At 35.5% G+C, this 57,671-nt stretch carries 54 protein-coding genes, 1 tRNA gene, 1 pseudogene and 1 riboswitch (1 of these 57 running past the window's edge); of the genes and pseudogenes, 33 read left to right on the plus strand and 23 right to left on the minus strand.

Annotated elements, in window-relative coordinates:
• The first annotated feature begins 8 nt into the window (after positions 1 to 8).
• A complete protein-coding gene (locus tag QXW15_RS01965) occupies positions 9 to 665 on the plus strand; it encodes a uracil-DNA glycosylase (protein WP_048101425.1) in 657 nt (218 codons plus the stop codon).
• Here QXW15_RS01965 and QXW15_RS01970 read toward each other — a convergent pair whose 3' ends face one another.
• Entirely contained in the window at positions 666 to 998 is a 333-nt protein-coding gene (locus tag QXW15_RS01970; RefSeq protein WP_048101424.1) for a hypothetical protein, read from the minus strand.
• A gap of 384 nt (positions 999 to 1,382) precedes the next feature.
• Here QXW15_RS01970 and QXW15_RS01975 point away from each other — a divergent pair, with 384 nt between their 5' ends.
• From QXW15_RS01975 to QXW15_RS01990, 4 genes are all read left to right on the plus strand, one after another.
• Entirely contained in the window at positions 1,383 to 1,619 is a 237-nt protein-coding gene (locus tag QXW15_RS01975; RefSeq protein ID WP_054964140.1) for a hypothetical protein, read from the plus strand.
• Between the two features lie 63 nt (positions 1,620 to 1,682).
• The gene (locus tag QXW15_RS01980; RefSeq protein ID WP_201779076.1) at positions 1,683 to 1,955 is read left to right on the plus strand and encodes a hypothetical protein; all 273 of its coding nucleotides are present in this window, start codon (positions 1,683 to 1,685) and stop codon (positions 1,953 to 1,955) included.
• Positions 1,956 to 2,750: 795 nt separating this feature from the next.
• On the plus strand, positions 2,751 to 3,629 hold the full coding sequence (locus QXW15_RS01985; protein ID WP_054964141.1) for a pirin family protein: 879 nt from the start codon (positions 2,751 to 2,753) through the stop codon (positions 3,627 to 3,629).
• Positions 3,630 to 3,752: 123 nt separating this feature from the next.
• On the plus strand, positions 3,753 to 5,189 hold the full coding sequence (locus QXW15_RS01990) for an MFS transporter (RefSeq protein ID WP_054964142.1): 1,437 nt from the start codon (positions 3,753 to 3,755) through the stop codon (positions 5,187 to 5,189).
• Positions 5,190 to 5,279: 90 nt separating this feature from the next.
• Here QXW15_RS01990 and QXW15_RS01995 read toward each other — a convergent pair whose 3' ends face one another.
• Positions 5,280 to 7,286, minus strand: coding sequence for an ATPase/DNA packaging protein (locus QXW15_RS01995; protein ID WP_342789890.1), 2,007 nt, complete (start codon positions 7,284 to 7,286; stop codon positions 5,280 to 5,282).
• Between the two features lie 213 nt (positions 7,287 to 7,499).
• Here QXW15_RS01995 and QXW15_RS02000 point away from each other — a divergent pair, with 213 nt between their 5' ends.
• Complete coding sequence (locus QXW15_RS02000; RefSeq protein WP_055040777.1) at positions 7,500 to 7,976, plus strand: pyrimidine dimer DNA glycosylase/endonuclease V; 477 nt, start codon at positions 7,500 to 7,502, stop codon at positions 7,974 to 7,976.
• A gap of 55 nt (positions 7,977 to 8,031) precedes the next feature.
• On the opposite strand, the gene QXW15_RS02005 is transcribed toward QXW15_RS02000, so the two are convergent.
• Positions 8,032 to 8,119: transfer RNA gene (locus QXW15_RS02005), tRNA-Met, on the minus strand.
• Between the two features lie 9 nt (positions 8,120 to 8,128).
• A complete protein-coding gene (locus QXW15_RS02010) occupies positions 8,129 to 8,761 on the minus strand; it encodes a 30S ribosomal protein S3ae (RefSeq protein WP_048101419.1) in 633 nt (210 codons plus the stop codon).
• Between the two features lie 238 nt (positions 8,762 to 8,999).
• Here QXW15_RS02010 and QXW15_RS02015 point away from each other — a divergent pair, with 238 nt between their 5' ends.
• Positions 9,000 to 9,395 (plus strand): metal-dependent transcriptional regulator, encoded by a 396-nt coding sequence (locus QXW15_RS02015; protein WP_048101418.1) that lies wholly within the window; start codon positions 9,000 to 9,002, stop codon positions 9,393 to 9,395.
• Here QXW15_RS02015 and QXW15_RS02020 read toward each other — a convergent pair.
• A complete protein-coding gene (locus tag QXW15_RS02020) occupies positions 9,392 to 9,964 on the minus strand; it encodes a 2,3-diphosphoglycerate-dependent phosphoglycerate mutase (protein WP_048101417.1) in 573 nt (190 codons plus the stop codon). The genes QXW15_RS02015 and QXW15_RS02020 overlap by 4 nt on opposite strands.
• A gap of 191 nt (positions 9,965 to 10,155) precedes the next feature.
• Here QXW15_RS02020 and QXW15_RS02025 point away from each other — a divergent pair, with 191 nt between their 5' ends.
• From QXW15_RS02025 to QXW15_RS02035, 3 genes are all read left to right on the plus strand, one after another.
• Entirely contained in the window at positions 10,156 to 12,075 is a 1,920-nt protein-coding gene (locus QXW15_RS02025) for a thioredoxin domain-containing protein (RefSeq protein WP_082180444.1), read from the plus strand.
• Between the two features lie 24 nt (positions 12,076 to 12,099).
• Positions 12,100 to 13,089 (plus strand): 60S ribosomal export protein NMD3, encoded by a 990-nt coding sequence (locus tag QXW15_RS02030; protein ID WP_048101416.1) that lies wholly within the window; start codon positions 12,100 to 12,102, stop codon positions 13,087 to 13,089.
• A gap of 132 nt (positions 13,090 to 13,221) precedes the next feature.
• A complete protein-coding gene (locus QXW15_RS02035; RefSeq protein ID WP_048101415.1) occupies positions 13,222 to 13,596 on the plus strand; it encodes a MazG-like family protein in 375 nt (124 codons plus the stop codon).
• A 28-nt stretch (positions 13,597 to 13,624) separates the two neighbouring features.
• Here the strand turns inward: QXW15_RS02035 and QXW15_RS02040 are convergent, their stop codons facing one another.
• Together QXW15_RS02040 and QXW15_RS02045 are read right to left on the minus strand one after the other, a co-directional pair.
• The gene (locus tag QXW15_RS02040; protein ID WP_054964067.1) at positions 13,625 to 15,337 is read right to left on the minus strand and encodes an ABC transporter ATP-binding protein; all 1,713 of its coding nucleotides are present in this window, start codon (positions 15,335 to 15,337) and stop codon (positions 13,625 to 13,627) included.
• A 3-nt stretch (positions 15,338 to 15,340) separates the two neighbouring features.
• Positions 15,341 to 17,050 (minus strand): ABC transporter ATP-binding protein, encoded by a 1,710-nt coding sequence (locus QXW15_RS02045; protein ID WP_342789891.1) that lies wholly within the window; start codon positions 17,048 to 17,050, stop codon positions 15,341 to 15,343.
• A 123-nt stretch (positions 17,051 to 17,173) separates the two neighbouring features.
• On the opposite strand from QXW15_RS02045, the gene QXW15_RS02050 reads away from it, so the two are divergent.
• From QXW15_RS02050 to QXW15_RS02070, 5 genes are all read left to right on the plus strand, one after another.
• Positions 17,174 to 17,776 (plus strand): hypothetical protein, encoded by a 603-nt coding sequence (locus tag QXW15_RS02050; RefSeq protein ID WP_048101411.1) that lies wholly within the window; start codon positions 17,174 to 17,176, stop codon positions 17,774 to 17,776.
• A gap of 111 nt (positions 17,777 to 17,887) precedes the next feature.
• A complete protein-coding gene (locus tag QXW15_RS02055) occupies positions 17,888 to 18,469 on the plus strand; it encodes an alpha/beta fold hydrolase (RefSeq protein WP_048101410.1) in 582 nt (193 codons plus the stop codon).
• A 63-nt stretch (positions 18,470 to 18,532) separates the two neighbouring features.
• The gene (locus QXW15_RS02060) at positions 18,533 to 19,234 is read left to right on the plus strand and encodes a hypothetical protein (protein ID WP_054964065.1); all 702 of its coding nucleotides are present in this window, start codon (positions 18,533 to 18,535) and stop codon (positions 19,232 to 19,234) included.
• A gap of 81 nt (positions 19,235 to 19,315) precedes the next feature.
• Entirely contained in the window at positions 19,316 to 20,002 is a 687-nt protein-coding gene (locus QXW15_RS02065) for a hypothetical protein (RefSeq protein ID WP_054964064.1), read from the plus strand.
• A 24-nt stretch (positions 20,003 to 20,026) separates the two neighbouring features.
• Positions 20,027 to 21,583, plus strand: a complete 1,557-nt coding sequence (locus QXW15_RS02070) for a tRNA uridine(34) 5-carboxymethylaminomethyl modification radical SAM/GNAT enzyme Elp3 (RefSeq protein ID WP_054964063.1) — start codon at positions 20,027 to 20,029, stop codon at positions 21,581 to 21,583.
• An 89-nt stretch (positions 21,584 to 21,672) separates the two neighbouring features.
• Here QXW15_RS02070 and QXW15_RS02075 read toward each other — a convergent pair whose 3' ends face one another.
• Positions 21,673 to 22,323 (minus strand): class II aldolase/adducin family protein, encoded by a 651-nt coding sequence (locus tag QXW15_RS02075; RefSeq protein ID WP_048101406.1) that lies wholly within the window; start codon positions 22,321 to 22,323, stop codon positions 21,673 to 21,675.
• A 156-nt stretch (positions 22,324 to 22,479) separates the two neighbouring features.
• On the opposite strand from QXW15_RS02075, the gene QXW15_RS02080 reads away from it, so the two are divergent.
• The 3 genes from QXW15_RS02080 to QXW15_RS02090 are packed head-to-tail and all read left to right on the plus strand — an operon-like array spanning position 22,480 to position 26,821.
• Positions 22,480 to 24,219 carry a potassium-transporting ATPase subunit KdpA gene (locus QXW15_RS02080; RefSeq protein ID WP_048101405.1) on the plus strand — a complete coding sequence of 580 codons (1,740 nt, stop codon included), beginning with the start codon at positions 22,480 to 22,482 and terminating at the stop codon, positions 24,217 to 24,219.
• Positions 24,216 to 26,204, plus strand: a complete 1,989-nt coding sequence (kdpB, locus tag QXW15_RS02085; RefSeq protein WP_048101404.1) for a potassium-transporting ATPase subunit KdpB — start codon at positions 24,216 to 24,218, stop codon at positions 26,202 to 26,204. The genes QXW15_RS02080 and kdpB overlap by 4 nt, the downstream gene beginning before the upstream one ends.
• Positions 26,198 to 26,821, plus strand: coding sequence for a potassium-transporting ATPase subunit C (locus QXW15_RS02090; RefSeq protein WP_054964062.1), 624 nt, complete (start codon positions 26,198 to 26,200; stop codon positions 26,819 to 26,821). Before kdpB ends, QXW15_RS02090 begins: the two co-directional genes overlap by 7 nt.
• Here the strand turns inward: QXW15_RS02090 and QXW15_RS02095 are convergent, their stop codons facing one another.
• Positions 26,822 to 27,637, minus strand: a complete 816-nt coding sequence (locus tag QXW15_RS02095; RefSeq protein ID WP_048101402.1) for a universal stress protein — start codon at positions 27,635 to 27,637, stop codon at positions 26,822 to 26,824.
• A gap of 216 nt (positions 27,638 to 27,853) precedes the next feature.
• Positions 27,854 to 27,955, plus strand: a riboswitch (TPP riboswitch).
• On the opposite strand from QXW15_RS02095, the gene QXW15_RS02100 reads away from it, so the two are divergent.
• The 6 genes from QXW15_RS02100 (at position 27,943) to QXW15_RS02125 (ending at position 32,087) form a co-directional block, all read left to right on the plus strand.
• On the plus strand, positions 27,943 to 29,163 hold the full coding sequence (locus QXW15_RS02100) for an MFS transporter (RefSeq protein WP_054963867.1): 1,221 nt from the start codon (positions 27,943 to 27,945) through the stop codon (positions 29,161 to 29,163). It overlaps the preceding riboswitch by 13 nt.
• Positions 29,164 to 29,284: 121 nt before the next feature.
• Entirely contained in the window at positions 29,285 to 29,701 is a 417-nt protein-coding gene (locus QXW15_RS02105; protein ID WP_236689040.1) for a hypothetical protein, read from the plus strand.
• 80 nt (positions 29,702 to 29,781) lie between these two features.
• Positions 29,782 to 30,678 carry a dihydroorotate dehydrogenase gene (locus QXW15_RS02110; RefSeq protein ID WP_048101399.1) on the plus strand — a complete coding sequence of 299 codons (897 nt, stop codon included), beginning with the start codon at positions 29,782 to 29,784 and terminating at the stop codon, positions 30,676 to 30,678.
• Positions 30,675 to 31,412: a dihydroorotate dehydrogenase electron transfer subunit gene (locus QXW15_RS02115; RefSeq protein WP_054963865.1), complete on the plus strand. Its 738-nt coding sequence runs from the start codon at positions 30,675 to 30,677 to the stop codon at positions 31,410 to 31,412. The genes QXW15_RS02110 and QXW15_RS02115 overlap by 4 nt, the downstream gene beginning before the upstream one ends.
• 33 nt (positions 31,413 to 31,445) lie before the next feature.
• Positions 31,446 to 31,664 carry a hypothetical protein gene (locus QXW15_RS02120; RefSeq protein WP_055032625.1) on the plus strand — a complete coding sequence of 73 codons (219 nt, stop codon included), beginning with the start codon at positions 31,446 to 31,448 and terminating at the stop codon, positions 31,662 to 31,664.
• Between the two features lie 87 nt (positions 31,665 to 31,751).
• Entirely contained in the window at positions 31,752 to 32,087 is a 336-nt protein-coding gene (locus tag QXW15_RS02125) for a YidH family protein (protein WP_048101396.1), read from the plus strand.
• 33 nt (positions 32,088 to 32,120) lie between these two features.
• On the opposite strand, the gene ilvC is transcribed toward QXW15_RS02125, so the two are convergent.
• The 3 genes from ilvC to QXW15_RS02140 are packed head-to-tail and all read right to left on the minus strand — an operon-like array spanning position 32,121 to position 35,131.
• Positions 32,121 to 33,131, minus strand: a complete 1,011-nt coding sequence (ilvC, locus tag QXW15_RS02130; protein WP_201779332.1) for a ketol-acid reductoisomerase — start codon at positions 33,129 to 33,131, stop codon at positions 32,121 to 32,123.
• Positions 33,124 to 33,441: an ACT domain-containing protein gene (locus tag QXW15_RS02135; RefSeq protein ID WP_048101394.1), complete on the minus strand. Its 318-nt coding sequence runs from the start codon at positions 33,439 to 33,441 to the stop codon at positions 33,124 to 33,126. Before QXW15_RS02135 ends, ilvC begins: the two co-directional genes overlap by 8 nt.
• On the minus strand, positions 33,401 to 35,131 hold the full coding sequence (locus QXW15_RS02140) for an acetolactate synthase large subunit (RefSeq protein ID WP_054964516.1): 1,731 nt from the start codon (positions 35,129 to 35,131) through the stop codon (positions 33,401 to 33,403). The genes QXW15_RS02135 and QXW15_RS02140 overlap by 41 nt, the downstream gene beginning before the upstream one ends.
• Before the next feature lie 419 nt (positions 35,132 to 35,550).
• Between QXW15_RS02140 and ilvD the strand changes: the two genes are divergently transcribed.
• Together ilvD and QXW15_RS02150 are read left to right on the plus strand one after the other, a co-directional pair.
• Positions 35,551 to 37,209 (plus strand): dihydroxy-acid dehydratase, encoded by a 1,659-nt coding sequence (gene ilvD, locus QXW15_RS02145; protein WP_048101803.1) that lies wholly within the window; start codon positions 35,551 to 35,553, stop codon positions 37,207 to 37,209.
• Positions 37,210 to 37,533: 324 nt separating this feature from the next.
• Positions 37,534 to 37,776: a hypothetical protein gene (locus tag QXW15_RS02150; RefSeq protein ID WP_048101392.1), complete on the plus strand. Its 243-nt coding sequence runs from the start codon at positions 37,534 to 37,536 to the stop codon at positions 37,774 to 37,776.
• A gap of 11 nt (positions 37,777 to 37,787) precedes the next feature.
• Here QXW15_RS02150 and QXW15_RS02155 read toward each other — a convergent pair whose 3' ends face one another.
• The 5 genes from QXW15_RS02155 to QXW15_RS02175 all read right to left on the minus strand — a co-directional run bounded on the left by QXW15_RS02155 (position 37,788) and on the right by QXW15_RS02175 (position 45,016).
• Positions 37,788 to 39,173: an ammonium transporter gene (locus QXW15_RS02155; protein ID WP_082180442.1), complete on the minus strand. Its 1,386-nt coding sequence runs from the start codon at positions 39,171 to 39,173 to the stop codon at positions 37,788 to 37,790.
• 130 nt (positions 39,174 to 39,303) lie between these two features.
• Positions 39,304 to 41,199, minus strand: a complete 1,896-nt coding sequence (locus QXW15_RS02160) for a hypothetical protein (protein ID WP_048101390.1) — start codon at positions 41,197 to 41,199, stop codon at positions 39,304 to 39,306.
• The gene (locus QXW15_RS02165) at positions 41,196 to 43,268 is read right to left on the minus strand and encodes an FMN-binding glutamate synthase family protein (protein ID WP_054964157.1); all 2,073 of its coding nucleotides are present in this window, start codon (positions 43,266 to 43,268) and stop codon (positions 41,196 to 41,198) included. Before QXW15_RS02165 ends, QXW15_RS02160 begins: the two co-directional genes overlap by 4 nt.
• 99 nt (positions 43,269 to 43,367) lie before the next feature.
• Positions 43,368 to 43,874, minus strand: a complete 507-nt coding sequence (locus QXW15_RS02170) for a DUF309 domain-containing protein (RefSeq protein ID WP_084795448.1) — start codon at positions 43,872 to 43,874, stop codon at positions 43,368 to 43,370.
• An 86-nt stretch (positions 43,875 to 43,960) separates the two neighbouring features.
• On the minus strand, positions 43,961 to 45,016 hold the full coding sequence (locus QXW15_RS02175) for a hypothetical protein (protein WP_055032285.1): 1,056 nt from the start codon (positions 45,014 to 45,016) through the stop codon (positions 43,961 to 43,963).
• A gap of 73 nt (positions 45,017 to 45,089) precedes the next feature.
• Between QXW15_RS02175 and QXW15_RS02180 the strand changes: the two genes are divergently transcribed.
• Complete coding sequence (locus tag QXW15_RS02180) at positions 45,090 to 45,608, plus strand: hypothetical protein (RefSeq protein ID WP_048101387.1); 519 nt, start codon at positions 45,090 to 45,092, stop codon at positions 45,606 to 45,608.
• A 356-nt stretch (positions 45,609 to 45,964) separates the two neighbouring features.
• Positions 45,965 to 46,567 (plus strand): TenA family protein, encoded by a 603-nt coding sequence (locus QXW15_RS02185; RefSeq protein ID WP_055032284.1) that lies wholly within the window; start codon positions 45,965 to 45,967, stop codon positions 46,565 to 46,567.
• Between the two features lie 5 nt (positions 46,568 to 46,572).
• Here the strand turns inward: QXW15_RS02185 and QXW15_RS02190 are convergent, their stop codons facing one another.
• The 3 genes from QXW15_RS02190 to QXW15_RS02200 all read right to left on the minus strand — a co-directional run bounded on the left by QXW15_RS02190 (position 46,573) and on the right by QXW15_RS02200 (position 48,297).
• Entirely contained in the window at positions 46,573 to 46,749 is a 177-nt protein-coding gene (locus QXW15_RS02190; protein ID WP_156150295.1) for a hypothetical protein, read from the minus strand.
• Positions 46,750 to 46,759: 10 nt separating this feature from the next.
• On the minus strand, positions 46,760 to 47,029 hold the full coding sequence (locus QXW15_RS02195) for a transposase (RefSeq protein ID WP_342789892.1): 270 nt from the start codon (positions 47,027 to 47,029) through the stop codon (positions 46,760 to 46,762).
• A 95-nt stretch (positions 47,030 to 47,124) separates the two neighbouring features.
• On the minus strand, positions 47,125 to 48,297 hold the full coding sequence (locus tag QXW15_RS02200) for an IS110 family transposase (RefSeq protein ID WP_054964108.1): 1,173 nt from the start codon (positions 48,295 to 48,297) through the stop codon (positions 47,125 to 47,127).
• 207 nt (positions 48,298 to 48,504) lie between these two features.
• On the opposite strand from QXW15_RS02200, the pseudogene QXW15_RS02205 reads away from it, so the two are divergent.
• Both QXW15_RS02205 and QXW15_RS02210 read left to right on the plus strand, forming a co-directional pair.
• Positions 48,505 to 48,924, plus strand: a pseudogene (locus tag QXW15_RS02205) (transposase); the annotation flags it as partial.
• A gap of 254 nt (positions 48,925 to 49,178) precedes the next feature.
• Complete coding sequence (locus tag QXW15_RS02210) at positions 49,179 to 49,964, plus strand: hypothetical protein (protein WP_054964110.1); 786 nt, start codon at positions 49,179 to 49,181, stop codon at positions 49,962 to 49,964.
• Here QXW15_RS02210 and ppsA read toward each other — a convergent pair.
• On the minus strand, positions 49,959 to 52,322 hold the full coding sequence (gene ppsA, locus QXW15_RS02215) for a phosphoenolpyruvate synthase (RefSeq protein WP_054964111.1): 2,364 nt from the start codon (positions 52,320 to 52,322) through the stop codon (positions 49,959 to 49,961). The two genes, QXW15_RS02210 and ppsA, sit on opposite strands and share 6 nt — an antisense overlap.
• 440 nt (positions 52,323 to 52,762) lie before the next feature.
• Between ppsA and QXW15_RS02220 the strand changes: the two genes are divergently transcribed.
• Entirely contained in the window at positions 52,763 to 53,431 is a 669-nt protein-coding gene (locus QXW15_RS02220) for an HAD family hydrolase (RefSeq protein WP_054963756.1), read from the plus strand.
• On the opposite strand, the gene QXW15_RS02225 is transcribed toward QXW15_RS02220, so the two are convergent.
• Positions 53,425 to 54,819 carry an MFS transporter gene (locus QXW15_RS02225; protein ID WP_048101042.1) on the minus strand — a complete coding sequence of 465 codons (1,395 nt, stop codon included), beginning with the start codon at positions 54,817 to 54,819 and terminating at the stop codon, positions 53,425 to 53,427. The genes QXW15_RS02220 and QXW15_RS02225 overlap by 7 nt on opposite strands.
• A gap of 228 nt (positions 54,820 to 55,047) precedes the next feature.
• Between QXW15_RS02225 and QXW15_RS02230 the strand changes: the two genes are divergently transcribed.
• Positions 55,048 to 55,566 carry a gamma carbonic anhydrase family protein gene (locus QXW15_RS02230; protein WP_048101043.1) on the plus strand — a complete coding sequence of 173 codons (519 nt, stop codon included), beginning with the start codon at positions 55,048 to 55,050 and terminating at the stop codon, positions 55,564 to 55,566.
• A gap of 44 nt (positions 55,567 to 55,610) precedes the next feature.
• Here QXW15_RS02230 and QXW15_RS02235 read toward each other — a convergent pair whose 3' ends face one another.
• Positions 55,611 to 56,519: a transposase gene (locus tag QXW15_RS02235; protein WP_342789893.1), complete on the minus strand. Its 909-nt coding sequence runs from the start codon at positions 56,517 to 56,519 to the stop codon at positions 55,611 to 55,613.
• 201 nt (positions 56,520 to 56,720) lie between these two features.
• Here QXW15_RS02235 and QXW15_RS02240 point away from each other — a divergent pair, with 201 nt between their 5' ends.
• Positions 56,721 to 57,671, plus strand: the 5' portion of a protein-coding gene (locus QXW15_RS02240) for an APC family permease (RefSeq protein WP_342789894.1). The gene runs 465 nt beyond the window's last position; 951 of the gene's 1,416 nt are visible here — the first part of the coding sequence; its start codon is at positions 56,721 to 56,723; its stop codon lies off the right edge, out of view.

Raw genomic sequence — 57,671 nt, forward strand, 5'->3', positions numbered from 1 at the left:
ATAAAAGAATGAATCTTAATGAAGAAATAATCAATTGCAGAAAATGCCCAAGGCTTGTGGAATACAGGACGACGCGGGAGATACCAAGAAGGTATTCTGGAGAAATTTACTGGAGCAGGCCCGTTACAGGTTATGGGGACATTCACGGTAAACTGCTCGTTATTGGTCTTGCACCGGCATTTAACGGTGGTAATAGAACAGGCAGGATCTTTACAGGTGATAAAAGCTCCGATTTTTTGATATCGGCACTTTACGAGGCAGGTTTTACAAATATCCCAACATCAACATCCAGGGATGATGGACTAACATACAATGATATGTATATAACACTTGCATTAAAATGTGCGCCACCGGATAACATACCATTAAAGGATGAGCTTATAAATTGCCAGCCGTTTCTTATAAGAGAAATACAAATGATGGATAAGCTTAGGGCTGTTCTGGTTCTTGGTAAAATAGCCTTTGATTCCTATTTAAGGATACTATCAGAAAAGGGAATAAACATTAAAAATGTTAAATTTGGAAATGAACTTTATTATGATATCAATGGAATCAGACTTTACTGCTCATACCATCCAAGCCCAAGAAATGTTAATACCGGGTCATTAAAAAGGGAGAACTTTATAAAATTTTTAAGGGAAATAAAAAAATACATAAATTCCTGATCATTCCTTTTTATGGTAAAACCATTTATTATTTTCTAAATGAAAATATGCACCATTTCTTAAATAAATTCTGTCTATTTTTTCCTCACTTTCTATAACATCATGATAGCATATTCTGCTTCTTCTTACCACCTTTCTGATGCAATCATTCCTTCCACCACATTTATTCAATGCCTTTCTAAGGTTTATTATATTATCCTTTTCGTTTTTTAATTTCTGCTTTTCCTTGGTTATATACCCGGGCTCAAAGCGCTCCCTTGATGAATGCTTTCTTTTTCTTACATAAACTGCCCTTCTGGGTATAAAAACGCCCTTTCTTGGAGTTACAGCCATTGCATATATTAGTTAAATATTATATTTAAAAATTTTTAATCAATGTCCTTTTAAATTATAATTCCGGAGAATATGAATTATTTATGAATTTCAATGTTTAATGATATTATAATCAATAATGTTAAACATTGGAGTGTCTAACGGCTATTTAAACTTTAAATATAAGAACATCCAGCATTGAAGCTGAACATTTAAATCTTTAATGGCATATTAATGTATGCATACTCTTATACTGAATACCACAAAAAATTTTGGAAAATTAGGATAAATAATGGAAATAATAGGTCGTATATATTATGGCCTTTTTTGATGTTAAAAAAATTAATAAATATTTATCATCAGTATTTATTAATAACTTAATATTTAATTATATAATACAGTCTTATGGTAAATTCAATAATAGGAATGGAAAAAAATGGTAAAATATACATTCCCAAAGAAATAAGAGAAAACTATGGAACAAAATTTTTTATAGTTCCATACAGGGACAAAATTATACTTTATGATATTCCTGAAAATCCAATAGAGGACCTCATAAGGCTTGGAGAAAGGTTAAGGGATATACCGATCAAAAAATTAAAAAATGATATAAATGAGGAGGCTTATAATGACATACGCTGATACCGACTTTTTTCTGGCAATTTTAAAAATTCTGATTGGTTAAAGGAAAATGCAGTTAAGATTATGAAAAACCATAAAATTGAAACCTCAGAGGTAACATATATTGAATTAATGCTGCTGGCCAAAAAATATGATCTGGATTTTATTGAAATTAAAAAAGACGTTATGGCCATCTGCCATGAAAATAACAGTATGTATATTTTGGCCGCAGAGTATATAAAAAGTGGGGTTAATTTTTCCGATGCATTCCATGCAGCGCATTGCAATGGAGAAATAATTAGTTCTGACCACGTATATGACAAAATGGATATTAAAAGAATAAATTTAGAGGATTAATATTATCAACAATATGGTTTAAAACAATAAAATAATATTCCCATTGAAGAAGGTAGCCATAACCATCGGTATTGAATCATTTCCCATAATTGAATGTTACAAATAAAAAAATATGTATAATTAAAAAAACATATAATACATAATTACGTCTTTGATAACGCACATTTTTTAACAATAATTTGTACAAATAAAAGATGTAGTTATCAAAACTGGTAAACCCATATCATGTTAATGCATTATTGTATCAAGCTTTATAGAATACCAGAACCAAATATCAACATATATGCAATAAAATAATCAATTTTAAAATTTTTTGAGAATCCATAGGTGATGTGATTCCTGAAACAAGATCAAATTAATTATTTTTAGAACAAACATTATGTATACAGTATTTATGAAGAAATTGTAACCTAGAATTATTGATAGTAGATTGAAAATGAACATAATAACTGGCATTGAGATAATGAAGGATATTCATATATTTATTCACCCAGATGTTAAATACAAATAACATTTTCCATGCCTGTTTGGATAATTAATTAAGAAAAATATGCAATGTAAAAAATGTACGATGAGATGCAATTATTGAAGTTTAAACAGTGGTATAACATCTAGGCAACTCCAAGTATAAGGGGTGCAAAAGGCCAGGAGAATAATTAAAATTGCCAGTTATTAAAAGTTGAGACACCAATATCAAAAATTCTTTTAAATAATCAATGTTGAAGATATACAAATATTTATTTGATATAAATTCGTATAGAAAAAGTATTAAAATAATGAAAATATGTTAATAACATGTACAAAATTGCTGAATATATGTTTGAGGGTATGGAAACCCGGGATGGTGCAGGCGTTAAATTAAGGCGCATATTCGGGTCACAGCAAACAGTAAAATTAACCGATCCATTCCTGCTTCTTGATGCATTTGGTTCAAAAAATCCTGATGATTACCTTGCTGGTTTTCCATGGCACCCACACCGTGGAATAGAAACCGTTACCTATGCACTTAAGGGTAAGGTATATCACCGGGACAGTGAGGACAACTCCGGAACAATATATCCTGGTGATGTTCAGTGGATGACAGCCGGGAGCGGCATCTTCCATGAGGAAATGCCAAAATATATGGAGGATAATGCGGGAAAGATTCTGGATACAGAGCTTGCAGGATTTCAGCTTTGGATAAACCTGCCGGCATCACAGAAGATGTCAACTCCTGTATACAGATCCCTAAAATCAAATGAAATCCCTGAAATTTCAGGAGACGGCATACGTGTTAGGGTTATTGCCGGCAAATACATGAAAGTTCAGGGTATTTATTCTGGTGGAACTCAAGACATATCATATTTCCATATATCCATGGATCCTGAGGCACAGATAAAATACATATCGGCTGAGAATTACCGCGTTATTATATATATTATAAGCGGCAGCATTAAAATTTCTGGAAATACATTCATGGCAGGCAATGCAGTATCATTTTCACTTTCAGGTGATGAGATAGATGTTTATGCGGATGTTTCATCTGAAATTTTATTAATGTCTGGCAGGCCATTAAATGAACCTGTTTACTGGTATGGCCCGATTGTCATGAACACACGTGAACAGATTGAGGAGGCCATAAACGATATAAATAATAATAAGTTTGTAAGGGAAAAACATCCAGTAATAGACTAATTAAATCAATTTCATAAATAACTTTTTGACAAAAATTTTATAAATAAATAATTTATTATGATAAGTAATTTTGGGATTTAAAAATCCCGCTGCAGTGACCCGACTGCGTGAAGTGGAATAATTATGGAATCAAATGGTGAGAAAATAAAAACATATGTACTAATAAGTGTTTTTATAGGCACACTGATGTCCGCAGTAGATACCACAATAGTCCTGCTTGCACTGCCAACAATGACGGTTGATTTGAAGGCACCGTTTCTTTCAACGATATGGGTCATATTAATTTATCTTCTGGTGCTTGCAGCATTTACAACACAGCTTGGTAAAATTGGCGATATTTATGGCAGGGGAAGAATATACAACATTGGATTTCTCATATTTATACTAGGCTCTGGTATGGCCGGTGCGGCACCCAATGTCACATTTTTAATTTCATCAAGGGTAATACAGGGTTTTGGCGCCGTTCTTCTTCAGGCAAACAGCAATGCAATTATTGCCGATTACTTTACAAAGGGTACCCGCGGCAGGGCTTTCGGAATAACAAGCATGGGCTGGAATATAGGCGGAGTTCTGGGGATTGTCCTTGGCGGGGTCATAACAACGTTTATAGGCTGGAGATATATATTTTATATTAATGTTCCAATTGGCATAATTGGATGGTTAATTGCCGCAAAATACATAAAAGACAATAAAAAAATAAGCACAAAAATAGATGTGCCCGGTGTTATTATACTTGTTTCTATTCTATCTCTAATATCATATGGTTCTGTTGAGATCGCATCCGTTGGTGTAAACACAGTTAATATTATACTGGTTTTGGCAGGCATATTACTTATAGCACCATTCATAGCGGTAGAGGCAAGGTCCAAAAATCCATTGATGCAGCTAAAAGTATTTAGGATAAAAAAACTTTCATATTCATTAATGGCCGCAACCTTTCAGGCCATAGGATTTTTGGCCGTTCTTTTTATATTAATAATGTATCTTCAGGGTGTCAGGGGCTTCTCACCATTTTATGCATCGCTTATACTGGTTCCCGGATATTTATTATCAAGCGTTCTGGCACCAAGAATGGGAAGGCTATCCGACAGAATTCCCCCGGGTATTCTTTCAGGCACAGGCATTGCCATGATGGCCGTGGGTATAATAATATACCTGTTCCTTGGTGTATCCTCACCAATTTATATAGTTATAGCAGGTTCCCTTGTTACTGGCTTTGGGGGATCAATGTTCTGGCCATCAAATACAAGTGCGGTTATGTCAAACACACCAAGGGAATTTTATGGTTCAATTTCTGGTCTTTTAAGAACACTATCAAACATTGGCACATTGTTAAGCTATGTTATTGCAATAACTGTTGCAGCCGCCACAGTACCAAGAGATGTTACCTTTGAGGTTTTTCTGGGCATTGGCAGGCTCAACGGTGGGCTATCTGCAAAGTTTATTACCGGTCTCCACTCAGCATTAATTGTCTCCTTCATTATACTGGTACTTGGATGCATTTTCTCATATATAACCGTGTTACATGGCAGTAATAAAACTGTTGAAGAAACAGCATAAAATATTACATTGAAATAACATCTTTTTTAAATACCTGCATAAATATTTGTTTAAAAAATCATTAACATAAATCATGTTTTTCATGCGAAACTAAATGATCCTTAAGCGGTATAAGGTGTCGTTTCCATAATAATAGCATTCAGAATATCCCAAACCGGTACCTCCGGGCAGGTTTTCAGTTTTAATTTCTATGTTTAGGATTTTATTCAAATTTTTTGACTCCTTCTGCCGGAATAAAAATACATGGCTTGAATTCTTAAAAATTGAATGTGATCTGATATTCATAAAAAAATCATCTATATTCTGTGTTATATTTATAATGGATGTCCCATAATGCCTGGAATTTCGTATAAAATTGTCTATGGTTTCAGCCGTTTCTGGATTGCCAAGAAGCAGGTGGCTTTCATCTATTACAACAAGCTTATGTCCATTATATGACCTTGCCATATTATTTATCTGTGCAAGTATAAAAATAAAATTAAGCATTTTTAAATCCTCCCTATCAAGGGAGTACCTAAATATTATTCTTTTATTATTTGCATTCACAGGAATTTTAATGTAATTGTTAATGTAATAATTTAATGATGATGAATGGTTACTTCCTGAATAATATTTATTAATGTCGGTTAAGATTTTTTTAATATCATTTCCGGGTTTTATATTATTTAGTGTATTTAATATATCAAGATATTTTACATCCCTTAATATTGTGCTTATAAACAGTGCAAGTATGGATTTTTCCTCATAGTTATCAACACTGAAATTTAAGTATTCACCGCTGGATGAGTTAATAATAAGGCCATCATCATACTCATTTAGGGGGTCTATGATAAATGCCATTTCATAGTATTCATGGAGGGATTTAAGAATTTTTTTGGTGAAGAAGGTCTTGCCAGAACCTGTTTCTCCAGTTATTATCATATTATATGACTGGTAATTAAACGGGTTAAAGTAAAATTTTTTATTATTTATGGAATTTATTGCAATTGCAGGGCATGATTTCTCATATTCAGAAAATGAGAGGGGCACCATACTGGAAAAACATTTTGACCCTATCAAATATTTATATCCATTTACATATAATTTTCTGAGGTTATAATTCCTGTATTTTAAATGATCTGAAATCTTGAATTCCAGCCCCATTGATTTTAGATGCTTAACGGTATTATCGGTGTTATTTTTCAGGTCAACCGGGTGTTCCGATTCTATTATTAAGGTCATATACATATCAAAAATTTTTTTAGAATCCTGCATATTTTTAATTGAATTTATCTGGTCCTTAATATTTACAGTCCTTGTGGATTTATTTCTGAATTCTGAAATTCTCTCTGCAAGCATCCTTTTTAATCTTACATCCTTATTTTTTATCGATTTTAGATTCAATACCGCTATGCAGGGGAAACTAAAACTATCAATAAGGAGGTTATATAGAAAATCCTGATCATAATTCGCATCACGTAGATCAAGAAGTGAGGCAAAATAATCATTGGTTTTTAAGAACGATTTAAAAAACCTTTCAGTTGTCAAAAATAAAATCCTGCTAATTTCTTCATGGTTATAAACCTGATTTTTAATTATTAATTTATTCTTTAATATAAACTCAGAATCATTTTTAATAATATCAATAATCCCTGATGAAATTATTAAAAAGGTTTTATAAAAATATGACCCATCTGCATATTTAACAGGCTTGGATATTATTGTTAATTCGGAATCAATATTCTCTATAAGTCCCTGAAATGATCCCATTATCCTGTTTTTATTTAAATTCATATAATAATTTCCGGTGTTTAATTCAAATGCTGAAATAAATTCTTTATCATTTAAAAAAATCCCATCATCATTTGTTTGATTAATACTGCTGGTTTTATAATTGATACTCTCTCTAAACGAATTATAAAATACCCAAATGTCTGTTTTATGGCCAAGAAAAATATACAGGTATATTATCAGAAAAATAAAAGGTATGTATATATTTATTTTAATTAAAACCGCGAATAAAGTAATTCCTATTATAATTACTAAAAAATTTTTGATAGAGATTCCAAAAACATACGGGGTATAATTATATGTATTTACAGGTATTTTAATTAACATCACCCTTACTTAATTTAACAGTATTTATATGCAAGGTAAGGCATGCTTAAACAATATTTAAGTCTTGAGTGGTATAATTAACCTAAAACCTGTTTAAGCCTTAAGAGTTTAATTCCCTGCCTAATTATTTATTAAATTGCGGATTATATAATATATGAGTTTATCAGGATTTTTTTAATAAATATTTTTAATATATGTGGCATAAAGATTTTAATGAGAATGTGGATGGTTAATCCAAAATATATGTGCAGCAGCCATCTGCTGGGAGAGCATAATGAAATACATATGGCCGTTGGATATTTAAGGGAAGGAAATCATTTGGGAAGGTACGCATCTGAAAAGCTCATACAGGTTAATACAATGTTATCAAGGCATAATCAACTTGTGGAGGAGATGCTATCACGCGGGTATAAACATAATAGCCCCCTAATTTTTGACCCCACGGAGATTGCAGGCCATTTATTTGAATGGGAACTGTCAGTGGTAATTGACCCAAAATATTCACTAAATATTCTAATGGGGCGCTGCAGTGGCTGCCGTGAGAGGTATCTGCAAAACATTGGTAGAATGGATCTTAGGGAAAAATGGGAGTATGCCATTCATAAGCAGCCAAATATTAATAACTCATCTGAAAAACCCAAAAGATATCAGGTGGAAAATGCCATGCAGCTTTTGGATGATATTCTTTAGGCAGTCCTTAAACAAAACATTAATTGTAAAAATTAACAATTAAATATTGCTGGTATGCCGGGATCGGGGATTGAACCCGAGGCCTTCGGATATCTCAGCATATGCTTATGAGTCCGACGCTCTGCCAACTGAGCCATCCCGGCATCTTTTTTTTAATTCTCCACTTCCTGCTCAACAGGTGTTTCATTTAAAACGGTCTGTTCAGATTTGCCCTCAACCTCTGAGCGGCGTATTTCTATTTTTTTAATTGGATATATATCCTTTAATGCATCACTTATATCATTGTATATATCATCGCCGATTAAGTAGAGTGCAAGCTCGGAAAGTTTCATATTTGCAGCCCTGTCACTAATGTATGATACAACTGTGGCCCTAACCTCGGCCCTTTTTGTTCCGGTTAACTTATTATCTGCAACAAGAACTATCTTTACAACGATTTTATACAAATCCTTTGTTGTTACTGCTGTTATAATATCTATTCTTTCCCTTCTTCTCCTTACCATCCTCCTTATTGCATCGTCGCTTACTTTGTGTCCTATGAATACTGTTGAGCATTTTTTACCAATACAGTTATCTATCTTGAAAAGCACCATGGATGATGATTTCTTAAAATTTCCAGTAAATTCTGATACAGGAACGGCCACAGTTCTATTTATTATATATCTTGGATCAGAACCGGGCGTTAATGCAATTTCCTTCTCACCAAAATATGAAGGTGCAACTACCGTATACCATGATTTTTCCTTCCATTTATCCTTTGTGTTAACCTTTCTTTTATCAACCATTTAATCCCCCGTTCACATTCACATTTGAATTTGATTATCCTATAGTGAAATACCTTATTGTTTATAAATTTATAATGTTTTCGTAAAAAGAAATGTAATTAATTATTTGTTTGAAAATATTGGTCTAAACAAAGAGGTGTTCATAAGGCATTAAGAAATCTAAATTACTGGGGAATTTCGGTTATGAAGCATACCCATAAAAAAGAAATATTTAAATATTTTAGCATAATACTAATTTATGGATATAACAAAAAAGGAAAGGGATTGTATTGTAGTTATTCACGATAATAGCAAACCTTTACCCTTAAGGCTTTCTGATGTGGCAGGTCTGATGAATATAAAACCACCCACAGCACATGAATTAATTAACAGGTTATTATCCAAAAACATAATTAAAAAGGAAAGGGGAATGATAACACTTACAGACTATGGGAATGAGATTTATAGTGAGATAATGATGGCCCATAGAACCCTTGAAATAATTTTAACAAGAAGCGGTGTTAACAGTGATAAGGCCTGCACACAGGTTGAAAAGGTAGATTATCTAATGGACACATCATCAATAGAAAAACTGCTTCAGACAATAGGGAATCCTGATAAATGCCCCCATGGAAAGCCGGTCCATGCAGTTTAAGATTTAAATATTTTTTTTATTCTGTCTGTAATAAGCAATGACCCTATTGAAAGGGGCTTTTTTCTTTTAACGTCTATAAATGACATGGATGCATATCTTATATCAATGCCAAAACTCTCCTCCTCATTAAGGTCAAGGTAATAACATATGGCGCATCTTATGGGAAATGCATGGCTGACTATTATGTACCTTCCATCATAGGAATTAATAAGGTCTATCATCCTTTCCATTTGGGACTGGAAGGACTCCATCCCAAGCTCCTCCCTTTTTTTATTTGGTATCTCTATTATCCTTTTTCCATCATAAACACCAAAATCCGATTCTATTGCCCTGTTATCAACAGTAATATCAAGGTTAACATAGGATGCCAGTATTTTTGATGTCTGAACCGCCCTCAGAACCGGACTTGATATTATACCTGTAAATTTCAAATTTTTAAGCTGCTCACCGGTGAATCGCGCCATTTCCTCCCCGGTCTCAGTTAACCCATATTTATTAAGGTCCCTTGAGAGTATGCCGGTTCTATTCGTATAGCTTTCGCCGTGCCTGATTAAAACAGCATAATCCATCCATGGAATATATATAATTAGTTTATAGTTTTTATTAAATTTTTTAAATATATGAAAATTTAATAATTATGATTTTTAAAAGCAAAAATTTTTGCATTCTTTTAAAATCCTGTTAAATTCATATTAATTATATAAAATGGTTAGCAGAATTTAAAACAATATATTTGTATATATAATTTTGATAAGCACGCATGAACCATTTAAAAAATGAAAAGAGCCCATATTTACTTGAACATGCCAATAATCCTGTTGACTGGTATCCATGGTCTGATGAGGCATTTAACCTTGCAAAGAGCCTTGATAAACCTGTTTTCCTGAGCATAGGTTATTCCACATGCCACTGGTGCCATGTAATGGATATGGAAAGTTTTAGTGATAATGATGTTGCGGCAAAAATGAACTCAACATTTGTATGCATAAAGGTTGACAGGGAGGAACGGCCTGACATAGATTCTTTATACATGACAATGAGCCAGATTCTTACAGGCCAGGGAGGATGGCCGTTAAATATGATACTTACCCCTGATAAAAAACCAATATTCGCATTTACATATATACCAAAAACATCCAGAAATAACATGCCGGGCCTTATTGAGATATGCGATAGTGTAATGGAACTCTGGCAGCACAGAAGGTCTGAACTTTTAAAAAATGCTGATTCCGTAATAGGGGCAATTGAAAATTATGAAAACAGTGAAAATAAAAGCAATGATTATGATATAAAATCCCTAATTGAAAATGCATATAAATCACTTTCAAAAAATTTTGATTCCGAGTCAGGCGGCTTTGGGTCAAGCCCAAAGTTTCCATCATTCCAGAATCTAATATTTTTAATGCAGTACTATAAAAAATATCATAATGAAAATGCTTTAAATATGGTTGAAAAAACATTAAGAAATATGCGCCTTGGAGGTATTTACGATCAAATAGGTGGTGGCTTTCACAGGTACTCAACAGACTCAATATGGAGAATACCGCATTTCGAAAAGATGGCATATGACCAGGCCCTTGCAATTTCAGCATACAGCTTTGCCTACTCTTTAACAAAAAGGGATCTTTATAAAAACACCGTTGATGAAATTTTTAATTTTGTTAAATCTGATATGTTTAATGGTGCATTTCTTACCGCAATTGATGCGGATTCAGAGAATGAGGAGGGTAAATATTATCTATGGGATTACACAGAACTAAAAAATCTGGTTGATGAGGATTTTATGAAAACAGTTGATGTTTTACCGCAGGGTAATTTTTATGACGCCTATTCAAGACCAACAGGAAAAAATATCATTTACATTCCACAGAATTTGAATGACGATGAAATTTTTAATAAAAAGTTTAGAGAAAATATATTAAGGCTCCACCAGGCCAGGGATAAAAGGATAAAACCAAATACCGATGACAAGATATTATCCGATATAAATGGCATGATGATAGAGGCACTTTCAAAGGCATATATTGTTTTTAAAAAACCTGAATATCTGGATCTTGCTGAAAATGCTGCAGATTTCATCATCTCAAAAATGTATAAAGATGGTGTGCTTATGCACAGATACCGTCAGGGGGAATCTGAAATCCCGGGATTTCTTGATGATTACGCGTTCTTTGCCTCGGGCCTGCTATACCTCTATGAGGCAACATTTAATGATATTTACCTTAATTATGCAGATGATCTCATAAAAACAATGATAGGTAAATACCATGATAAATCATCAGGAGGTTTTTACTCATACCTGACAGATCTGCCGGTCAGGTTAAGGGAAAGCAATGATAATGCAATTCCATCAGGCTTTTCAGCAGCATTAAATGATATTATCATTGAATCATATATTCATGATGAATACAATGAAATTATTGATAACAGCATAAGGTCTGTTGCATCCAGTATTAAAAGGAATCCTGTATTTTTTACAGGTTCATTAAATGCATTGTTTAAAAGAATAAATATGTATAAGATAGAAACAACCAATGAATCTGCAATAAATTCTATACTAAAATACTATCCATGGAACTACTTTATTTTAAAAAAAGGTGATAATAAAATAAATGTATGCGATGAAAACAAATGCTATAATATAGATGAATCAATGATACCAAAATTGATTAATGCTTAAATACACCTATGCAATAATAAAATGATGAAATGCATAATATGCGGAAAGAACGAGGCATATAAACATGGTATGTGTTCATCCTGCCTTGCCGATCAGATCCGCCTTCAGTCCAGTAAAATGGAGATTACAGTATGCCCAAAATGCGGGGCACTTAAAATAAATAAAAAATGGTATTATAATGATACTGAAAATGTATTGAAAAGACAGGCCCTTGGCCATATTAATATCGATAATGGCAATGTTGAATCCATAAATAATCTGGAGTTAAGTGATGATAGAATCATAATAAATATAGATGTAAATAGCAAAACACTTGGCATGGTAAATAAAACAGCTGAAATAGATCTTAAAATTTTAAAGGAAAGCTGTCCTGTATGCAACAAGGTTACCGGGTCTTATTATGAGGGTATAATACAGCTAAGAACGTTCAGCACAGAATTTGACAGCAGGCTCAATGATGCCAAAGACCTAATTGTGTCGTATGTAAGGGATTTAAACAGGGATAACCCAAATTCCTTTATAAGCAGGATAGAAAATAAAAGGGAGGGCATAGACATATATCTGGGCAGAAAGGAGGACGCAATAAAAATAGATAAGCTTTTAAATAGCATGTATTTTACATCAATGAAGCAAACAAAATCACTTGCCGGGAGAAAGGATGGCAAAGACATATTCAGATACACACATTTAATAAGAATACTTGATGTTACAAAGGGATCAATATTATTTGATAAAAAATATTATATGGTTACATCCATATCAGCAAACAGCATTGGTATTATGGATTTGGACACCCAGACCACAGAAAATATTACACAGAAGGAATTTTACAGAAGGAATTTTAATATTATAAGAAAGGAGCCATTAATTGATAAATTCATAGTAATATCCACTGATGGTGGAGAATCACAGATAATGAATTCTGAAACATATAAAATTATAACTGTAAGACAGGTATTTGACTCAAAGGAGGTCTCGCTTTACAAATACCGGGATAGGTACTACAGCATGTAAGCATTTGAAGAAATTTAATAAATCATAACCGCGCGCTTAAAATTTTATGGCTTATTTAAACCAATTTAGAATTACGGTGAATCACCGGATAATACCACCAAAGTTTTAATAATATATTTGCCTTTTTAATTTATGGCAACAATTGAGGGCCTTCAAAAAATTGCAAGGGAATTTGTTGAAAAAAGGGACTGGCAAAAATTTCAGACATTAAAGGATTTATCAATGAACTCTGCCATAGAATCCTCTGAACTCATGGAGATATTTCTATGGCACGATCTAAATTTTGAGGCTGATATTAAAAACGGGCGTAATCCTGATATAATGAAAAAGATACAGAATGAAATATCTGATATATTTTTCACATGCCTTGCAATGGCAAACGAGCTGAACTTCAATCTTGAGGATGCATTCTTAAATAAAATGTCTGAACTGGATCAGAGGTATGATGTGGAAAAGGTCAGGGGAAAAATAGTAAAAATACCATCACCGGACCATAAGGAAAAGTAACAGCAGCTATTTTAAAAATTTCATTAATTTAATTTTGTGTGTAAATTGATTTATATATCCTGTAAAACTTCCCCTCCTTTTTAAGCAGGGCCTGCGGATTTCCATATTCCACTATGCTGCCATTATCAAGATAATAAACAGCATCCGTATGAAGTATTGTTTTAATATGATGTGCTATTATAATCATTGTCTTATCCGCCATTAAATTCAATAATGCATCCTGAATTCTTTTTTCATTGATTGAATCAAGTTCAGATGTGGCCTCATCCATTATTATAATATCAGGGTTTTTAATAACGGCCCTTAAAATTGACACCGCCTGCCTCTGCCCCTCAGAAAGCCTGTTTCCATGCATGCCAATATCATCATGCAAATTTAAACCTGAAAATACCTCTGAGAGGCCAAGATCATTAATTTTATTTTTTATTTCCTCCTCTGTAATATTTTCATTTGAAAATTTAATATTGTCCAGAATGGTGCCATCAAACAGAAAGGGATCCTGAAGTATCACACCAAAATGTTTTCTGTAATTATATGTATTAATTCTTGAGATATCAATATTGTCCATTAAAATTGATCCTGAATCGGGATGATAGAATTTTAGTATTAAATTTGTAATGGTGGTTTTTCCAGCACCCGTTCTGCCCACAAGTGCTATTTTTTCACCCTTTTTTATCTCCATTGATATATTTTTTAAAACCCTTGTTTTATTGTATGAAAAATCCACATTAATAAGTTTTATTGACTCTTTTAAGCTGATATCATCCACATCATAATGATTTTCCTCTGCAGGCTCATCAATTATTCTATAGATACGTTCCACCGCAATTGATGATGACTGGTATGAGTTATAAAACTGGGAAAGCTGGACAATGGGCGTGAAAAATCCCTGAACATATATGACAAAGGATACAACAAGGCCTATGCTGATGGTACCGGATAATATCTGCATGCCACCCATATAAAGCACAAGGATAATTCCGGCCGCCTCAATAATCTCCATCATGCTGGAAAAAATTGATGTTAATTTAACTGCATTAACATTTGCATTAAAATTATTCCTGTTGAGCGATTCAAACTGCCTTTCAAATACATCCTCTGCACCATTTGATTTAACAGCATTTATACCATTTATTGATTCTGAAACACCACCTGTTAATGCTGCTATTTTTCTTCTAACCTCATGATAATTATATCTTATTTTTCCGCTCATAATTGCAATTACCGCCAGAAGGAACGGAATAACAATAATCGCATAGGCAGTTAACACAGGGTCAAGGTAAACCATAATTATTATGGATGCAATTATGCCAATTACACCTGCAGCAACCTGTGGAAGTTGAAATGTTAAAAATTCGCTTAATGTCTCAGCATCGTTTGTAATCCTGCTAATGATCTGGCCTGACTGTTTCTGGCCATAATATGATAGCGGCACATACTGTAAGTTTTTAAACATGCTCTGGCGCAGGCTTTTTATAACCTGCTGGGCCGTAATCATTGAATAAAACGTTCTCTTTTTTGATGCAATATAATTAATAAAGTATACCAAAATATAAATTATTGAGAATAAAACCACAAGCCTGAATCTAAGATCCAGTATATAATCAACAGAAAGGCCTATAAACAGTGGGCCAAGCATTGAAACTGCAGATGTTGCTATTATTGAGATTATAATAATTAATGAATTCTTCCGGTAACCCAGCATCTGCCTTATTAATCTTATAAGGTATTTATTAAACATTAATCATACCTCCTGGCTTTCATAAAATTGAGCCATTATGGGGCTGTTCTTTTCAATATAATCCCTTGGGCCATGATCAATTACTGCACCATCCTTCATTATTATTACAAAATCTGCAAGACTTAATGCGGAAATTTTGTTGCTTATTATAATTGCAGTCTTGTCAATAATATAGTTTTTGAGCGACTCAATAATCTCATGTTCCGTGTAAACATCCAGATTTGCGGTGGAATCATCAAAAATAATAATTTTTGGATTTTTTATAACCACCCTTGCAATGGCTATTCTTTCCTTCTGGCCCCCTGAAAGGTTAATGCCCCTTTCACCAATGAGTGCGCCATATTTGTCTGGAAGTGATTCTATAAAATCATCAATGCCTGCAATTCTGGCAGCATTTTTAATCTCATCATCTGTATATTCCATGCCAAGCGTTATATTAAATTTAATTGTGCCGGAGAATAATGTTATGTCCTGTGAAATTATTCCTATGGTATTCCTTAGAATCTTATCGTTTATTTCCCTTAATTCATTTCCACCGAGATAAACATGGCCATCATAATTCTTATAAAGACCGGATATTATGTTTGCAAGTGTTGTTTTACCGGATCCAGTAAAGCCCATTATCATTATCTTTGACCCCTCAGGCATATCCATGTTAATATTTTTCAGCAGGGTCCTGCCATTGATATTATAACTCAAATTAACTATTTTTATATCATATGAATTTATGTTTTTTATAGAATATAAATCTTTCTCCGGAGTATAATCCATTGAATTAATCCTTTCAAGGCTGGCCCTGCCATTTTCATAGAATGATATGTACCTTCCATAAAATCTAACCGGTCTGAGCACTATGGCAAAAACATTGACTGCTGCTATTATTGAACCAATGCTAAGATTATAATAAACAGACCGGTAGCCACCATATATTATTATGAAACCTGTTGCCATGCTTATTAGAAAGAGTGATAATGGCACATAAAAGGACCTTATTGCCGCAATATTTTTATAGTCCCCATAGTAGTCATCTGTTATTGAATTAAATTTATTTATTTCACTGTCCTCAGCATTAAAGGATCTGACAACCCTGTTACCGGCAATATTCTGGTTCAACCTATCATTCATATATCCATATTTTGACCTTAAACCCCTCCAGTACGGCCTCTGTGATCTCTGTAATTTAACAGTTAACAGGATCACAGGAATGATTACAGCAAAGAATATTAATGTAAAACCATAATAAAGCCTTGTCAAATCTATGGCTGCAACAATTATTAGGAATGTTACACTGAAGAAGTTTGACAGTGTCATATTTATTAATCGGCGTAATGTTTCCATATCCATTGTGAATTTTGATAATGTATCGCCGGGGTGATTCTGCATAAAATATTCATAATTTCTGTCCATTACCTTTTCAAACTGTTCCCTTCTTAAATTATATATAAATCTCTGGCTTACCTTATTTGAATAATAATCAATAATAAATATAAAAAATGATACAAGTGCCGATACAAATAATATTAGGATGGAGAAATGATAGATTCCCATAAAATTTTTTTCCTTCATTGAATTTACCGCATCACCGATATAAAGCGGTATTAACACACTAAAGTATGCAAACAGAATGGATGCTGCAACAACCGCTGTAATGAGATGCCACAGCCCCCTGACATTCCTAAATATTATGGAGTAATCATTTAACCTATAACGCATTATAAATCTATATGCCCGATTTGTATTTTTATTTATCTTTTACCGGTATTAAGTGAATAAAAAATTAAAGTTTCATACCGATAATATTATATATTCTCATTAGTTTATTGTATTTGGGATAATATGAGTGGTGAAAGATATTATTACTATTTAAAACTCATTAATTCACCAGCAGATAATTCCATAGATTATTTCATGGATATATCCCAGCAGCTTGAAAATGATGCAGGCCTGGATGAAAATGAGATAATAAGCCTTGAAAATATAATCAACGATGCAATGGCAAGGTATAACAGGGTGCCCGTAAGGGTGGTTAATTCTGTAACAGGCATGGAGGAGGAGCCACCAAAAACTACAGTTGATGACTTCGGGGGCAATGCCATTTATTTAGGCATCGAGAAAAAGTATGGCATAGAATGGAAGGTTTATGAGCCAAAGTATGATTACAGCCTGCTCTTTAAAAAATGGTATTACAATGAAAATATTTCAAAAAAATTAAACACAATACTCAGGCCTGCCATACCGGGAAGGCTGAGCAATTATTTTGACATACCGCCATGGATGTTCGGTACAAGCTCGTTAAAGGGTATAAAATACGTTGGCCTTAAGGATATAATAGACGCAGCTGTATCCATGGAGGTTATCCCAAATAAATATCACCTTGTTTCTAGGGGTATACCAAAAGAATTTATAGACCATCTAAAGGAGGGTGATATGTGGATTTGAATTTTCTTATTTTTCTGTCATTCAATGTATGACAGAATTAATTATTTCATTTTAAATAAAATACATAAAAAATTGAAAACGTTTAATTAATAGCTAATAATTATAGAATATATGTTAGAGGATAAATTTATTGATGTGGATGGTGCAAGCATACATTATATTGAAAGCGGATCTGGAAAGCCCTTTTTAATGTTTCATGGGGCAAGATTTAACTGCAGGACATACGAGGAAACCGGCACAATAGATGCCGTTGCAAATTCTGGTTTTCACGCAATATCTGTGGATTTCCCGGGTTTCGGCAAATCTGCAAATCTTAGCATATCATTATCAGAATTTATTAACAAATTTATGACAGCACTAAAAATTAAGAGTGCAATAATTCTTGGTGCATCCATGGGTGGTGAGGCTGTTGTTGGCTTTGCAGTAAATTATCCTGATATGGTTGATGGCCTTGTACTCAGCGGTGCTGTTGGTGTTTCACAGTATGAGGAAAAATTAAATAATATCTCAGGCAAGCCAATGCTGTTAATGTGGGGCAAAAACGATGCCGTTTCACCACAGAATAATTATGAGCTGCTGTTAAAATACAATAAAAAGGCAGAGTTTTATAATGTTGGAAGGCAGCACGCATGCTATCTTGACGACTCTAAAGAGTTTAACCAGCATATAACAGATTTTTTAAAAAAATTGTAATTTTTATTATTATCATTAAAATAAAATGCGAAAAATTATATACTCCAGATATCATTAACACATATGTCCAGTCTTAAAAAGGAATACGAGGAATTAACACAAACTTTAAAGGGGCTGCAATCAGAGCTTGGGGATAAGGATAATGAGATCAGCCAGCTGAAGGAAAAGATAACACAGCTTGAAAATGAAAATTCAAAGCTTAATGATACAATTATGGAAAAGGATTCTGAGATAGAAAAATACGCAAAATCACAGGCAGATTTAAAGGACCAGATATCTGCGCTTTCCGATTTAAAGGATAAATTTACAGAGGAAATTGAGAGTTTTAACGCACAGACACAGCATTATAAGGATGAAATTAATGATTTGAATAACAGGCTTTCAGAATCCGGAAACCAGATACAGGATTTAAAATCGGAGTTGCATGATCGGGATATTAAAATCGCATCATTAAACAGTGATATAAATTCAATACAAAAAAAATTTAATGATTTAATGGAGGAAAACAAAAAATTAAATTCAATTTTAAAGGATTTGCAGGATAAAAATGATGATCTTTCATACCAGATAAAGACACTGCAGCTGGAGGATAAAAACAACAAGGATATTATAGATAGCTATGAAAAGGAGCATGAACTTTTTAAAGGCCTTCTTGAAAAATACAGATATATATTAAATAACAATATATCAATGCTGACAACAGAAAAATCACGTACATATTCAAGAACAAAAAAGGCAAAGGAGGCAGATAAAAAATCACAGTAATTTAAAAAAATTTTATTGCATTAAAATAATGTTATTATTTTATAATAGAAAACATAATATAATATATTTAAATAATTAAGCGTGCAGTATGAATTTAGGGGCGGAAAAATTTATCAGGACGGTAACGAGGTCTATTCAGTAAATACAGTTCAGGGCAGCCTCGGTCCAAGAGCTGTGGAAATTACCGGTCAGCAGACAATATCAATACAGAGAACCGGCGGTGTATATAAGATAATGCAAAATGATATGGACATGGGTTCAATTTCACGCGGGCTCAGGATGAATTACAATGGTAGAAATTATTCAATAACTGCATTCAGCTCCGACGGAATGAACCGCGTTTCAAATCTGCTTTCAGATGGCACAAAGGTTGGAACAATTACCATTTCAGGTGACAGTTTAATTGGTGTATGCGATTTTATGAATGATGAGGTTCCATTAATAATTTATTTATCATTACTGTCACCGTATATTAACCGTCTTGGCCCACAGCCCGGAAACATGCAAAATAACCGTGCAAACATGTACAGAATGTCACGTGGCTATTTAATTGCATCAAACCTTGTATTTGTGCTTGCAATAATTTTTATTTTTGCAGGTTCATTTATACTTCCCAAATCAATTGTTGATTCACATTATTTCCTTTACATAGATTATGGTGTTATCGTTATTGCCATAGCCCTTTCATACGTTATAAGGTTTATTGGAAGAAAAAAATACAGGGAGCAGATGGCGCAGAAAAATGATGATATGAATAATAATTTATAATCATTTATAATTTAGATACCAGTTATGGATTTCTATGAAGAAATTACAAATGAATTAAAAAGCGGAAGAATAAGAAATAAGATGGAATTGCAGAAAGAAAAGGTTAAACTATCAAAAAAATTTAATCTTGATGTTGTTCCAAGCGATGTTGAAATTTTAAATTATGGGGATAATAAAAACGAATTCAGGGAGCTTTTAAAAAAGAAACCAACAAGAACAATTTCAGGGGTTGCCGTGGTAGCAGCAATGACATCCCCGGAGGCATGCCCGCACGGCAAATGTTTATTCTGCCCCGGTGGTGTTGATAATAATTCACCGCAGTCATACACAGGATTTGAACCATCTGCATTAAGGGGTAGAAATAATTATTATGATTCATACAATATAACATTTAACAGGTTAAAGCAGCTTGAAAATATTGGGCATGATACAAGCAAGGTTGACCTCATAGTAATGGGTGGCACATTTACCGCGAGAACCGAGGAATACCAGAAAAACTTTGTCAAGGGTTGCCTTGATGGCATGAATAAAAAAATATCAAATACACTTGAGGAATCCATTTTAGAAAATGAAACAGCATCAAGGAGATGCATAGGATTAACAATAGAAACAAAACCGGACTGGTTTTATGAAAAGGAAATAGACCTTGCACTGTCATATGGTACAACAAAGGTTGAGCTTGGGGTTCAGATTTTAAATGATAAGATTTTAAGGGATAACTTAAGGGGGCATGGTATAGCAGAAATCATAAGATCAACCCAGCTTGCAAGGGATGCCGGTCTTAAGGTTTTATACCATCTTATGCCGGGCATGTACGGGGCGGATTATAAGGATGATATAAAAAGTTTTGACCTGATGATGTCATCACCGGATTACATGCCTGACATGCTTAAGATATATCCTACGCTTGTGGTTAAAAATACATCAGTATACAGACTCTGGAGGGAGGGAAAATATACACCATATGATACAGAAAGGGCTGTGCAGGTAATATCATACTTTATGAAAAACATGCCACCATGGGTAAGGGTCATGAGAATGCAGAGGGATATACCGGTGCATTTTATAGAGGCCGGCGTTAAGAGAAGCGACCTTCACAATCTTGTAAATGAAAACCTTAAAAGCCTTGGAATAAGGACAATGGAGATAAGAAGCAGGGAGGTAGGAATAACAGGAGAAAAATTTGATAGCGATTACAAACTTATCAGAAGGAATTATATCGCAGCCGGCGGGGATGAAATATTTTTATCATTTGAAAACTCCAGAAATGAGATTATTGGATATTTAAGGCTCAGGATCCCCTCTGAAATGGCACATAGAAAGGAGGTTCTGGGATCGTCCATCATAAGAGAAATAAAGGTTCTTGGTGATGTGGTGCCAATAGGTTCTGAAATAGAAACAAACTGGCAGCATCATGGTTTTGGCCAGAGGCTAATCAGGGAGGCCGAGAGAATAACACTTGAGGAATATGACAAAAAACGCATACTTGTAATAAGCGGAATTGGTGTCAGAAACTACTTCAGGAAGCTTGGTTATGAAAGGCTTGGCCCTTACATGGCAAAATCCCTGAATCACAACTAAAAATACATGCATTTAATATCCAGAATAAAACTAAAAAATGATTATTTATCAGGCATCATTATAATTCAGGATACATTCTCTTTTTATGGTTATTCCCAGTTTTTCCATTGTTTAAGATAATTTCCAGACTTTTCCATTAATATTTTTATATCCTCATCCGGTATTGTTGTGTATTTTCCATACATAATAGCATAGGACATAATTCTTGCAGTTTTTTCTAAAACCTCTGAGGCGGCCATTGCCCTTTCCATATCCTGGCCAACTGAAACCGCACCATGGTTTGCCATTATTGCCGCATTATTACTGCCAAGTGCATTGACAACGTTCTGTGCAAGCTCCTCTGTTCCGGTTAATGCATACCTTGCTATTTTTACCGATTTCCCGAGTATCATTGCAACGTCCTCAGTAATTGCCGGGATTTCCATGTTTATTACTGAAAATATGCTTGAGTATACGGCATGTGTATGTATTATAAAATTAACATCCGGCCTTTTCTTATATATTTCATAATGCATGAGCCTTTCACTTGATGGTTCAAGTGTACCCTCTATTTTTTTCCCATTTATGTCTGTTACAACTATATCTTCAGGCCTTAATTTTGAATAATTTGATCCACTAGGGGTAATGCATATATAATTACCAGAACGCATGCTTATATTCCCCCAGGATCCAACGGTAAAGCCGCTGGCATACATTCTTTTGCATGCATTTACAACATTTTCCTTGCATGATTCTAGCATTATTTGTGATTATTACAATATATAAAAATGTGATTAAATATAAATATATGGATGATATTAAACAATACTCATGCTGGTATCGTATATAATAGTTGGTGTACTTCTTTTATTGGTTGCAGTATACCTTATAATCTCAATATTAGAGGCTGAGAGGCTATGATCAGTATATACTCATTAATAGACAGTAACAGGGAAATTTCTGGGCTTTTAATTGTGTTTTTTTATATAATTATCGCCCTGTTTTTTGGCTACCTGATTTCGGGGTTTATCAGGAAAATTTATCTTGATCAGGAGGAAAAAACATGGATTTATCCGGTATCCGGGAGAATTGTAAATTTTTTTGAGCGATTTTTAAAAGAGGATAAGAACAGGCAGATGGATTTTAAGGAATACTTTTTAAATCTTCTTATCTTTAATTTTTTTGCAGGTCTCATTGGCATAATCTTTATTTATTTTCAGAATTATTTACCATATTCACATGCAAATAATCACATGACACTATCACTAATTGTTAATACAGTTGTCAGCTTTCTAACAAATACAAATCTTGAGCATTTTTCCAATCCATTTGATCTGAGCATACTTTCATGGACATTTGTAATAACCGGATTGATGTTTTTATCTGCAGGAACCGGTTTTGCAGCATCCATGGCATTTATACGTGCAATATTAAACGACAATGGAAAGCTGGGAAATTTTTATCATGATTTTTTGATATCCATATTTTATGTAATATTCCCGCTGACCATTCTTTTTACTGTTATTCTTGTACTTTCCGGTGTGCCTGAAACCCTGAGCAGTTATATAAATGTACTTCCAATTGGAAGCAACTCTGCGGTCAGGCTTCCACTTGGCCCTGTGGCAACCCTGGTTTCAATTAAGGGTGTTGGAACCAATGGCGGTGGCTTTTACGGTGCAAATGCCGCATATCCCCTTGGAAATCCAAACTGGTTTACAAACATAGTTGAGTATGTTTCGTTCATGCTTGTTCCACTTGGTTCGGTATTTTCATTAAGATTGATTTTTGATAAGAGATTTGGAAACATGGTCATTGGTGTTTTAACATTTATATTTGTTTTTACATCCGTTGTTGCATTTATTGCAGAATACACGGGAATACCGGCACAGTCAGCACTTGCACTGTATACCGGAAACATGGCAGGAAAGGATGTGTACCTTGGGCTCTCAGAATCAACTGTTTTTCAGGTCGGCGCTGTATTTACATCCACGGGTGCCTCCACAGGAGGAATTATAGACTACACCCCAATAGGCCTTATGTCATTGCTAACAAACCTTGTTTTAAATGATCCACTGGGCGGTATTGGCACCGGAATTATCAATATATTTACATACATAATATTCACAGTGTTTATCACATCCTTAATGGTTGGAAAGCTTCCGGAATTAATGAACATAAGAATAGGTTCAAAGGAGATGAAGTATTCAACATTGTCACTGATAACACATCCGCTTATAATTTTAATACCACTTGGAATTACATTAATTATTCCAGCGGTAATGCACACATTTTACAATGGATTTTCATCAAATATTTCAGATCTATTGTATGAGTTTTCAAGCTCAGCATCAAATAACGGTTCAGAGGCGGGTGGATTTCTTACAAACTCGCCATATTTTAATTACCTTGATTCCTTAATAATGCTCCTTGGAAGGTATTTAATAATGGGCATACAGCTGCTGCTGGCACAGCAGTTTGCATTTAAGAAGCCCAAGATGATATATGAAAAATCAACAATAGATACCGGATCATTCTCATTTGGATTCATGCTTCTTGCTGTAATTATAATGGTTGGCCTGCTGTCATACATACCTGTCTTCTCACTTGGAACATTGTATGACTGGGCAAGGGATTTTAACTTTCTGGTGATTCCATGAACATTAGGGAAATTGTAATAAATTCACTTAAGGGTTTTGACCCACGTAATGAAATTAAGAACCCTGTAATGTTTATAACAGAAATAGCCTTTGTGCTATCAATATTTATAGCAGCATTTCCATCATCGTTTAATGTGCCATCATCAGGTGTATACATGGACTTTTATATTTCTGTCACGGTCTTATTATTTTTAACAGTGTTCTTCTCAAATTTAAGCACGTCATTATCTGAAAGCCAGAGCAAGGCCATAACAGAATCACTTGAAAAAATGAAGGTTTCCACAAAGGCAAATTTACTCAAGGATGGAAAAATAGAGATTGTTGAATCCGATAAATTAAGAAAGGGCGATATAGTTTTAGTAAGAAAGAATGAAATTATTCCGGCCGATGGTGAGGTAATAAAGGGCTCAGGATATGTTAATGAGTCAAATATAACCGGTGAATCCAGACCGGTCCTTAAACTGGTTGGAGACTCTGTCACAGGTTCAACAATGCTTGTAACAGATGAAATCACGGTTAGGGTCAATGTAAATCCCGGGGAATCATTTATAGACAGCATGATAAATATGGTAAAGAATTCTGTAAGGGAGAGAACACCAAATGAAATAGCATTATCCATATTTTTATCCGGGGTTACATTAATATTCCTAATAGTTGTTGCATCAATATTTTCAATATCAAATTACAGTGGTGTGAGGCCAAACATTGATATTTTAATAGTTTTATTAATAGCATTAATACCAACAACCATAGGCGGCCTGCTTCCTGCAATAGGCATAGCTGCAATAAACAAGGTGTCACAGTACAATATTATAGCGAAGAGTGGAAAGGCGGTGGAAAATGCAGGGGATATTGACACAATAATACTTGATAAGACCGGAACCATTACAATGGGTGAGAGGGAGGCTGTAAAGTTTTATCCAAATATGAACGTTGATGAGAGGGATGTTGCCCGGGCAGCACTGATGTCGTCATTAAATGATGAGACAATAGAGGGGATATCAATAGTCAGGCTGGCAAGATCAGAAAATATAGATGTTAATGATGATGAAATTAAGGATTATGAATTCATACCATTTTCATCAGAGACCGGTTTCAGCGGCATAAGGAAGGGTGATCATTACATCTATAAAGGCTCCTTAAGGTCATTATCAGAAAAACTCAATCTGCAGGATCAGTACATAAATGGAATATGCAAGCAGATATCATTAAAGGGTGGCACCGCCATTCCCGTGGCATCAGATGGAAAATTCCTTGGCGTTATAGAATTAAATGATATATTAAAACCAGGAATTAAGGATAGAATAAATGACCTTCATAAAATGAACATTGAAACAGTGATGCTCACCGGTGATGATGAGGTTACAGCTGCATATTTTGCACGTGAGGCCGGTATAGACGATTTTATTGCCAACAGCAAGCCGCAGGATAAGTACAACAGGGTTGTCATGGAAAAGGAAAGGGAAAGAATGGTGGCAATGATAGGTGATGGGACAAACGATGCGCCGGCTCTGTCAAAGGCAGATGTTGCCATGGCCATGAATACCGGCACACAGGCTGCAAAGGATGCTGCAAACATGATAGATCTGGACTCCACGCCAACAAAACTTATTGATGTAATCTTCCTTGGAAAGCAGATTTTAATTACAAGGGGATCACTTACAACATTCAGCATTGCCAATGACATATCAAAATACTTTGTAATAATACCTGCAATGTTTTACATGTTTCCTGAGCTTGGATTCCTGAACATACTTGATCTTACAGACCCGCTCAGGGCCATTACAGCGGCGCTTATATTCAACACAATAATCATTGTAATACTGGTTCCACTTGCATTAAGGGGTGTTAAGTATTCGCCATCAAGTGCATCAGACCTGCTGAAAAGAAACATAATAATATACGGCTTTGGTGGCATTGTCTTTCCCTTTATTGTTATATACATAATTTATTTATTGTTAAGTTTAGGAGGCATAGCATGGTAAAATTAAGAATTATAAAGGCATTTGCGCTTGCCATATTAATAATGTTTGTGGCCGGTTTTGCATTCCCGGCTGTAACATCATTAATAACGGAAAGCACACTTCCATACTATTCAAATGGGCATCCAGTGAAATACGATGGAAAAATAGTTGATTCATATCTTTTGACAGAGGCATTCAATGAGTCATATTTCTTCCAGCCAAGGCCATCTGCAGTGAATGATAACATTTCATCCAGCGGATCGTACTCAACATCATTAAGCAATAAAACAACACTTGAATTAAGTGAAAAATATCTAAAGGAATTTGAGGAAAGGAACCATGTCAATGCATCACAGATACCTTATGCCATGATCACATATTCCGGATCCGGTGTTGGCTATGCAATTCCATTAAAGGGTGCAACGCTTCAGGTTCACAGAATTGCGGTCAGCATCAGCAATTTAAGCGGTGGCAATTTAAGTATTTCTTCAATAGAATCATTCCTAAATGGCATAATAAATAAGGATAAGCAGAGGAACTTCCCGGTATTTGGAACATACTATGTAAACGTTGTGCAGCTCAACATGCAGATACTAAATTACCTGAAACAGAACAATATTTATGTGAATGTTCATTGATTATTTTTTTATTAATAATGTATCAACCCTCTGATCCTTTGATATATACTTTATATCAGAATTTATTCTTATTCTCTCATTTGCCGGTGACCTTGCACCAATAACAACGCAGTCAGGGTCCTCGTTAAGTATAATCGAATCTATCTCTGTTTTTATTCCAGATTTTTCTCCCGATTTTTCTATTTTAATATCTATACCATTTTTTGCTATATCTCCTATGCCATCAAAGAGGTTTTTAAATCCATGTGTTCTCCTTTTATCGTATTTTCTTAAATCAAAAATAATTATTTTTGCATGGTTAATCTTTGCAAGCTCAATACCAAAATACACTGCAGCCCTGGTGTTTATGGACTCTGCAACAGGCAAAAGTATTTTTTTATACGGGTATTCACGCTCGCTTATGCTTAGCAGTGCCACCGGTATATCTATGTTTTTAAGTATGTAATCACCAATGGACCCAAAAATAGAACCTGAAAGCATTGCCCTTTTATGTGTGGCCATTAAAAGCATGTCGTAATAATGCGATGACGCCTCCTTTAATAGCCCGGACCTTACATTATCGCTTGTGGTTATTTTTGGTATTACCTTCAGGCCACGCCTTTTTCCATCCTTATATGCATTTGTTACAAGTGTAACACTGTTTGACCATTCTATGCTATCATTTTTTTCCCTTACTGTTATTGCTGTAATCTCAGAGTTATTATACTCAGCAATATCATATGACATCTTAAGCGCCTTAATGGAATTTATACCCCTAAACATAGGTACCAGTATATGATCTGTTTTCAAAAAATATGATCTGGATGCCTCAAACATAATCTATTATATGTTATGCGCATATAATAATTTCTATTAATATGTGTGTAAAAATGACAATGATTAACACATATAATAAATTATTATATGAATATATTAATTAATATATATAAATTGTGAGTGTTTATCTCAGGTACAGAATTTTGATAATGTTGGAATTTCATAAAATCAAATGATATTTTTTACAACACAAAACTATAAATAATTGTTTTCATTTTAAATTGTAAGGGGAGCCATTAAATTGGCTGAGAGGATTGGGATCGACCCTTGGAACCTGATCCGGGTAATGCCGGCGGAGGGATGTTATGTATGAGGATGCTGGTTATAATGATATAAGGAAAAGTTTGGATTATCACCATTGGAATAAACATGATTCACTCATACTGACAACAATGATATCAACATTTTTTATATGGGGCGTTGTCTTAAGCATAGCACCTTTAATAACAACATGGCCTTTTATACCAAAATATTTTGATGAATACATTATATTATCATCACCATCAGGACTGCTATCAGGAAACTTTCTTTTGGGATATATTTCTGACAGGTACGGCAGGAAAAAATTATTTCTCTTAACAGTATTTTTAACATCTGCCGGTCTTCTTGCCATTGCACTCATTAAAAATCCCTACCTTATAATATTATCTGTTTTTACTGCAGAATTTGGGCTTGGAGGGGATGAAACAATATCATTATCATATTTATCAGAGCTTATACCCCTGAAATACCGTGGGGCGGTGCTGGTTGAAACATCAAATGTGGCAAATGTTTCCATAGTTGTTATGGCTGCAATTTTTTTATTTATACCAGACTCTGTTTATGCTGATAAACTATCTCTTCTAATAATTGCAATTTCAGGATTTTTTATATCATTAATCGCAAGGCTAAAATTAAAAGAGAGCATACGTTGGGATTATTTAAATAAAAATACAGAAAAACAGAGGGTTAAAATTAATTTTTCAAACTCCATAAAATTTTTATCATTATCATTCATAGCAATAACCATTGTTGTTGGCTTTGCCTTTTCAAGCCTTGTTCTTGGCCCATTTGAATTTCCGCAGTACTCATCTCTTATAATATTTGGCTCAACACTTGGCGGGACATTAACCGGTTTAATAGGTGGAATTTACATCGGTAAATCCAGAAGAAAAATTGTATCACTGCTGGGCTATACCGGCATGTTTATTATATGGATTTTGCTTTTAATCTTCATAAAATTTGTTCTGTCAAACATATATATACTTATATTTATGATAGCTGTAAGCGGCATATTCGGCGAGCTTGGCTGGGCATCAAGGGAGATGCTGGAGCCTGAAAACTTTGAAACGCTGCACCGCGGCACCGGCATTGGTAGCGTAAGGACTGTTGGATACTTTATATACATAATTTCAGTGTTTTTGCTTGTTAATAAATCAATTTATTTTTACCTTTATTACCTTTTAATAATATACCTAATAGGTTTCATCGGGTCTGTGCTTTATTACAAATATGGCAGGGAAACAAGAAAAAGCAGTGTTCTTTAAATCCATATTTTTATTTTAACAGTATTTATATATCCAATCAAATTTATTAATATGAATACAATATTTAAATGTGTTATGCATTGGAATAAGCAATAAAAAGATAGTGGGATACCCAAATATAATGAATCTACTTAAATCTGGTGTTGAATCATTATTTTTAATAGATTTTGATGCAATTCATAAAAGGGTTTTAAACCTGGAAATATACGAAAAACTATCCAAATTTTTTGACCTCACCGTTATGAACTATCCGCAGACAGAGGAGGATCTAATGGATACAATAATCAGCGGGGCCACATATGTTATAATAAACAATAATCTAACATATAAAAGGATACAGAGCTTTTTATCATACACGCAGAACATTGGAATTAACTATGATTACAACGATACATGTGTTTTTTTCAGCCAGAACGGCGGAAATATATACCTGACAAATAAACAGGTAATGCTTCCATATAAGCTTGCCTTTAACTACGGCCCATTTAATCTGCCAAATTCCATAAAACTTGAAAATTACCCATCCTCATTCATTTAATCTTTAATCTGGGAATCATTTTTGTTATTTTAAATATTATTTTTGGAATACTTTAGATATTATTAAACAATTAGGATGCAATGAATCTAAATGTGGATATAGGAATTAAAATTTCGAATCCCTTTATCCTGGCCTCCGGAATTCTGGATGAAAACGGCTACACCATGAAAAGAATTCTAGAAAATGGTGCGGCCGCGGTGGTTACAAAGTCCATCGGAACATCTGAAAGGCAGGGATACAATCCTCCAATTATATATGAAAATGACCCTGTATTTTTAAATGCTGTTGGCCTTTCAAACCCCGGCATAGACAATTTTAAAGATGAGGTAAAAATAGCCCTTGAATCCGGAAGGCCTGTAATAGGAAGCATTTTTGGAAAGGACGCCCCTGAATTTTCAGAACTTGCCAAAAAAATGGAGTCATACGGTGTTTCTGCCATAGAATTAAATTTATCATGCCCGCATGTAAACGGCTATGGCATGGAGGTTGGATCAGATCCTGACCTTGTCTATGAAATAGTATCTGAGGTTAAGTCAAGAGTAAAAATACCGGTTTTTTCAAAGCTGAGCCCAAACACATCAAATATACTCGAGGAGGCAAAGGCTGCTGAAAAATCAGATGCGCTTGTATTAATAAACACATTAAAGGGCATGGAAATAGATATAGCATCGAAAAAACCTGTTCTTAGCAATGTATACGGTGGTTTATCCGGAAAATGCATTAAGCCTGTTGGAATAAGATACGTTTATGAGGTAAAAAAGGAGACCGGAAAGACAGTTATAGGCGTTGGTGGCATAGAAAATGTTAATGATGCCATAGAATACATTATGGCCGGTGCATCTGCAGTTCAGATCGGAACTGCAATTTACAGGCATGGAATAAAAATATTTAATGAACTGAACTCTGGATTAATAGAATACATGGATAAAAACGGAATAAGTAATATTAATGATATGATAGGGGTGGCCATAGCATGAATTATTCCATAGTTTACAGCAATGTAAGGATTAATGAAAGCACGCATTCATTGAGATTTTTCATGGAATCTCCAGTACATCCGGGCCAGTTTATTATGATCTGGGCACCGGGGATAGGTGAAATACCCATATCCTTTTCATCTGTAAATAATCCGGTTGAAATTACCGTAAAAATTTATGGAGAACCATCAAAATATATTGCAAACCTCATGCCGGGAGAAAAAATTTTTTATCGCGGGCCATATGGAAGGCCATTCACCGGTGTAACTGGAAAAAAGCTAATTATAGGTGCAGGAACAGGAATTGCACCGTTAATGCCACTTGTTGATAACATGACCTCAGCAATATTATCCGCAAAAACAAAAAATGATCTGATATTTACAGACAGAATTAAAAATTTATATGTTGTAACAGACGATGGAACACTTGGAATAAAAGGTTTCGCGGTTGATGCACTTAAACAAATGGATATAAACGAATTCGATATGATATATGTATGCGGCCCGGAGATAATGATGAAATCCGTTTATGATTATTTATTAAACAAAACAGACAGGGTAGAATTCTCACTGGAGCGTCCAATGAAGTGCGGTATAGGCATATGCGATTCATGCTCAATCAACGGCATTCAGGTATGCAGGGACGGCCCTGTATTTTCAATTAAAGATTTAAAAAATATGGATGAATTTGGCAGAACAAGGCTTTCATTTTCCGGAAAAAGGATTTATCTTTAAAATTGTTTATATATTATTATAAAATTATATATCATGGTCTCACTGGAGGAGTCATGTGTTTTTAACCGCGGTGGCATATGCTATTTTCTTGAATCATCCACATCAAAATGTTCGTTATGCTTCAATTTTAAAAGTTTTACAAAATACGGAAGCAGGAGGAAGATATATTATAATTTATTTGACTATATAAAATCCAGCGGGTCACAGATTGCCTTTCCAAAGGGTGATGAGGAGCAGGAAACCCTTGAGTAGTTATTGAAATTTTATATTATTAATTTAAAATCCATAATTATTAAAAAATAAGATTAAATTTATATGTATTTTAAACATACAATCAGAATGGGGATAACCGACCATCTTGCAAATAAGAGAACATTCCTTGCATGGGTTAGAACTGGCATAGCACTCATGGGCTTTGGTTTTGTAATCTCAAAGTTTGAAATTTTTATTCACATATTAAATAGATCATCATATAATAATATTGGAAACTCACTAATAGCCGGGGAGATTATGATAATTCTTGGCATTGTTACCATAGGCTATGGCCTCTATGAATTTCTATCAAATGAAAAGGATATAGAAAATAATAATGTAAATTCAAGAAAGGTTGAATCAATAGTATTTTCAGCCATTATAATTGGCATGGCAATACTTCTTCTGGTATTTATTGTTTAAAAATATTATTATAAAAATTTTTAATTAATATGTTTAATTCTTCGGCCTGCCCCTTAAAACGATCTCTCTGAGCTCACGGCCGACCTGCTCCTCAAGGGAATTATCAAGGTCATCCATTAATGCCTGGAGGTGTTTTGATCCCTCATCGTATTCCTCTATCCATTCACTGGCAAATTTTCCACTCCTGATCATTTCGGCCTTCTCCCTCATCCTTTTTTTGACCTCATCGTTAATTATATATGGCCCAACGGTAAGCCCGCCATACTTTGCAGTATCTGAAACTGCCCTGAGCATGCCTGAAAGCCCCTTATCATATATCTGGTCTGTGATCAGTTTCATCTCATTTATTGCCTCAAAATATGCCATCTCCGGCCGGTATCCAAGATCAACTATGGTCTGAAATGTTGCCCGGAGCATTGCGGTGAGGCCGCCAACAAGGTCAAGCTGCTCACCCATTAGGTCTGTCTCTGTCTCCTCCCTGAATGATGTTTCAAGCACGCCTGCCTTTGTTGCTCCAAGCCCTTTGGCTATGGCCAGGGCCTTGTTCAGGGCATTTCCTGAATGATCCTGATGAACGCCCACAAGCACCGGAACGCCGCCGCCCTTAACGAAGAATTCCCTTACAGATGGCCCTGGTGCCTTTGGGGCTGCCATGTAAACATCAACATTTTCTGGTGGAACAATCAATTTATAGTGTATGTTAAAGCCATGTGCAAAGACCAGGTCCATGCCATCCCTTAAAACAGGCATAACCTTTTCTGTATATATCTTTCTCTGCACCATGTCCGGAACAAGGAATATAACTATATCAGAATCCTTCAATGCATCCTCTGTTTTTTCCGGTGTTATGCCATCAGAAACTGCCTGCCTCCATGAATTGCCCTGCCTTTCAAGACCAACATGAACATTCAATCCGGAGTCCCTAAGGTTCAGTGCCCAGGCCCGGCCCTGGCTGCCGTATCCCAGTATTGCTATCTTCTTATTCCTTATGTAATCAAGATTTGCATCATTTTCAGTGTATACCTTACCAAGTATCTTACCCAACAAGCTCACCCCATTCATATTTTTCCGATTTTTTAAAATTAATGTTAAATTTATTTACATTATAATCCTCCAAGACCTCGACATTGTCAACATCAACTGTCTTGCTAAGTGTCATTATTGCTATATTCATATTGCCGAGATTGTACCTGTCGTAAAGGGACAGGTAAACTGTGCATTCATTTTCATCATTGCATTCCGCATTCATCCATTTTATATCAACCCAGAATTTTCTAAAATTGGCTGCAATTCTCTCAAGCAGCCCCGGGTCTCTATAATTGGCCGTTACCTTTATTACCTTTTCTTGGGTCACTTACTATCACCTCGCTTAATTTTCCTCCCGGCGGTAATGTCGGAAGGGCCAGCTCCTCCTTATTAACCGGCACCCTGATGACTGACGGCACATTCTCATGCATTGCCCTTTTTATGGCCTCTGCAATGTCATCATATGTTTTTGCATCATATGCATCGGCACCGAAGGATTCTGCATACTTAACTATGTTTGGAGAATTGCCGTAATCAACGCCAACTATTCTCTTATTCTGGAACATGTCCTGAACCTGTCTAACAAGTCCAAGAGTCCTGTTGTCGTTTACCACCGCTATTACCGGTATGTTCTCATCCACTGCGGTGGCAAGGTTGTTCCCTGTCATCATAAAAGACCCATCACCGTCATAGTCCAGAACAACCTTATCCGGCCTGCCGACCTTTGCCCCCATTGCAGCAGGAAGCCCAAAGCCCATTGTGCCCATTCCAGTGGATGAGAAGAATGATCTTGGCTCAAGATTTTCCCAGTAAACCTCTGCCCACATCTGGTGCTGGCCAACACCTGTGGTTAATATCGCATCCCTTGGCAGCGAATCCCTCAGCGTCTTTAGTATTCTCCACGGCCTTAAGTGGCCGTCATCCGGTGGATGTGAAAACTGTGAATAATACTCCTTTAGCTCATTTACCCTTTTGTTCCACTCATGGTTCTGGTGCTTGCTTCCCAGAAGGGCCATGGCATTTAATAATTCTGATACTAAAACCTTTGCATTGCCCTGAAGCTCTATGTCAGGCTTTATGCCCTTATTAAAATCTGTCGGGTCCAGATTTATTGATATGAATGTTTTCCTTGTATCCTTCATTTCATCGTACGATGTGAATGTACGGTCGCTAAACCTTGCACCTATGGCAACCATGACGTCAGATTCAAGTGCCACCATGCTTGCCTCTGCACGGCCATAGTAACCCATGGCACCAACATATAATGGGTAATCAGCAGGTATTACTGATTTTCCGGGAAGCGTTGATACTATTGGGCACCCGATAAATTCAGCAAGCCTCATTATTTCATTGGTTGCATTGGCCCACATTGCCCCGGTTCCAACTAAAAGCACGGGTCTTTCTGCATTTAATAATGCATTTGCAGCCTGCCTTAATTTGTCCTTATTTACAACGGTTCTGAATGGCCTGTAATGAACCCTTGGCTCTTCTGGATAATTAACATTATCTATGTCCTCGAGCTGTATGTCCCTTGGTACATCCATCACCACCGGCCCTGGCCTTCCAGTGGAGGCTATGTAAAATGAGTTTTTCACCCATAGCGGTATCTCATTGATATCCTTTATCTCAACGGCATATTTGGATACCGGGAATGAGGCGCCAAGGGTATCAGATTCCTGAAATGAAAGCTTCCCCATGGAGTTTCTGTTAACACCGCCTGTTATAGCAACAACCGGTGAGGAATCCTGGTATGCCGTGATCAATCCGGTGATCAAATTGGTCACACCAGGACCGGATGTCGCAGTGCATACACCAGGTATGCCTGTGGCACGTGCAAAACCGTCAGCAGCGTGCACCGCTGCCTGCTCATGCCTCATCAGGATATGCCGGAGCTCGCCATTGTTGACATCCTCAAAAAATGAGTCATACATTGGCATGTTGTATAGCCCCGGTATTCCAAAAATATTTTTTACACCCTCCCTTTTCAGGGATTCCACTAAAAGCCTAGAACCCTTCATTTACATCACTTTCTTTAAAAACAAACCCAGTAGCATGCATTATACCAAAAAAACCGCCACAGATGTTAGATAAACCTTTTCATCCCATACATATTTATTCACCACCCCATGCATTAGCACGACACAGGGTAATCTCTATTAATACTTAATACTATTTAAATATTTCTCAATATTTTATGGAAATATGTCCCAATTTTAAATTTTTAATAATTTTTTTCCTGTACATTACATTATTTTAAATGATAAAATCAGAAATTATCTCATTTTTTACATTATTAATATTTTTTTAAACATAATTTTTTAAAATTTTAATAATCAATTATCAATTCATTACATAATCACATATTTTTATAAAAATTTATATAATGGCAATTGTCCGCTTAACAAGTCTTATATACTATATTGCTTTTAATTCAAAAATGAAACGATCTGATGTTACCTATAGCGGTCCCGAAAGGGCACCCAACAGGTCTTACATGAAGGCCATGGGGCTTACAGATCAGGACCTTGAAAAATATATTGTTGGTGTTGCTGCAGCATGGAATGAGGCAGGTCCATGCAATATTCATGTCCTGTCACTTGCGAATCATGCGAAGGAGGGTATAAGAAATAGAAACGGAACACCAAGGGTTTTTACCACGCCTGTTGTAATAGACGGTGTTGCAATGGGCACAGAGGGGATGAAATACTCACTGGTGAGCCGTGAATTAATAGCAAATACAGTTGAATCCACTGTCAATGCCCATAGTTATGACGGCTTTGTTGCACTTTCAGGCTGCGATAAGACCAGTCCAGGGATGATGATGGCAATGGCCAGGCTTAACCTTCCGTCAATAGTGATGTACGGCGGAACCACACTTCCCGGATACTTCCATGGAAAGCAGATTGCTGTTGGAGACCTTTTCGAGGCTGTTGGCGCATACATGAACGGGAAAATGTCGCTTGCAGAGTTAAAGCTCATGGAGGATAAGGCCGTACCAACTGCAGGATCATGCGGTGGACTTTATACTGCAAACACAATGGCAATGATGACCGAGGTTCTTGGACTTGCATTGCCGGGCAGTGCATCGCCGCCTGCAGTGGACAGTGCCAAGGAAAAGTATGCATATGAAACCGGCCGCACATTAATGGATTTAATTGAGACAGACCTTAAACCAAGGGATATACTAACTCAGGAGTCATTTTACAATGCAATCTCTGTTTTGATGGCATCTGGGGGTTCAACCAATGCTGTATTGCACCTGCTTGCAATAGCCCATGAGGCCAATGTTAAAATAGATCTGGATGACTTCGACAGATTATCAAGGAAGATACCTGAAATTGTTAACATGAAGCCATCAGGTGAGTATGTCATGGCAGATCTTGATAAAATCGGCGGTGTTCCAATATTAATGAAGATACTTTTGGAGCATGGCATTTTAAATGGGGAACAGCTCACTGTAACAGGAAAAACCATAGCAGAAAACCTTAAGGATATAAGGGTTGCAAATTTAAATAATGTTATATACGATTATGATAAGCCGCTTAACCCTACCGGGGGCATAAGGATACTAAAGGGATCACTGGCACCAGATGGTTCTGTTTTTAAGATATCGGCATCAAAGGTTAAGTACCATAAGGGCCCTGCAAGGGTATTTGATTCTGAGGAAGAAACATTTAAGGCAATAAAGGCCAGGAAAATAAAAGCCGGTGATACTGTAATAATCAGGTATGAAGGGCCAAAGGGTGGACCGGGCATGAGGGAAATGCTATCGGTCACATCAGAAATCGTTGGTGAAGGTCTTGGAGAATCCGTTGCCCTTGTTACAGATGGACGGTTTTCCGGTGCAACCAGGGGAATAATGATAGGCCATGTGGCACCAGAGGCCATGGATGGCGGCCCCATAGCACTTGTCAGGGACGGAGATATGATTGAAATAGACGGGGTAAACGGAAAAATAAATATCCTTGTCAGCGAGGATGAGCTTGAAAGGAGAAAAAAGGAGTGGAAAAAACCGGAGCCAAGGTATAAGACAGGCCTGCTTCACCAGTATTCAAGGCTCGTTGCATCCTCTGCTGTGGGTGCCTACCTTGAATAAAACATACAAAATATTTTTTAAGTATTTTCAATAATCATTTTTAATAATTTTATCTTATGGGTATTATTTGCATTATCAAAAAAAAAATAAAGTTTAATATAAAATAATTAACAGGACCTAATGATAATTCAATTGTTTTGCTGAAATCCAATAAATAATTAAAATGTGTGTAAATAAGCATAAAAACTTCATGAAAAGTGGTTCATGAAGACTTAAAATTATAAAATATTAAAAAACATTGAAATTGAGAAAAACCAGCTGCATTATTTTAGTCTATCCCCATAAAAATACAAAAGACTAAATATTTTTAATATATAAACACAAATGGAAGATATAAAGTCAATTGAGGAACAGATGGAAAAAACGCTTGAGGATTACAGGTCAAAAATAGAATCTATAGTAAATTCAGAATATGAAAAATTGAATACAAAAACATTAAACAATCAGGATGATGAAAATGTTTCAGGTGCCCTTACAATGATGGAATCAATTAATATTGATATTCTGCACATCTTAAGAGACCTTGACGACCTTATTTATTATTTAAATGAGATTAAAAAATTATAAAATTTATTTTATTAGTTTCCCTTATTTCCCTCTGCCTTCTTTGCATTTTCCTCCATTGAAAACCTTTCTATCTCGGCATTTGATGGCGGGTATGACATGTCAAATCCAGTTTCCCCATGTATTGCCATATCTCCTATCTTAAGATTCTCCTCCTTTTCCTTTAATGGTATAAACACACCTATAAGCTTTAGTATTCCATAGGTGAGTGCAAATACATATATTATGACGACCACAGCAGCAAATGCCTGTATGCCGAGCTGATAGAAATCACCGTATATTGCGCCCCTCAATCCCGGGTCTACGTACTGTGTGACAACAGGGTCGGCCAGAACACCTGTAAGAAGCCCGCCAACAACACCCGCAACGGCATGTGAGGAGAACACACCAAGGGTGTCATCAACCCTGAATTTTGGTTCTATTTTATATAAAAATATCCATGGTATTATTCCGGTTGCTATTCCTATTACCATGGCACCGTATATATTCACGTATCCTGCAGCAGGAGTAATTCCGACAAGCCCCGCAATGGCGCCCACGGATGCACCAATTAATGACGGCTTTTTAAAGAACTTCATATCCATCATCATCCATGTAATCATGCTCACGGCCGTTGCCACATTTGTGTTTATTATTGCAATGCCCGCATCAATTGTGCTTCCATACGGGTCACCACCATTGAAGCCATCCCAGCCGAGCCATATCAGGCCAAGTCCAAGCATGACAAGGGCAAGGTTGTTTGCCTTCATGTGCATTTCCTCCTTGATTCTGGGCCCTATGGCAATTGCAGCGGCAAGTGCGCCTATGCCCGCATCAACATGTATTACATAGCCACCGGAAAAATCCACTGCGCCAAGCTGGTTCAGCCACCCACCTGCAAAGAGCCAGTAGGCAACAGGGCTGTATACAAGAAGCGACCAAACAGGAACAAATATCATCCATGCCTTGAAGTTCATCCTCTCAAGTATCCCCCCCATCAGAAGCACCGGTGTTATTGCGGCAAAAACAAACTGGAAGAACATTACAGTTGAGTTTGGAATCGTAAGTGCCTGCTTAAGCGGGCCAACAATGGCCTGTCCCCCGATAAAGCCCCCGCTCATTGCCGGCGTTGGAATTCCAAGGATGTAATAACCATCTATCTTTAAAATGCTTGATGTGCCAAACCCGAAGTTATAGCCTGCAATAACCCATATTACCAGAACGGCAGCAAATGCATAAAGGGCCATCATCATTGCATTGACCATGTATTTTCTTTTTGTTAGCCCGGCATAGTAAAGTGCAAGCCCTGGTATGCTCTGTAGACCTACAAGGGTTGCTGCAGTAAGCATCCATCCATTATTGCCATTGCTTAACCACGACGTATTTGTTAGGAACATCGTCAAAAAACTTCCATTAAGCATATAATATAAACCTAAAATGCATAATATAATTTACCATGATTTTTCTGTCATTTTATTATAAAAAATTTATTTTAGGAACAAAAATTCAAAAAATTAAAATATTAACAGGTAAAAATGCAAGCCGTGTCATTTAATAACGCGGTGTTATGACCGTGAATTTTGAATCCAGATATTTTATATTTTTTGTTCCCATGGATGAATCAAACTCATTGATTAAATTTCTAACCTCCTGAATTTCATCCTGATTAAGCTTTCTGTACTCATAACTTGGAATTTCATGCTTGCTCATCATCTTCCTAACGTATTTTTTTGCCTCATCAGGGAGTTTGTCAAAAATGTCAATTATGTTTTTGTTTTTCATTGAAATGTAAAAATCATTGTCTATTATGGATGCCTTTCTAAGAGCCATGAGCATGCTTCTTACGTATTCTTGTGATGGCTGCAGTCCAACATACTTTTTATTAATTTTTTTCCTTATTATTATTTTCCCGCCTATCATGCCGGAACCGATATATTTACCTGTATATGCATTGTTGTTTGCAAATGATATTATAATGCCCCCGGACATGTACTCACCAAGATAGTCGGCAAATCCACCATTAATGATCATTACTGGTTTATAATCCATGTATGCCCTCATCTGCAGGCCTGATCTGTTTCCAACGTTGCCCAGCACAAATATTTTTCCGTTCTGAAAGGCCTGTCCAAAAACATCGCCGGCATTTCCATGAATTCTTATGGTTCCGCCAGTCATTGTATCACAGCAGTCATCAGCAACGTTGCCATACACATCAACATCATGGTTATAATTAAGGTTCATAAGGCAGTTCCCGGGGTTTCCATATAATTTTATATGTTTATTTCCAGCAGGGAATTTCATGCCTATGTATCTGTGGCCCAGTACATTTGAAATTATAATATCATGCTTATTTAACGCCATAATATGCGAATCAAGATCATTGTATTTTACTGATGATGCATCTATATCTGCATCATTATATGAATAAACATAATCTGTTATTTTATGTCTCGTTCCATGGCTTATTATTCCCTTTTTCATTGATGCAATAAAATATGAACCGGGCTCCATGGGCCATACCGTGGCATTTTTGTTAATATTCCTTATCTGGTTCTCCTCGCTGGCAATGTAATAATTATTTTCATCTGAACCCAAAATAACAGGCCTGAGTTTTGTCTTATCTGTAAGGCATATCATGTATAAATCATCGCCGGAATCATATCCGATAATTAATGTATATGGCCCATCAAGCACTGCACCACGGTACTTGTATTTTATAACAGGGTCATCACAGTTGTTTGACATTATCTTCACGGCTGTTATTAAATCAAAGTCCCTTAAAAGCTCCCTGAATAAAAAGGCTATAACCTCGCTGTCAGTGCCAACAAAGCTCCTCATTCCCCTTGATATTAAAAACTCCCTGTTTGCACCAAATGAGCTTATATCACCGTTATGGACTATTGCTATATTAAATGATGAGAATGGATGGGACCAGTATGGATAATTTCCGGGTGAGTTTGTTGGCTGCCTTGTATGGGCCAGCCACATATCGGCCTCCTTATCATATATATTGAACGCCCTGGCAACATCTGCCGGAAACCCAACACCCTTAAAGACATTAAGTGATTTTCCTGCACTGTAAATCCTGCCACTGCCATTAATCCAGAGTTCATCGTTAATTTCATCAAGTGCATCCTCATTATTATATAATGAAACATTAAAGCAGTAACTCTTTGTATTGCCTGCATCCTCAAATGTTACATTATCTGGGTATATGCCTTTTTCAGCAAATATCTTTTTAATCTCATCCTCGGTGCCATTAAAAAATGTTTTTATTGTATAATAATTGTTTGAATCCAGATTAAATGCAGCATAGCCAGACCCCTTATCGCTTCCCCTGTATTTTATTAGCTCAAGGGAATTTGCAACATTATTTCCGCATATCTTTTTTGAATCAATTTTCCTCAAAACACCCAAGAGACCGCAGCTTGATGGAGAATAATTCATAGTGAACCCGCCTCATCAACTTTTATTCTTGACTCTATATCGATATCAAGATTCACGCCCCTCATTAATTCTCTGTTGCCTGTGACAGAATATTGCAAATTTGATACACCCATGGCACCGGCAATTAATGCAAGTTCCCTTCTAATGACAATCAGAAAATTTAATGCTTTTTCATTTAAATTTGAATAATTGTTGTTAAGTGCATCCGTGAAAATGCCTCCGTTGAGTATGATGGTATCCGCACCAAGTGCAAGATATTTAATTATGTCACCGGTATTTCTCAAATTATTAAGGTAAACAAGAAGATCGAAATTGTATCTTGTGCCATTGTTTTTCAGATTTATGTCAAGGTCTGATAGCCTCAATTCCTGATATTTTTCAGGGAATATTATGAAGCCATCCAGACCATGACCTCCGGCAGGGCCGTATCTTATATTATTTTTTACAAGCAAATTACCATTTTTTAATATTGTCATCTTTTTGAATCCCTTTTTATACGATTTATCAACGATAACGCTACCTGTGAACATTGATGCCCAGTAAAGCGACGACCTAACATCCTCCGGCTCTGAGGAAGCATCAATTATAACCGGCATTGGAATTTTAATCCTGCCATGCGCCAGATAAAAACTGGTATCTATATTTTCCCTGTATGGATCAATGGGCGGCCTTGTAACCTGTGCCCCATCAAGCCTGAGAAAATCAATTATCCTTGATGGTCTGGCAACCTCCGGTGATGCTGTGCTTCCCATGCTTGTTATGGGGACCTCGCCCTTTGTAATAATCTCATTGAGGTATTTTTTATTTGGTTTGAAGTCATCAAGCATTATAGTTGAATTGGATTCTGCATGAATCTTAAGAACATCCGCAGCTCCTTTTGATATATTTTTTGCCGCAAGCAAATCCTTCCTGCCTGTTAATTCTTTTATGGAATTAAATCCAAGATTGTCCAGAATGCCCGCAAGCTCAAGCCTGAAACCTGTTATAAAATTGACTATATTGTTTATGCCGAAATCAACATCATAAATTCTTTTACCGTCTATTTTATTTGTAAGAGCCGTGGGGCAGAACCCAAGGTTGCACTTCCTTACCATGATGCATCCCATGGAAATTAATATGGCCGTGCCCATGCTGACCACATCTGCACCCAGAGCATACAGCTTTGCCGCATCGAGTGCACCGGTAACCCTGCCTGCGGCTATTATCCTAAATTTATCCCTTAAATTCTCCCTGACAAGCGCATCATGGGATGATGCAACGGCAAGCTCAATTGGAATGCCAAGGTTATCCCTGATTACCTCGGGGGTTGCGCCTGTGCCTGCCCCCTGTCCATCTATTATGACCCCATCGGCACCTGATCTGGCAATTCCGGTAACTATATATGGTATATAATTTGTTGCCGCAACCTTTACAAATACAGGTTTTCCTGTGGCTATTTTTAATGCCTCTATCCTCTGTGATAAATCCTCTATGGAGTATATATCATGGTGGGGCGCCGGTGAGATTGCATCTATATTCTCAGGTATTCTTCTTGCCCTTGATATTTTTTCGGTAACCTTGCCCGCTGGGAGGTGGCCTCCTATGCCGGGCTTGGCACCCTGACCGATCTTTATGACTATCCCTGAACCAGAATTTATGGTTTTATAATCCACGCCAAATCTGGCGGAAGCCCACTGGACATATATTCTCCTATTATCACGTATTTCCGGAAGAAGGCCCCCCTCACCGGTACCGGCAAAGGTTTTTGTAATCTCTGCCGCCCTTGCAATTGCTATATTTGGATTTCCACTTAGGGCACCAAAGGACATGTCACCTAAATAAAGCGGAACAGAAAGTTCCAGTCCCTTGAAATTTATCTCTGTGCCTGCAAGTGTGGAACGCAAATCTAGAGGCATATTCTTGAAATATATCTTGTCCAGTATTCTATTGCCGCTATCTGAAGGATTAAAAATTCCAGTGGGTTTTCCAGTGTATGCAAGTTCTCTTATGTGGTCAATTATTCTGTCTGTCCAAAAATCTGCTTCCTTCTGATTGGGTACATTAATAAAATTATCAACTATATTGGCCATGTGCAATATGATAGATTGTGTCTAGCTATATATATTTTTTGTCGAATTGTGCAATTATGAAGTAAATTAAAAAAATATTAATCTCAATAATAAAATAGGCTAAAGGTTATCAATATTTATCCATCCATTATTAATTAATCTCTGCCTCAGCAATGATATATTCAGGCCATTATATTCATTTAATGTTTTAATTTTCAATGCCCTTGATACTACATTTTTTGCAGTTTCCTGATGCCCACGCTGGTTATGCACATTTGCGGCGCATATTAATATCAGGAATCTTAAGGTTTCCTTTTCAATTCCATATGAATCTCTCCATATATTTTCAAGAACCTCATGGGCAAGCCAGTACATGCCATTATTCATCAGTTCCAATCCATCATAAAAATTTTTGTTATTACTAAAATTATCGACATTAATTACCTTATAACTCCTTGAAAAGAGGTCTGCCACAACCCTGTTAATATAATCATATGATGCAATTTCAACATGATTTTTCCCTATTCTAAGATCATAAATATTTTTATCAAGCAATTTGAATGATTTTAATAAATCATCACGCATATCATTTTTAAGCATTATGTTATAAACATATATTAACAACATGGCATAAGACGTTTAAAATATCTAAATATTTTTATTACCACATTTTCAGGATATAAATTGTGTTTATTCTAATAAATTTCTAATTATTAAAAAAAATCATCCAGTGTTTCATTTTTTGTTATTTTCCCAAGCCTGACGCCGACCCTTCTTATATTTCTCTGATCCTCGTTGATGATCCTGTTTAATAGACCTATTGCTATTTCAAGTGCGCGGTTTTTATCTATTCTTGCACCTGTATATGACCTTGATAGTATTGAAATATCCTCCATAATGGCAACAAGGCTTAACTCAGATGGCAGGCCTGGTGCCTTTTCATATGCTGAATCAATTGCCTTTTTTACATATGGTATGATGATATTCACATCCCTTGTATTCTCAGGCAATGTCATGTACCTACCAAAATTTTTCTTCTCCCTTGGTGTTACAGGTTTATTGTATGTATTATTTGCTATATCATAAAGATAATTATATTTGGCAGTTCCAATTATGTTGATAAGTTGATCCCTATCTGCATTGATTACATCTGTGATATATTTAATACCAGCATCATTTAGCCTCTGCCCTATTACTTTGCCAACACCAGGTATTTTGCTAATCTCGAGGCCCTTTAGAAAATCCTGAATCTCTGATGGCCCAACAGACTTTATACCATTGGGTTTTGCCATGTCACCAAGAACCTTTGCTATTGCCTTGTTAACTGAAACACCAACAGATACCCTTACACCCGTTTTATTGTATATCTCATCCTTAATCTTTTGTGCTGTGTTAACAGCATCATTAAAATCTTTACATGAATCTGTTACATCAATATACGCCTCATCAATGCTGGCAATTTCAATTTTATCAGAGTATTCGGAAATTATATCCATGATATGGTCAGACCATTCCTTGTAAATATCCTTTCTTATGGGCAGGAAAACGGCCCTGTCCTTTCCTATTTTCATTGCCTGTGGAAGTGGCATTCCCGATTTTATGCCGATCTTCCTTGCAAGGTAATTTGATGTTGCAACCGCCCCGCTTGTTTCAGTTCTTCCGGAATAAACGCAGACAACAACGGGCTTTTCCCTGATTTCTGGATTTAATATCTCCTCTACCTGTGCAAAGAAGTAATCAAAGTCAATGAAAATTATAAACTGAGGCATTATAAAATAAATATTTAATTCATATTTTAACATTTTGAATAAATTTTAATTCTTATATGGTTATTATCATCAAATGTCAAGTGTGTTTATTGCGCCAAAGAGCGAGGAGGAATCATATAAAAAACTGCTCGAAATGATAAATAACGGCATATTATATAAGGACATTGAAAAATATCTAACGCCAGAGAATAAAAAAATTTTAGGATTAAAGGAAAAATTTTATGGCTGCGGGTTAAGAAGGACATTAATAGATTATTATAACATGATAAACATTAACGACAAAATTATATTTTATAGAAAAAAGGATCTTGTATTCTATGGAAAAATAATAGCAAAGCAGTATATACCTGAGGTACCAGATATTTATGGTTGGCCCATAAGGCATAACATGAAGAGGTCCTATGTTTATTTTTTTGATAATATTAAACCAATTAACATATCTGTTTATGTTTTTAACGAATTTAATTATAATATTATGCCACTAACGCATTTTAGCAATATTAATAATGAAGTTATGGATAAAATAAATGAAAGATATGGGAGTTTTGACAGCTTTATTGATGTTAAAAATAAATACATTCATTTTTTTTAATGATTTTATTAAAATATTTTTGTATATATAACGATAGCTTGAAGGATAAACAAAATAAAATTTACAAATTTTAATATTATTCGGCTTGTTCTGACCATAAATTTATTTATAAATGAATAATAAAAAAATAATTCCATTTAAAGCAAAAATCATGGTTTACTGCCCTAGGCAACAAGTACTGTACGTGAAACGCCGGTATATATCATGCCACGATCCGATCTGGTTTGATTTTAGACTGTTTTCAGAATTCATGGATTTAAAATTTTTTATATTATTAATATTTCTGCGGGCTTAAATAGAATAAGTTATGGAAAAACAAATAATTAGATTAATAATAACATAATGCATACTAAATTATGCCAGATAATTCAATGGAATTAATAGGAAATTCCAGATTTAAAGAGGCGGTTAACACTCAATTTGCAAGACTTCTTATTGAAAACCACTGCCCGGAAAATTTGCTAAAAAAATATTTTATTCAGGATTATTTTTTTGTACTTGAGGATATAAAAGTTTTAAATAAATTGATTGATATATCAAATGATAATTATGCTGAAAAATTCAGACGGTTCAAACACATTGTTGAGAATGATGAGATAAAATTTTTTACTGATTTTTTTGTTAAAAATAACATAAATTCTAAAAATATTGAGTTATCAACATGCACAAAAGAATACATAAATTTCATGGATGAAGTAATAAATTCCAACGATTTTGTATTAATATTATCAATGCTCCTTGCAGGTGAATGGATTTACCTTGAAACATTTTCAAATAAGAATTCTCAAAATGATTATATAAATACCTGGGAAAAGCTGCATTCCGAAGATTTAAGAATATTTGTTAATTTCATGATTGATATAATAAATAATGAAAATATAAATGATAAAATTATCAATGTATTCAAAAATACTGTTGAACTTGAAATAAAATTTTTTTGCCAGTTTTTAAAAAATTAAAATTCTTATGATTGCAAAATTTGATTTTTATAAAAATTATTATCAATCCTTGTTATATATCTCCTATCTTCATTGTTTTCATGCTTCCTCCTGTAATAGTATGTTATCCTGTTAATTCCAGAATAATAGCATGCTTTTTTTACTTCAATTCCATTATTATTCATCTCATTCACCGAACTCATCTTTTCCTCCTCATATAATTTTTTTTAATATTTCATTTGCTATGGTCATTTCACCTATTATTGAGTTAAGATTCTCATTCTCCTTCATTAAAGACTTATCAGGATCCTTTCCTTCCAATCCCTTTTTGCCTCCTTCTAAAAACTGTTCCCTCCATTTATAAAATAGTGATACTGCTATTCCATGGTTCTTGGATATTTCTGCTATTGTAATATTTGGATTCTGGAATAATTCCATTATAATATTGAATTTCTCCTCACCAGTCCATATTCTTCCAGGCATTTTACATTACCCACCTTTGTATATTTATATAAATCCGTCTTTATATAGAGCTCTTTAGATGTGTTTAACTTTAAACTCCTATGAAAAACCTTTACTTAACAATCTTTTATGCCTCCATTGTATTTTAAATTTGCTGAATCCCCCTTTATATCATTATTGCCTTTTAATAATGTATATTCCATAGCCCTTCTTTTCCTTATTGCAAGGCTTTCCAATTTATCATAATAAGAATAATCAATATTTTTTAGATCTGTTTTATTCCTTTCATAGTCAATGTAACCTGTATTATTTTTAAGCATGGTAAATATTGTCTCTGCTAATATCCTTGCTATTGCTATTATGGACCTCTTCTTTCCTAATCTTCTTACAATGCTTAGGTATTTAGTTCTGAACTTCTTTGTATATTTTATAATTATGTGTGATATTTCTGTTAGGAAGAACCTTAATATTGATGGCCCATGCTTTGTTATATGCCCTTTTACTACCTTCTCTCCTGAAGAGTACTCTTTAGGTATTAAACCTGTATATGATGCAAATCTTTCCTTGTTCTTAAATCTTGAGATATCCCCTATTTCAGAGTATATTCCACATGCAGAGTAATAATTGATTCCGGGAATTGTCATCAATAATTTTATATTATTATTGTTTACAGCTATATTTGATAATTCTGTTTCTATTTCCTTTTCCCTGGATTTTATGCCTGATATGTCACTTAGCAGTGATCTCAATACAATTCTATCGGAGGAATTCAATTTATTATAATTATTGCTGATTTCCCTTAATCCCTTTTTGCCGAATGGGTCTGCTGCCTTAATTATTATTCCATATGATGCTAATATTGCATGTATTTGATTCTTCTTTACTGTTATCTCCTCTCCAAGGGAATGCCTGTACCTCACTAAAGTCCTGATATTTTCTATTTCTTCTGATGGTATGTATATTTCCTTTAATGCATTGATCCTGTAAAGGTATGCAAGTTTGTATGAATCTTCCCTGTCAGTTTTCTTAAAACCATCTATTGCTGATATTTTATCAGGATTTATTAAATGTATTTTATAATTTAATTTCATTAACGCCTTTGATAAATATTTCCCTGATGTTGATGATTCTATTACAATATCATGTTCCTTATAATCATTTAAAAAACTATCCAGTACAGAAATATTATTTTCCGTGTTCCTCTGTATAACGAGCTCTCCATTATCATTTAATACCGTAGCATATACGGAATGTTTATGTACATCCAAACCTATTACTATATCAATCACCTCCGTGATTCTGTGAGATTTAGAATCGAAGACTCGACAAACTCCTATTCACCTTATTAAATAAGGTAAGAAATCGAGTCGAAGGGCGGCTATTCTATCCAGCGGCCTCGAAGGCCAAGTTTAAAGAAAACCGCCTCCGATTCTCACAGCTATATCGTCATATAGCTGAGGCTAAATAAGGTTTTTCATGATTTCTATCCATAACCAAAATCAAAGGTAAAGGAAAAGGATATAGAAATAATGGATGATGCAAATAAAATGTTTAGGTGCAATAATAAGGAAGAGGCCATAGGTAAATTCAATGAGTTTAAGAATAAATGGGAGAATAAGTATCCTAATATAATATATAATACTGAAATAAAGTTAGGTGAATTATTAAGATTCTATGATTATCCATCAAGAATAAGGAATTTATTAAAATCAACAAATATTATAGAAATAATGAATGAGGAAATAAGAAGAAGGATAAAAACAGTATCATCATTCCCTGGTGGGGACTTTGCAATGAAAATATTCTATTTAAAATCAATAGAATTCAATTCTAAGCATGCATTCAGGAAGATGAACGGATACTATAAATGCCATGATGAAATTAAGGAGATGTTCAATAGGAGGTATTATTTATAAATACACAAATATGGTACACAACCTCTAAGGTAGCCAGATTAACATCCATATTTAATTTAATCAGTCTTCTCCGACCCCATAAATAGTTCTCTCTGCTACTCCGGCTTTGGGATGTTTGATGCCCCTGTAGGCGAACAATAAAATTATCATTTACACATAGTAACTATAATGTTTATAAAACCATTTTTTTCCATATAATAAATTCATATATTATTGGAAATAGTTATATCCGGTTTTAACATCAGCAGTAACATATGGAAATAGAAAAAATTCAGGATCCTTCTGAAATCTCCGCATTTATGGATGTCATTAAATCGGCATGGAACACTGACAGTGCATTAAACGGCTTTAAGGATACAATACATTCAATGGCATATCATGGAGGTTTTGTACTGGCCGCATATGATAATTCAGAGATTGTTGGCATCAGTTTTTCATATCCCGGTTACAGGCATGGAAAAACATATTTATATTCACATATGACCGGTGTTATATCGGACAAAAAGTATTCTGGTGTTGGCTATATGCTCAAGAAAAAGCAGATGGAGCTTGCGAGGGAATATGGATATGACCTCATTGCATGGACCTTTGACCCCATGATGAGCCTCAACGCCTATTTTAATATTAACAAACTTGGTGCATTTTCAAGGACCTACATTGATAATTTTTACGGTGAAATGCATGACGGTATCAACGCAGGGCTCCCAACGGACAGGCTTGTTGCCGAATGGTACATTAATGATGATTATGATAGGTCCTATGATAATGTGCAGTACATAAATTTTATTGATGCATCACAGTTTATTGTCTCATTTAATTTAAATAATTTAGGATCAACCATTGGCCTGAAAATATTTCCAGATTTTATATCATTAAAAAATTATGACATAAAAAAGGCACTTGAAATCAAGCTTCAATACAGGGATATCCTTAAAAGGCTCTTTAATTCAGGTTATGTTATTATTAATTTTGAAAAATTAACATCATCATACATATTAAAGAAAAATTATAAATTAAAACAGGAAAATATATTTTTATAAGGGAAGATCCCAGTCATCATCCTTATAAACCTCTCCAAGGGCTGCCTCAACCTGCACCCTCTTCTCAACAGCAGCCACAAGTTTTCTCACATGCACAACTGTGTCTGGATTAACAGAAATATCATCTATGCCAGCCCTGACAAGGAAATCGACGATCTCATCGTATTGTGATGGTGCCTGGCCGCATATTGATACGATCTTTCCATCCCTGTGTGCAATTTTAATAAGGTATTTAATTGCCCTTTTTATTGCAAGGTCTCTCTCATCGAACATTGAGCTCATCTTGCCGTTGTTCCTGTCAGAACCGAGCATTAGCATTGTTAAATCATTTGAACCTATGGAGTATCCATCCACATATTCATTGAATTTATCTGCCAGTATTATATTGCTTGGAATCTCTGCCATAAGGAAGAGCTTGAAATCCTTGGTTCTCTCAAGGCCGTTTTCCTCCATTATCTTTACAACCTTTTTTAATTCCTCAACGGTTCTTGTAAATGGTATCATGACCCAGAGGTTTTTAAGCAGGTTCTCATCCCTTGCCTTTTTTACGGCCTTTAATTCTAATTTAAATGCCTCCATGTATTTTTCATCGTAGTACCTGGATGCGCCCCTCCATCCCAGAAGGGGATTGTCCTCTACCGGCTCAAATTCTGATCCACCCTTTAAATTCTTGTACTCATCAGATTTGAAATCGCTGAATCTAAGCACAACAGGCCTTGGTGCAAACGCCCTGCATACTTTCACAAGGGCATCTGAAAGTTTGTTAACAAAGTAATCGCCACGGCCGTTCTTAATTAATGATAATGGGTGCTCTCCTATTTCGGTCCATATAAATTCCTCCCTCATGAGGCCTATACCGTCAACAGGAAGCTTTGCTATTCTTGGTGCAAGTGATGGCTCTCCCATGTTAACCATGATCTTTGTGCCTGTTATTATCTCAGGCTCCTGGTATTTTACCTCCTCCTCTTCCTTTTCCTCCTCCTGTGCAAATTTACCAGAGTATATGACGCCATTGGAGGCGTCAACAGTGACAACGTCACCATCATGCAAAATATCAGTGGCCTTCTTTCCAAATGATGATGTACCGACTATGCATGGAACCCCAAGCTCCCTTGAAACTATTGCTGCATGGCATGTTAATCCACCCTCATCTGTAATAATTGCCTTGGCCTTTTCCATGACAGGAACCCAGTCAGGTGCTGTCATTGTAGTGACAAGAATTTCTCCCTTGTTAAATTTGGAAATCTCATCCGGTGATGAAAGAACCTTGACCGTTCCGGTAACATTACCGGGAGATGCTGGCAAACCCTTCAATATAACATCATTCTCAACATTTTCCTCATTAACCTCCATTTTATTATCACCTGTTTTTTTATTGCTCCATACGGTCTCAGGCCTGGCCTGGACAATATAAATTTTATGATCAATTGAATCCTTGGCCCACTCAATATCCATTGCGTGGCTGTAATGTGCCTCTATTTCCTTTCCATAGGAGGCAAGCTCAAGGATTTCCCTATCATTAAGGGACGGCTCCATGGCCTTATCAGAGCTGACAACAAGCTCCTCGGTTCCACCCGTTTCAAGGCACTTGAGCATCTTATTTTTATTCGATATCATTCTTTTTTCTATCTTCATTGTTGCCTTGTCAACATAAAATGTATCAGGTGTCACCGTGCCGCCAACAACATACTCGCCAAGACCATAGCTTGATTCTATAACAATCTTTGATGTATCGCCATTGGATACATCAAGTGTGAACATAACACCTGATTCCTCAGAGAAGACCTGCCTCTGGACTGTTGCCGAGAGTGCTATCTGGAAGTGTGAGAAATTCTTCTTCTGCCTGTAGTATATTGCACGCGGCGTAAATAAACTGGCATAGCATTCCTTTATCTTCTCAAGGACCTCGTCATCACCCTTTACATTAAGGTATGTTTCCTGCTCCCCGGCAAAGCTTGCGTCCGGAAGGTCCTCTGATGTTGCAGATGATCTTACCGCAACGAACACATTTCCCTCTGATTGTATCAGCTTTGAATAGCATTTCCTGACCTGGTTTTCAAATTCCTTCTGGAATTTTGCCTTTAAAAAAAGGTCCTTAATGGCCTTGCTGGCACCGTTCAGTGATTTAGTATCATCGACATTGGTTGACTCTATAATACCCTGTATCTTATCCTTTAAATTATTATAATTTATAAAATCATTATATGCTTTTGACGTTGTTGAAAAACCATTTGGCACAGGTATCTTTCCGGTACTTGCCATCTCACCAAGGTTTGCGGATTTTCCACCCACAATACCAACATCATTTTTATCTATCTCATTAAACCACAGAACCAAGGCACTTTTTTTATCTGTCATCATCGATTTATTTTGTCATTATATATAAAGTATGTTGCTTATATTCAAAATATTTCGATTATTGCCGATAATTAAATATTATATAAACGAAGAAATATAAATATGTCTAATATTTAAAAATTTTCATTTTATATGGAAAATCCTTTTTTAATTGGATTTCCATTTAAATTATGCAAGTATTTATGTTAATATACATAAAACAAAAATCTTAAATATAACACATATAATTATTATGTTTATTATCGATTTTTGAAGTTTTAATTAGGTTAAAAAAATTAAACATCGGTTATTTAGCATTTCCCCATTAGGTTATGGACATAAAAATAATAATAATCCTTGTAGTAGTTTTATTCCATATTTTATGAATGAAATATATTACAATGGTTATCATTCTTCCATTTTAAACATAACCAATATATTATAATTATGAATAAGCCTCCATGAAAAAGCTCCTTTTATTTGATGTTGATGGAACGCTAATGGAGGAATCGCCGACACATACAGAATCCTTTAATTATGCCTGCAGGAAGGTTTACGGTGTTGAAACTGATATTTATTCATTTCCAAGGCACGGTATGACAGATACCGGCATATTATACGGACTGCTGAAAAGGGCAGGGCTTGATGATGCCAAAATATCAGTTCATATAAACGATGCACTTAAAATAATGCTTGAATATGTCAAAAATAATATAAAACCAGAGGATTATAAATTATTAAATGGTGTAAACACTGCATTGAAAGAATTTTATGACCTTGGATACACACTTGGGCTTTTAACAGGAAACATACAGGGCGTTGCGGAACTTCGTGCTGAAAAGGCCGGAATATCCAAATATTTTTCCACAGGGGGCTATGGAAGTGACAGTATGATAAGATCAGAACTGGTTTCGTATGCATTAAAAAGGCTTGGCATTAAAATCGATTTAATGAATGTTTATTTAATTGGTGATACGCCGCTGGACATAAAGGCTGCCAGGGATGCAGGGGCCAGGGCCATTGCTGTCGCCACAGGAATATATAAAATAGATGAACTTAAAAATGCGGATTTATCATTAAACTCACTGGAGGAAAAAAATAAAATAATAGAATTTTTAAAAAATCAGTAATCATTTGATGCCTTCTCAAGGCTCTCCTTTTTAAGCTCCGGCCCAAGAATAACCTCCGCTATTCCACCGATAATTAGCACAATTCCGGTTGAAACAAAGACGTAAAAAAGCCCATGCGACAGGAGCGCCAGAAGGACAAATGGCCCTATGATTCCACCAAGCCTGCCGAATCCTATTGCGGTTCCAACACCGGAACCCCTTGCCCTTGTTGGAAACATTTCACCTATCTGCGGATAAAGCAGTGCCGCAGCAGCGTATGTAAAGAAGTACATGATTGAAAGAATTGCAATGAATGCAATGAAGTCTATGCTGTGCACAAGGGCGCCAAGTATAATTGCAACTATGCCTGCAAGGATGTATGTGAGCATTATCACCGGCCTTCTGCCTATAATATCAAGGAGGTATGCCCAGACAAAGACGCCGAGAACGCCGGCACCCAACACCACGCTTAATATTAATCCAGTATCCTTTGACTTTATGAAATAAATATTTGTGAATATTAATGGTATAATTGAAAATGCGGCGTAATATGGCCATGTTTCTGTAAAGTTAAGTATCCATGATAATGCTATCCTCTTTTTGTATTTTTTAAATATAACACTGAAGCCCTCTGATGCCTGCGGTCTTCCATAGTCAACCGGAACCTTTACAGTTCCATTTGCAGGGGATAATTTACCCTTCTTCTCCTCTATTTTTTTCTCTATGCCAATAACCAGAAGCTCCGCCTCGTCAACCTTGCCCTTCCTTAATAAATATCTTATTGATTCCGGTAAATCAAGCCTTGCAATGAATATGAAAACTGCAAGAACCACGGCGGTTAAAAATGCTATCCTCCAGCCATAGCTCAATGGCAGGTATGCAATGGCAAAAAATGACACAAATCCTGCAATAAATGTGCCGAAATCAAACATGACACCGTTTCCTGTTCCAACTGAAAAACCCCTGTTTTTCGACGGTGAAAACTCCTCAAGCGCTGTAATTGCCGATCCAAGCTCACCACCTATACCAAAGCCGGCAATGGCCCTTGATGCTGCCAGCATTATATAATCCACTGATGCTGCTGATAGCAGTGATCCAAATGCTATTATTGCCATGGTGATTATAAATAACTGCTTTCTTCCACGTATATCGGCCATGGCCCCAAGAAGGATTCCGCCAAGCATCTCACCCACAAGGAATATTGGTGTGAGTGCCACGGCCTCACTGGATGTTAGGGAAAATAATTTTTCGACTGTTGACAGCGTTGAACCGCCTATTGAGAGTACAAGCCCCTCAAGGAACATTCCACCGGCAAGTATGAACCATACCTTCCAGTGCCACGAACTCCATGGAAGCCGGTCAAGCCTCGGAAGTAAATCTGTTTCAATTTCATTACCATTTTTTTCCATAAATGTTTATATCGTTTTTTCTATATATAAATTTATAGATTATTACATTACTATGGGAAATATATATATTTATGGTAAATGAAAATTAATATTAAAAAAAATTGCTGTAATAATAAATAATAATAATTTATGTACAGTGTAAATACTGGATTAAAAAAGGTTATAAATTTTATAATGCATACATTTAAAAATGCGCTATGTTTATATATTCAGCACAGTTAAGGCATTATGATTTATGGGTTTGAGGGAAGAATACCAAAGATAAGTGATACCGCATATGTTTTTGAAAATGCCACAATCATAGGCAATGTTATAATAGGCAATCATGTATGGATTGGCCCGGGAGCTGTTTTAAGGGGCGATTATGGCACAATAGAGATAGATAATTACTCTGCAGTAGAGGACAACTGTGTGATTCACGCAAGGCCTGGTGAGAAAACATACATAGGAAAGCATGTAACCATTGGCCATTTATCGGTTATACATACTGGTACAATAAGAGATTATGCTGTAATAGGCATGAATTCTACTGTCTCTGATTTTGCAGAGGTGGGCACATGGGCTGCTGTTGGCGAGGGTGCTGTTGTTAAAAACAAGGATAAAATACCGGATGAATCCATAGCTGTTGGTATTCCGGCAAGGGTTATAGGCAGGGTATCCGAGGATTACAAGAGGTTATGGACGGACTATAAGAAAAATTACAATACGTTCACGGAGAGGTATAAAAACAACCTGAATAAAATGTAATTAGGGATCAAATAAATACCTTTTATAGAGTGTCCAAACATACGTTAACTCACGATGTACATTATTTTCCCCCCTGAGATTCCGGTTATTTTATTTGCCATTACAATGCAGTTGTATGAAACTATTATTTCTCCAATTGATACATCATAATTCCTGTGTCTAACATACCAGATGTACTCCATTCCCAGTATTTCCTTAAGAATGGAAAATGTCCTTTCTATCTCCCACCTCAATTTGTATCTTGATGATTCTTTTTTCCTTAATGCTATACCCAGTTTCCTGTTGAATGTTAATCTATCCTGAACAATGCCCCTTCTCTTATTTGTGTCTATAACAGGTATAGAATGTGTATTCTCAAAAATATAATCATATATATCAGAGGAATCATATGCAGCATCCATTAAAATGTAATTATAATTCCTTACAGAATCCATCATTTCAAATGCTATAGTCCTGCCATATGCAGATGCGGTGGTCATCTTCCATTCCATTACAGATAATGAATCGGTATCTATAACTGCATGCACCTTCCTTCCGTATTCATAGCCCATGGTGCTGTATCCCCATGAACTTTTAGGATCCTTGTATTTTCCATTCTTCCTTCTTCGCTGTGCTGTGGTATCCTTACATGTCTTTACAACTGATGAATCTACTGCAGCATTATCATTATCAGGATTTATCATATCTATTATTGATGAATTTATATAATGCCAGTCCATCCTTAAAGATCTATAAGATAATGTCCTGAAGTTTGGTATATCAGTTATATTCAATAACTCCATGAATTCTCTATGGTTATTGAAGAAGTATTTAGATGACCTGTATGATACTCCATATATCTTTAAAATTACAATAATCTTCACAATAAGTTTATTTGAGTACTTTCTGATTCTATCCTCCGCAACTATTTTATCCAACCTTTGCATAATTAATGGGATGTGGTTCGCTGCCATATCCCACCAATAATTTTCAAATTAATAAATATGACAATTGTCGAACAAATTATGAAAGTTTGGACACTCTACCTTTTACTTAAATATTTTATCCATAATTTTAGAAAGATGAAATAAAAATTCTAATTCTCGTAAATTATTGATAATATATTTATGTTATGATAGAAATGATTAAGTAACACCTATCTAATATTTCTATTTATGGTTGATGATAATAAGGATGTTGAACCTGTTAAAAATTATGGACTGAAGAGAAATGCCGTGGGCTTAATCCATGCCGTATTTCAGTCGCAGTCACACGTTGCCCCTGCAGCTGATATCGCCCTGCTTATTACAGGGACGGCCGCAATAGCACTTGGTGCAACGCCCCTGGTCATTTTACTCGCATGGGCCGGTTACTTTCTTCTGGTGAACACCAATTACCAGTTTTCAAAATACATCTCAAGCGCCGCGGGATATTATGGCTTTGCCGCAAACGGCCTTGGAAAAAGATGGGGCATTTTTACGGGCTGGCTATTCCTTGGCAATGAAATGCTTGCATATCCTGCCTTTGCGTTTCTGGGTTCATCATCATTGATATATCTTCTGACACCGCAGATTTCATCAATACCATATCTCTGGATAGTTTTTATACTTCCATTTATGTTCTTTGTATTTATAATAGAATACCTTGGAATAAAGCCATCATTGAACTATGCATGGATAGCCGGATTAATCGAGGTGCTATTTCTAGTCATAACCAGCATTATAATAATTTTCCTTTCAGGGCCATCAAACACAGCCTCAGTTTTTACACTGGCACCTGTTGGCGGCAAGCTACAGCCTGTATTCCTTGCATTTATAATAGGATTTACCACCCTTGCGGGATCAGGATCGGTGGTGGCAATAGCAGAGGAAACAAAGGAGCCAAAGAAAAACATACCAATGGCGCTGGTGCTCGTCATGATAATCGATCTTTCTGTTATACTTGTTACATATGCCCTTACTGTTGGCTGGGGCGTGTCAAATATGGGCACATTTGCAACATCACCTGACCCCGGTTTAATAGTGTATAAAAAATATCTTGGCATAATAGCAGAAATAGCCTTTGCAGTCATAATATATAATAGCTATTTCATGTTTGGTCTGGCGATTAATAACTCACTGTCAAGA

It is taken from the genome of Acidiplasma sp., assembly GCF_038728925.1.
Classification (GTDB): Archaea; Thermoplasmatota; Thermoplasmata; order Thermoplasmatales; family Thermoplasmataceae; genus Acidiplasma; species Acidiplasma aeolicum.

Coding starts and splice junctions, on each gene's coding strand:
- QXW15_RS02080 (WP_048101405.1), top strand. CDS start 22,480: ATGATCAGTATATACTCATTAATAGACAGTAACAGGGAAATTTCTGGG.
- QXW15_RS02165 (WP_054964157.1), bottom strand. CDS start 43,268: ATGGCCAATATAGTTGATAATTTTATTAATGTACCCAATCAGAAGGAA.
- QXW15_RS02150 (WP_048101392.1), top strand. CDS start 37,534: ATGGAAGATATAAAGTCAATTGAGGAACAGATGGAAAAAACGCTTGAG.
- QXW15_RS02110 (WP_048101399.1), top strand. CDS start 29,782: ATGAATCTAAATGTGGATATAGGAATTAAAATTTCGAATCCCTTTATC.
- QXW15_RS02210 (WP_054964110.1), top strand. CDS start 49,179: ATGGAAATAGAAAAAATTCAGGATCCTTCTGAAATCTCCGCATTTATG.
- QXW15_RS02075 (WP_048101406.1), bottom strand. CDS start 22,323: ATGCTAGAATCATGCAAGGAAAATGTTGTAAATGCATGCAAAAGAATG.
- ppsA (WP_054964111.1), bottom strand. CDS start 52,322: ATGACAGATAAAAAAAGTGCCTTGGTTCTGTGGTTTAATGAGATAGAT.
- QXW15_RS01985 (WP_054964141.1), top strand. CDS start 2,751: ATGTACAAAATTGCTGAATATATGTTTGAGGGTATGGAAACCCGGGAT.
- QXW15_RS02175 (WP_055032285.1), bottom strand. CDS start 45,016: ATGCCTCAGTTTATAATTTTCATTGACTTTGATTACTTCTTTGCACAG.
- QXW15_RS02040 (WP_054964067.1), bottom strand. CDS start 15,337: ATGTTTAATAAATACCTTATAAGATTAATAAGGCAGATGCTGGGTTAC.
- QXW15_RS01970 (WP_048101424.1), bottom strand. CDS start 998: ATGGCTGTAACTCCAAGAAAGGGCGTTTTTATACCCAGAAGGGCAGTT.
- QXW15_RS02035 (WP_048101415.1), top strand. CDS start 13,222: ATGGCAACAATTGAGGGCCTTCAAAAAATTGCAAGGGAATTTGTTGAA.
- QXW15_RS02100 (WP_054963867.1), top strand. CDS start 27,943: ATGTATGAGGATGCTGGTTATAATGATATAAGGAAAAGTTTGGATTAT.
- QXW15_RS02020 (WP_048101417.1), bottom strand. CDS start 9,964: ATGGATTATGCTGTTTTAATCAGGCACGGCGAAAGCTATACGAATAGA.
- QXW15_RS02185 (WP_055032284.1), top strand. CDS start 45,965: ATGCCAGATAATTCAATGGAATTAATAGGAAATTCCAGATTTAAAGAG.
- QXW15_RS01975 (WP_054964140.1), top strand. CDS start 1,383: ATGGTAAATTCAATAATAGGAATGGAAAAAAATGGTAAAATATACATT.
- QXW15_RS02140 (WP_054964516.1), bottom strand. CDS start 35,131: ATGAAGGGTTCTAGGCTTTTAGTGGAATCCCTGAAAAGGGAGGGTGTA.
- QXW15_RS02060 (WP_054964065.1), top strand. CDS start 18,533: ATGTCCAGTCTTAAAAAGGAATACGAGGAATTAACACAAACTTTAAAG.
- QXW15_RS02220 (WP_054963756.1), top strand. CDS start 52,763: ATGAAAAAGCTCCTTTTATTTGATGTTGATGGAACGCTAATGGAGGAA.
- QXW15_RS02025 (WP_082180444.1), top strand. CDS start 10,156: ATGAACCATTTAAAAAATGAAAAGAGCCCATATTTACTTGAACATGCC.
- QXW15_RS02055 (WP_048101410.1), top strand. CDS start 17,888: ATGTTAGAGGATAAATTTATTGATGTGGATGGTGCAAGCATACATTAT.
- QXW15_RS02235 (WP_342789893.1), bottom strand. CDS start 56,519: ATGGCAGCGAACCACATCCCATTAATTATGCAAAGGTTGGATAAAATA.
- QXW15_RS01980 (WP_201779076.1), top strand. CDS start 1,683: ATGAAAAACCATAAAATTGAAACCTCAGAGGTAACATATATTGAATTA.
- QXW15_RS02095 (WP_048101402.1), bottom strand. CDS start 27,637: ATGTTTGAGGCATCCAGATCATATTTTTTGAAAACAGATCATATACTG.
- QXW15_RS02115 (WP_054963865.1), top strand. CDS start 30,675: ATGAATTATTCCATAGTTTACAGCAATGTAAGGATTAATGAAAGCACG.
- QXW15_RS02010 (WP_048101419.1), bottom strand. CDS start 8,761: ATGGTTGATAAAAGAAAGGTTAACACAAAGGATAAATGGAAGGAAAAA.
- QXW15_RS02050 (WP_048101411.1), top strand. CDS start 17,174: ATGAGTGGTGAAAGATATTATTACTATTTAAAACTCATTAATTCACCA.
- QXW15_RS02000 (WP_055040777.1), top strand. CDS start 7,500: ATGAGAATGTGGATGGTTAATCCAAAATATATGTGCAGCAGCCATCTG.
- QXW15_RS02160 (WP_048101390.1), bottom strand. CDS start 41,199: ATGAATTATTCTCCATCAAGCTGCGGTCTCTTGGGTGTTTTGAGGAAA.
- QXW15_RS02015 (WP_048101418.1), top strand. CDS start 9,000: ATGGATATAACAAAAAAGGAAAGGGATTGTATTGTAGTTATTCACGAT.
- QXW15_RS02030 (WP_048101416.1), top strand. CDS start 12,100: ATGAAATGCATAATATGCGGAAAGAACGAGGCATATAAACATGGTATG.
- QXW15_RS02190 (WP_156150295.1), bottom strand. CDS start 46,749: ATGAGTTCGGTGAATGAGATGAATAATAATGGAATTGAAGTAAAAAAA.
- QXW15_RS01995 (WP_342789890.1), bottom strand. CDS start 7,286: ATGTTAATTAAAATACCTGTAAATACATATAATTATACCCCGTATGTT.
- QXW15_RS02090 (WP_054964062.1), top strand. CDS start 26,198: ATGGTAAAATTAAGAATTATAAAGGCATTTGCGCTTGCCATATTAATA.
- QXW15_RS01965 (WP_048101425.1), top strand. CDS start 9: ATGAATCTTAATGAAGAAATAATCAATTGCAGAAAATGCCCAAGGCTT.
- QXW15_RS02070 (WP_054964063.1), top strand. CDS start 20,027: ATGGATTTCTATGAAGAAATTACAAATGAATTAAAAAGCGGAAGAATA.
- QXW15_RS02180 (WP_048101387.1), top strand. CDS start 45,090: ATGTCAAGTGTGTTTATTGCGCCAAAGAGCGAGGAGGAATCATATAAA.
- QXW15_RS02155 (WP_082180442.1), bottom strand. CDS start 39,173: ATGCTTAATGGAAGTTTTTTGACGATGTTCCTAACAAATACGTCGTGG.
- QXW15_RS02225 (WP_048101042.1), bottom strand. CDS start 54,819: ATGGAAAAAAATGGTAATGAAATTGAAACAGATTTACTTCCGAGGCTT.
- ilvD (WP_048101803.1), top strand. CDS start 35,551: ATGAAACGATCTGATGTTACCTATAGCGGTCCCGAAAGGGCACCCAAC.
- QXW15_RS02125 (WP_048101396.1), top strand. CDS start 31,752: ATGGGGATAACCGACCATCTTGCAAATAAGAGAACATTCCTTGCATGG.
- QXW15_RS02045 (WP_342789891.1), bottom strand. CDS start 17,050: ATGCGTTATAGGTTAAATGATTACTCCATAATATTTAGGAATGTCAGG.
- QXW15_RS01990 (WP_054964142.1), top strand. CDS start 3,753: ATGGAATCAAATGGTGAGAAAATAAAAACATATGTACTAATAAGTGTT.
- QXW15_RS02195 (WP_342789892.1), bottom strand. CDS start 47,029: ATGCCTGGAAGAATATGGACTGGTGAGGAGAAATTCAATATTATAATG.
- kdpB (WP_048101404.1), top strand. CDS start 24,216: ATGAACATTAGGGAAATTGTAATAAATTCACTTAAGGGTTTTGACCCA.
- QXW15_RS02230 (WP_048101043.1), top strand. CDS start 55,048: ATGATTTATGGGTTTGAGGGAAGAATACCAAAGATAAGTGATACCGCA.
- QXW15_RS02170 (WP_084795448.1), bottom strand. CDS start 43,874: ATGTTGTTAATATATGTTTATAACATAATGCTTAAAAATGATATGCGT.
- QXW15_RS02105 (WP_236689040.1), top strand. CDS start 29,285: ATGAATCTACTTAAATCTGGTGTTGAATCATTATTTTTAATAGATTTT.
- QXW15_RS02120 (WP_055032625.1), top strand. CDS start 31,446: ATGGTCTCACTGGAGGAGTCATGTGTTTTTAACCGCGGTGGCATATGC.